The sequence below is a fragment of the Rubrivivax sp. A210 genome (assembly GCF_904426505.1).
Classification (GTDB): Bacteria; Pseudomonadota; Gammaproteobacteria; order Burkholderiales; family Burkholderiaceae_C; genus Rubrivivax.
This window is the reverse complement of the sequence record NZ_CAJGBN010000045.1, coordinates 111,313-165,828: the sequence shown is the minus strand read 5'-3', so window position 1 is coordinate 165,828 and position 54,516 is coordinate 111,313. Positions and strand designations below refer to the sequence as shown.

The 54,516-nt window shown below is 69.9% G+C and carries 54 protein-coding genes, 1 tRNA gene and 1 riboswitch (2 of these 56 cut by a window edge); of the genes, 23 read left to right on the top strand and 32 right to left on the bottom strand.

All coding sequences use genetic code 11. From position 1 onward, the window contains the following. The 6 genes in view from JMV16_RS18980 to JMV16_RS18955 are tightly spaced (at most 28 nt apart) and all read right to left on the bottom strand, a layout consistent with a single transcriptional unit that may run on beyond the window. Nucleotides 1-1,119, bottom strand: partial view of a class I SAM-dependent rRNA methyltransferase gene (locus JMV16_RS18980; protein ID WP_201495860.1) — the 5' portion only. Its footprint begins 75 nt before the window's first position; only the first 1,119 of its 1,194 coding nucleotides appear in the window; it begins with the start codon at nt 1,117-1,119; the stop codon falls past the left edge of the window. Between the two features lie 28 nt (nt 1,120-1,147). Beyond that, on the bottom strand, nt 1,148-2,071 hold the full coding sequence (locus JMV16_RS18975) for a tyrosine recombinase XerC (RefSeq protein ID WP_201495859.1): 924 nt from the start codon (nt 2,069-2,071) through the stop codon (nt 1,148-1,150). 4 nt (nt 2,072-2,075) lie between these two features. Next, on the bottom strand, nt 2,076-2,771 hold the full coding sequence (locus JMV16_RS18970; protein WP_201495858.1) for a DUF484 family protein: 696 nt from the start codon (nt 2,769-2,771) through the stop codon (nt 2,076-2,078). Then, nucleotides 2,768-3,631: a diaminopimelate epimerase gene (dapF, locus tag JMV16_RS18965; RefSeq protein ID WP_201495857.1), complete on the bottom strand. Its 864-nt coding sequence runs from the start codon at nt 3,629-3,631 to the stop codon at nt 2,768-2,770. The genes JMV16_RS18970 and dapF overlap by 4 nt, the downstream gene beginning before the upstream one ends. 11 nt (nt 3,632-3,642) lie before the next feature. Then, nucleotides 3,643-4,527, bottom strand: coding sequence for a lipid A biosynthesis acyltransferase (locus JMV16_RS18960; protein WP_201495856.1), 885 nt, complete (start codon nt 4,525-4,527; stop codon nt 3,643-3,645). Continuing rightward, nucleotides 4,524-5,396: a lysophospholipid acyltransferase family protein gene (locus JMV16_RS18955; RefSeq protein WP_201495855.1), complete on the bottom strand. Its 873-nt coding sequence runs from the start codon at nt 5,394-5,396 to the stop codon at nt 4,524-4,526. The genes JMV16_RS18960 and JMV16_RS18955 overlap by 4 nt, the downstream gene beginning before the upstream one ends. 207 nt (nt 5,397-5,603) lie before the next feature. On the opposite strand from JMV16_RS18955, the gene metK reads away from it, so the two are divergent. Continuing rightward, nucleotides 5,604-6,785 carry a methionine adenosyltransferase gene (gene metK, locus JMV16_RS18950; RefSeq protein WP_201495854.1) on the top strand — a complete coding sequence of 394 codons (1,182 nt, stop codon included), beginning with the start codon at nt 5,604-5,606 and terminating at the stop codon, nt 6,783-6,785. A 216-nt stretch (nt 6,786-7,001) separates the two neighbouring features. Here the strand turns inward: metK and JMV16_RS18945 are convergent, their stop codons facing one another. Next, complete coding sequence (locus JMV16_RS18945) at nt 7,002-7,178, bottom strand: hypothetical protein (protein WP_201495853.1); 177 nt, start codon at nt 7,176-7,178, stop codon at nt 7,002-7,004. Between the two features lie 233 nt (nt 7,179-7,411). Between JMV16_RS18945 and JMV16_RS18940 the strand changes: the two genes are divergently transcribed. The 3 genes from JMV16_RS18940 to JMV16_RS18930 all read left to right on the top strand — a co-directional run bounded on the left by JMV16_RS18940 (nt 7,412) and on the right by JMV16_RS18930 (nt 11,266). Continuing rightward, complete coding sequence (locus JMV16_RS18940) at nt 7,412-7,888, top strand: four-helix bundle copper-binding protein (protein WP_201495852.1); 477 nt, start codon at nt 7,412-7,414, stop codon at nt 7,886-7,888. A 405-nt stretch (nt 7,889-8,293) separates the two neighbouring features. Next, nucleotides 8,294-10,081, top strand: coding sequence for a S8 family peptidase (locus JMV16_RS18935; RefSeq protein WP_201495851.1), 1,788 nt, complete (start codon nt 8,294-8,296; stop codon nt 10,079-10,081). A gap of 96 nt (nt 10,082-10,177) precedes the next feature. Continuing rightward, on the top strand, nt 10,178-11,266 hold the full coding sequence (locus tag JMV16_RS18930) for a DNA glycosylase AlkZ-like family protein (RefSeq protein WP_201495850.1): 1,089 nt from the start codon (nt 10,178-10,180) through the stop codon (nt 11,264-11,266). Nucleotides 11,267-11,283: 17 nt separating this feature from the next. Here the strand turns inward: JMV16_RS18930 and JMV16_RS18925 are convergent, their stop codons facing one another. Next, the gene (locus JMV16_RS18925; protein ID WP_201495849.1) at nt 11,284-12,090 is read right to left on the bottom strand and encodes an HAD-IIB family hydrolase; all 807 of its coding nucleotides are present in this window, start codon (nt 12,088-12,090) and stop codon (nt 11,284-11,286) included. Nucleotides 12,091-12,202: 112 nt separating this feature from the next. Then, a riboswitch (S-adenosyl-L-homocysteine riboswitch) is annotated at nt 12,203-12,277 on the top strand. A gap of 77 nt (nt 12,278-12,354) precedes the next feature. On the opposite strand from JMV16_RS18925, the gene ahcY reads away from it, so the two are divergent. From ahcY to JMV16_RS18900, 5 genes are all read left to right on the top strand, one after another. Further along, nucleotides 12,355-13,788, top strand: a complete 1,434-nt coding sequence (ahcY, locus tag JMV16_RS18920) for an adenosylhomocysteinase (RefSeq protein ID WP_201495848.1) — start codon at nt 12,355-12,357, stop codon at nt 13,786-13,788. Between the two features lie 90 nt (nt 13,789-13,878). Then, entirely contained in the window at nt 13,879-14,178 is a 300-nt protein-coding gene (locus JMV16_RS18915) for a FitA-like ribbon-helix-helix domain-containing protein (RefSeq protein ID WP_201495847.1), read from the top strand. Next, a complete protein-coding gene (locus JMV16_RS18910; RefSeq protein ID WP_201495846.1) occupies nt 14,178-14,630 on the top strand; it encodes a type II toxin-antitoxin system VapC family toxin in 453 nt (150 codons plus the stop codon). Before JMV16_RS18915 ends, JMV16_RS18910 begins: the two co-directional genes overlap by 1 nt. A gap of 78 nt (nt 14,631-14,708) precedes the next feature. Next, a complete protein-coding gene (metF, locus tag JMV16_RS18905) occupies nt 14,709-15,542 on the top strand; it encodes a methylenetetrahydrofolate reductase [NAD(P)H] (protein ID WP_201495845.1) in 834 nt (277 codons plus the stop codon). A 133-nt stretch (nt 15,543-15,675) separates the two neighbouring features. Continuing rightward, nucleotides 15,676-16,275, top strand: a complete 600-nt coding sequence (locus JMV16_RS18900) for an OmpW/AlkL family protein (RefSeq protein WP_201495844.1) — start codon at nt 15,676-15,678, stop codon at nt 16,273-16,275. A 43-nt stretch (nt 16,276-16,318) separates the two neighbouring features. On the opposite strand, the gene JMV16_RS18895 is transcribed toward JMV16_RS18900, so the two are convergent. Then, a complete protein-coding gene (locus JMV16_RS18895; RefSeq protein ID WP_236580611.1) occupies nt 16,319-16,912 on the bottom strand; it encodes a 5-formyltetrahydrofolate cyclo-ligase in 594 nt (197 codons plus the stop codon). A gap of 41 nt (nt 16,913-16,953) precedes the next feature. Here JMV16_RS18895 and JMV16_RS18890 point away from each other — a divergent pair, with 41 nt between their 5' ends. Further along, the gene (locus JMV16_RS18890; RefSeq protein WP_201495843.1) at nt 16,954-17,373 is read left to right on the top strand and encodes a TfoX/Sxy family protein; all 420 of its coding nucleotides are present in this window, start codon (nt 16,954-16,956) and stop codon (nt 17,371-17,373) included. Here JMV16_RS18890 and JMV16_RS18885 read toward each other — a convergent pair. Next, a complete protein-coding gene (locus tag JMV16_RS18885; RefSeq protein WP_201495842.1) occupies nt 17,291-17,665 on the bottom strand; it encodes a DUF2917 domain-containing protein in 375 nt (124 codons plus the stop codon). The two genes, JMV16_RS18890 and JMV16_RS18885, sit on opposite strands and share 83 nt — an antisense overlap. Before the next feature lie 95 nt (nt 17,666-17,760). Between JMV16_RS18885 and JMV16_RS18880 the strand changes: the two genes are divergently transcribed. From JMV16_RS18880 to JMV16_RS18860, 5 genes are all read left to right on the top strand, one after another. After that, the gene (locus JMV16_RS18880; RefSeq protein WP_201495841.1) at nt 17,761-18,756 is read left to right on the top strand and encodes a LysR substrate-binding domain-containing protein; all 996 of its coding nucleotides are present in this window, start codon (nt 17,761-17,763) and stop codon (nt 18,754-18,756) included. After that, a complete protein-coding gene (locus JMV16_RS18875; RefSeq protein ID WP_201495840.1) occupies nt 18,753-20,777 on the top strand; it encodes a lytic transglycosylase domain-containing protein in 2,025 nt (674 codons plus the stop codon). Before JMV16_RS18880 ends, JMV16_RS18875 begins: the two co-directional genes overlap by 4 nt. 8 nt (nt 20,778-20,785) lie before the next feature. Beyond that, nucleotides 20,786-21,742, top strand: a complete 957-nt coding sequence (locus JMV16_RS18870; protein ID WP_201495839.1) for a complex I NDUFA9 subunit family protein — start codon at nt 20,786-20,788, stop codon at nt 21,740-21,742. A gap of 102 nt (nt 21,743-21,844) precedes the next feature. Further along, on the top strand, nt 21,845-22,525 hold the full coding sequence (locus JMV16_RS18865; RefSeq protein ID WP_201495838.1) for a glutathione S-transferase family protein: 681 nt from the start codon (nt 21,845-21,847) through the stop codon (nt 22,523-22,525). After that, complete coding sequence (locus JMV16_RS18860) at nt 22,522-23,763, top strand: multifunctional CCA addition/repair protein (RefSeq protein WP_201495837.1); 1,242 nt, start codon at nt 22,522-22,524, stop codon at nt 23,761-23,763. Before JMV16_RS18865 ends, JMV16_RS18860 begins: the two co-directional genes overlap by 4 nt. 55 nt (nt 23,764-23,818) lie before the next feature. Here the strand turns inward: JMV16_RS18860 and JMV16_RS18855 are convergent, their stop codons facing one another. The 3 genes from JMV16_RS18855 to JMV16_RS18845 form a co-directional block, all read right to left on the bottom strand. After that, nucleotides 23,819-24,970 carry a rhodanese-like domain-containing protein gene (locus tag JMV16_RS18855; RefSeq protein WP_201495836.1) on the bottom strand — a complete coding sequence of 384 codons (1,152 nt, stop codon included), beginning with the start codon at nt 24,968-24,970 and terminating at the stop codon, nt 23,819-23,821. Between the two features lie 66 nt (nt 24,971-25,036). Further along, nucleotides 25,037-25,228: a DUF2905 domain-containing protein gene (locus tag JMV16_RS18850; protein WP_201495835.1), complete on the bottom strand. Its 192-nt coding sequence runs from the start codon at nt 25,226-25,228 to the stop codon at nt 25,037-25,039. 24 nt (nt 25,229-25,252) lie between these two features. Beyond that, entirely contained in the window at nt 25,253-26,359 is a 1,107-nt protein-coding gene (locus JMV16_RS18845) for a class I SAM-dependent methyltransferase (protein WP_201495834.1), read from the bottom strand. A gap of 33 nt (nt 26,360-26,392) precedes the next feature. On the opposite strand from JMV16_RS18845, the gene JMV16_RS18840 reads away from it, so the two are divergent. From JMV16_RS18840 to JMV16_RS18830, 3 genes are read left to right on the top strand one after another with little or no spacing between them, the layout of a single operon-like run. Further along, nucleotides 26,393-27,184, top strand: coding sequence for an SDR family oxidoreductase (locus tag JMV16_RS18840; RefSeq protein WP_201495833.1), 792 nt, complete (start codon nt 26,393-26,395; stop codon nt 27,182-27,184). Further along, nucleotides 27,181-28,110 carry a tRNA 2-thiocytidine(32) synthetase TtcA gene (ttcA, locus tag JMV16_RS18835; protein WP_201495832.1) on the top strand — a complete coding sequence of 310 codons (930 nt, stop codon included), beginning with the start codon at nt 27,181-27,183 and terminating at the stop codon, nt 28,108-28,110. The genes JMV16_RS18840 and ttcA overlap by 4 nt, the downstream gene beginning before the upstream one ends. Nucleotides 28,111-28,114: 4 nt before the next feature. Further along, a complete protein-coding gene (locus JMV16_RS18830) occupies nt 28,115-28,714 on the top strand; it encodes a DUF4136 domain-containing protein (RefSeq protein WP_236580610.1) in 600 nt (199 codons plus the stop codon). A 30-nt stretch (nt 28,715-28,744) separates the two neighbouring features. Here the strand turns inward: JMV16_RS18830 and JMV16_RS18825 are convergent, their stop codons facing one another. Further along, nucleotides 28,745-29,659: a DUF6279 family lipoprotein gene (locus JMV16_RS18825; protein ID WP_236580609.1), complete on the bottom strand. Its 915-nt coding sequence runs from the start codon at nt 29,657-29,659 to the stop codon at nt 28,745-28,747. Between the two features lie 13 nt (nt 29,660-29,672). On the opposite strand from JMV16_RS18825, the gene glmU reads away from it, so the two are divergent. After that, nucleotides 29,673-31,046, top strand: coding sequence for a bifunctional UDP-N-acetylglucosamine diphosphorylase/glucosamine-1-phosphate N-acetyltransferase GlmU (gene glmU, locus JMV16_RS18820; protein WP_201495830.1), 1,374 nt, complete (start codon nt 29,673-29,675; stop codon nt 31,044-31,046). A gap of 16 nt (nt 31,047-31,062) precedes the next feature. Here glmU and JMV16_RS18815 read toward each other — a convergent pair whose 3' ends face one another. The 3 genes from JMV16_RS18815 to tsaB are packed head-to-tail and all read right to left on the bottom strand — an operon-like array spanning nt 31,063 to nt 33,159. Beyond that, nucleotides 31,063-31,896: a uracil-DNA glycosylase family protein gene (locus tag JMV16_RS18815; RefSeq protein WP_201495829.1), complete on the bottom strand. Its 834-nt coding sequence runs from the start codon at nt 31,894-31,896 to the stop codon at nt 31,063-31,065. Then, nucleotides 31,886-32,350 (bottom strand): ribosomal protein S18-alanine N-acetyltransferase, encoded by a 465-nt coding sequence (gene rimI / locus JMV16_RS18810; protein WP_201495828.1) that lies wholly within the window; start codon nt 32,348-32,350, stop codon nt 31,886-31,888. The genes JMV16_RS18815 and rimI overlap by 11 nt, the downstream gene beginning before the upstream one ends. Before the next feature lie 56 nt (nt 32,351-32,406). Continuing rightward, nucleotides 32,407-33,159, bottom strand: coding sequence for a tRNA (adenosine(37)-N6)-threonylcarbamoyltransferase complex dimerization subunit type 1 TsaB (tsaB, locus tag JMV16_RS18805; RefSeq protein WP_236580608.1), 753 nt, complete (start codon nt 33,157-33,159; stop codon nt 32,407-32,409). 32 nt (nt 33,160-33,191) lie between these two features. Between tsaB and dacB the strand changes: the two genes are divergently transcribed. Beyond that, nucleotides 33,192-34,688 (top strand): D-alanyl-D-alanine carboxypeptidase/D-alanyl-D-alanine-endopeptidase, encoded by a 1,497-nt coding sequence (dacB, locus tag JMV16_RS18800; protein ID WP_236580607.1) that lies wholly within the window; start codon nt 33,192-33,194, stop codon nt 34,686-34,688. Between the two features lie 205 nt (nt 34,689-34,893). Here the strand turns inward: dacB and JMV16_RS18795 are convergent, their stop codons facing one another. The 13 genes from JMV16_RS18795 to JMV16_RS18735 all read right to left on the bottom strand — a co-directional run bounded on the left by JMV16_RS18795 (nt 34,894) and on the right by JMV16_RS18735 (nt 50,333). After that, nucleotides 34,894-35,859 (bottom strand): SGNH/GDSL hydrolase family protein, encoded by a 966-nt coding sequence (locus JMV16_RS18795; RefSeq protein WP_201495827.1) that lies wholly within the window; start codon nt 35,857-35,859, stop codon nt 34,894-34,896. A gap of 51 nt (nt 35,860-35,910) precedes the next feature. Further along, entirely contained in the window at nt 35,911-36,900 is a 990-nt protein-coding gene (locus tag JMV16_RS18790) for an L-threonylcarbamoyladenylate synthase (protein WP_201495826.1), read from the bottom strand. Nucleotides 36,901-36,904: 4 nt separating this feature from the next. Further along, on the bottom strand, nt 36,905-38,107 hold the full coding sequence (locus JMV16_RS18785; protein ID WP_411565049.1) for a 5-(carboxyamino)imidazole ribonucleotide synthase: 1,203 nt from the start codon (nt 38,105-38,107) through the stop codon (nt 36,905-36,907). After that, nucleotides 38,104-38,604, bottom strand: coding sequence for a 5-(carboxyamino)imidazole ribonucleotide mutase (gene purE / locus JMV16_RS18780; protein WP_201495825.1), 501 nt, complete (start codon nt 38,602-38,604; stop codon nt 38,104-38,106). The genes JMV16_RS18785 and purE overlap by 4 nt, the downstream gene beginning before the upstream one ends. Before the next feature lie 40 nt (nt 38,605-38,644). Then, nucleotides 38,645-39,910 carry a hypothetical protein gene (locus JMV16_RS18775; RefSeq protein ID WP_201495824.1) on the bottom strand — a complete coding sequence of 422 codons (1,266 nt, stop codon included), beginning with the start codon at nt 39,908-39,910 and terminating at the stop codon, nt 38,645-38,647. After that, nucleotides 39,880-40,308: a hypothetical protein gene (locus JMV16_RS18770; protein WP_201495823.1), complete on the bottom strand. Its 429-nt coding sequence runs from the start codon at nt 40,306-40,308 to the stop codon at nt 39,880-39,882. Before JMV16_RS18770 ends, JMV16_RS18775 begins: the two co-directional genes overlap by 31 nt. Nucleotides 40,309-40,556: 248 nt before the next feature. Continuing rightward, entirely contained in the window at nt 40,557-41,735 is a 1,179-nt protein-coding gene (locus tag JMV16_RS18765) for a ribonucleotide-diphosphate reductase subunit beta (protein ID WP_201495822.1), read from the bottom strand. A 238-nt stretch (nt 41,736-41,973) separates the two neighbouring features. Continuing rightward, nucleotides 41,974-44,838: a ribonucleoside-diphosphate reductase subunit alpha gene (locus tag JMV16_RS18760; RefSeq protein WP_201495821.1), complete on the bottom strand. Its 2,865-nt coding sequence runs from the start codon at nt 44,836-44,838 to the stop codon at nt 41,974-41,976. Between the two features lie 477 nt (nt 44,839-45,315). Further along, on the bottom strand, nt 45,316-45,903 hold the full coding sequence (gene ampD, locus JMV16_RS18755; RefSeq protein WP_201495820.1) for a 1,6-anhydro-N-acetylmuramyl-L-alanine amidase AmpD: 588 nt from the start codon (nt 45,901-45,903) through the stop codon (nt 45,316-45,318). 10 nt (nt 45,904-45,913) lie between these two features. Next, entirely contained in the window at nt 45,914-47,368 is a 1,455-nt protein-coding gene (locus tag JMV16_RS18750) for a sigma-54-dependent transcriptional regulator (RefSeq protein ID WP_236580606.1), read from the bottom strand. Between the two features lie 5 nt (nt 47,369-47,373). Further along, nucleotides 47,374-49,263 (bottom strand): sensor histidine kinase, encoded by a 1,890-nt coding sequence (locus tag JMV16_RS18745; protein ID WP_201495819.1) that lies wholly within the window; start codon nt 49,261-49,263, stop codon nt 47,374-47,376. 12 nt (nt 49,264-49,275) lie between these two features. Further along, entirely contained in the window at nt 49,276-49,509 is a 234-nt protein-coding gene (locus JMV16_RS18740; RefSeq protein ID WP_201495818.1) for a PP0621 family protein, read from the bottom strand. Then, complete coding sequence (locus tag JMV16_RS18735) at nt 49,506-50,333, bottom strand: inner membrane protein YpjD (RefSeq protein ID WP_201495817.1); 828 nt, start codon at nt 50,331-50,333, stop codon at nt 49,506-49,508. Before JMV16_RS18735 ends, JMV16_RS18740 begins: the two co-directional genes overlap by 4 nt. A gap of 48 nt (nt 50,334-50,381) precedes the next feature. Here JMV16_RS18735 and ffh point away from each other — a divergent pair, with 48 nt between their 5' ends. Beyond that, entirely contained in the window at nt 50,382-51,755 is a 1,374-nt protein-coding gene (gene ffh, locus JMV16_RS18730; RefSeq protein ID WP_201495816.1) for a signal recognition particle protein, read from the top strand. Between the two features lie 110 nt (nt 51,756-51,865). Continuing rightward, complete coding sequence (locus JMV16_RS18725; protein ID WP_201495815.1) at nt 51,866-52,576, top strand: DUF2726 domain-containing protein; 711 nt, start codon at nt 51,866-51,868, stop codon at nt 52,574-52,576. 33 nt (nt 52,577-52,609) lie between these two features. Here JMV16_RS18725 and ftsY read toward each other — a convergent pair whose 3' ends face one another. Continuing rightward, nucleotides 52,610-53,686: a signal recognition particle-docking protein FtsY gene (gene ftsY / locus JMV16_RS18720; protein ID WP_201495814.1), complete on the bottom strand. Its 1,077-nt coding sequence runs from the start codon at nt 53,684-53,686 to the stop codon at nt 52,610-52,612. A 62-nt stretch (nt 53,687-53,748) separates the two neighbouring features. Between ftsY and JMV16_RS18715 the strand changes: the two genes are divergently transcribed. Further along, nucleotides 53,749-53,825 (top strand) — tRNA-Met (locus tag JMV16_RS18715). A 95-nt stretch (nt 53,826-53,920) separates the two neighbouring features. On the opposite strand, the gene JMV16_RS18710 is transcribed toward JMV16_RS18715, so the two are convergent. After that, nucleotides 53,921-54,516 carry the final stretch of a methyl-accepting chemotaxis protein gene (locus tag JMV16_RS18710; RefSeq protein WP_201495813.1) on the bottom strand. 970 nt of this gene lie beyond the right edge of the window, so 596 of the gene's 1,566 nt are visible here — the last part of the coding sequence; its start codon lies beyond the right edge, outside the window; its stop codon occupies nt 53,921-53,923.

The following is a 54,516-nucleotide window of genomic DNA, read 5'->3' as shown; positions in this document are numbered from 1 at the left end:
ACCTTCGAGGCGCTGCAGGATGGCGCCATCGACGCCGGCATCATGGGCCGCACCGGCGACGATCTTGTGGAACAGCTCGGCCCCAATGCCGCCGCTGCAGCTGAAGGTGAGCAGCAGGCCGCCGGGCTGCAGCAGCTTGAGCGCGAGCCGGTTGATGTCCTTGTAGGCGCGGCTGGCGCGCTCGGCATGGGCCGCGGTGGGCGCGAACTTGGGCGGGTCGAGCACGATGGCGTCGAAGACGCGGCCCTCCTTGAGGCTGTCGCGCAGGTACTGGTTGACGTCGCCGTCCACGCCCTCGCCGCGCGCCGCGTCGAAACCGTTGAGCGCCAGATGCTCGCGCACGCGCGCAATGGCCGGCGCCGACGAGTCGACGCTCACCACCTGCTCGGCCCCGCCTGAGAGCGCCGCCACCGTGAAGCCGCCGGTGTAGCAATAGCAGTTGAGCACGCGCTTCAAGCCGAACTGGCGCACCCAGCGCGCGAAGGCGGCGCGGTTGTCGCGCTGGTCGAGGTAGAAGCCGGTCTTGTGGCCGCTGGCCACGTCCAGTGTCAGGCGCCAGTCGTGCTCGGAAATCGTGCACTCGGTTTCGCCCCCATCGCCCACGGGCTGGCGCAGCCAGCCGGTCTGCGGCGTGAGGCCTTCGAGCCCGCGCACGCCGGAATCTGAGCGCTCATAAAGCCGCTGCAGGCCCGTGGCGGCGAGCAGTGCGTCGGCGATCACTCCCTTCCAGCGCTCGGTGCCGGCACAGAGGAATTGCGCGCTCAGCAAATCGCCATAGCGGTCGACGATCAGGCCCGGCAGGCCGTCGGCCTCGCCATGCACCAGGCGCACGCCGCTGCTCGCGATGGGCAGGCGGGCGCGCAGTGCCACGGCGCGTGCAATGCGACGGGCGAAGAAGTCGGCGTCGATGCGCTCGCCCTCGTCGAAGCTCCAGGCGCGCACGCGGATCATCGAGCTCGGGCTGTAGGCGCCCCAGGCGAGAAAGCGGCCCTCGGCGGACTCGATGCGCACCGTCTCGCCGGCATCGGCCTTGCCGCGCGCCACGCTGCCCTGAAAGACCCAGGGATGGCGGCGCAGCAGCGAGCGCTCTTTTCCCTCGTGCAGACGGATGGATTTCATGCGCCGATTGTCTCAGCGCACCGCCGCTTCACTTGCGGCGGGCGCGCGGGTGGGCCGCGTCGTAGACCTTGGCCAGGTGCTGGTGGTCGAGCTTGGTATAGACCTGGGTCGTGGCGATGCTGGCGTGGCCCAGCAGCTCCTGCACTGCGCGCAGGTCGCCACTGCTTTGCAGCAGGTGACTGGCATAGCTGTGGCGCAGCATGTGGGGGTGTACACGCGTGGGCAGGCCGGCCTGGCGGGCCTGTTCGCGCAGGCGGTTGCGCAGCTGGTTGGTACACAGCCGCGTGCCGCGGCGGCTGACGAAGAGCGCGGCCTCCTCCAGGTGCGCCAGCGTGGGCCGCAGCGCCAGCCATTCGCGCAGCGCATTGATCGCCGCGCCGCCCATCGGCAGGCTTCGCCACTTGCCGCCCTTGCCCAGTACCTGGGCGCTGGCATCGTCGAGATCGACCCAGCCGCGCGCCTGCGTGCCGGCCTGCACGTCCAGCCCGGTCAGCTCGGCCACGCGCAGGCCGCAGCCGTAGAGCAGTTCGGTGATGGCACGGTCGCGCGCCATCAATGCGGCATCGCCGGGCACGCCCTCGTGCTCGGCCAGCGCCACGGCGTGCTCGACCGAGAGCGCCTTGGGCAGCGGCTTGGCCGCCTTGGGCGGGCGCAGGCCGTCCACCGGGTTGGCTTCCACCAGGCCCTGTCGCCCCCACCAGCGGTAGAGCCCGCGCCAGGCCGCCAGCGCGATGGCGATGCTGCGCGGCGCCAGACCCCGGCCGCGCAATTGCGCCACCCAGCCGCGCAGGTGGTGGGGGCGTGCCGTGCGCAGTTCGACGCCGGCAGCCAGCGCCGCGGCCTCCAAGCCGGCCAGCGCCTCGGTGTAGAGGGTGAGCGTGCGGGCCGCCAGCCGGCGCTCGACGCGCAGGTGGTCGAGAAAGGCCTGGACCTCCGCGCCCGGCGCGGCCATGGCGTCAGGCCGGCGTGCGCAACCGCGACAGTGCGGCGCCGGCGATCTCGCCCACGCGCTGCAGGAAGTCAGTGCCCATGTCGGCGGCATAGCGCGTCGGGTCGGGCGAGCCCAGCACCAACAGGCCGAAGCTGGTGTCGCCGTGGCGCAGCGGAATCATCGCCAGCGACATCACGGCCGACGGTTCGGCGAACCAGCGCGCCGCCTCGAAGCCGGCGTTGACGCCGCAATAGGGCACGGTCAGGCTGGCGGTGAAGCTCTGCACATCGCTGCTGGCCGGCTGCGCCCAGGGCTCGGCAGCCAGGGCCTCGCCCAGGCCCCACAGGCGGATGGCGGCCTGGGGAATCATGAACTCGTGCTGCAGCGACTCGACCAGCCGCGCCGGCAGCTCGCGCGCATCGGCGGTGAGCAGGACGCTGCGCGTGCAGCGGTGCAGGCGGTCGGCGATGGCCAGGTTCTCCTGGCCGTGGCGGATCATCTCGACGATGCGCATCTCCAGGCCCTTGATGCGCTCGCGCAGCATTTCCATCTGCCGCTCCTGCAGTGAGACGGCGCGCTGGCCGTGCGGGCTGGTCAGGTGGACGCTGGCCAGCAGGTCGGCATGGCGCTCGAAGAAGCCGGGCGTGTTGGCCAGGTAGTTGGCGATGTCGGCCTCGGTGATGCCATGGACGCCGGTTGACGGCCCAGTGGGGTTGCTCACAGTTCGATCTCTCCTTCAAAGACGGTTTGCGCCGGGCCGGTCATCAGCACGCTGGCCTCAAGGGCAGGCCATTCGATGAGCAGATCGCCGCCGCGCGCATGCAGCTCGACACGCCGGTCGAGCCAGCCCAGGCGGATGCCAGCCACCACGGCGGCGCAGGCGCCGGTGCCGCAGGCCAGGGTCTCGCCGGCATCGCGCTCGTGTACGCGCAGCCGCACCTCGCCGCGCGACAGCACCTGCAGAAAGCCGACGTTGACGTGACGGGCAAAGCGCGCGTGGGTCTCGATGCGCGGCCCCAGGTCGGCCACGGCCGCAGCGTCGACATCGGCCACGCGCAGCACCGCATGCGGGTTGCCCATAGACAGCACGGCCAGTTCGACGCCATCCACCCCTTCCAGAGGCCACAGCTCGAAGCCGCTGATTTCGTCGGGCAGGCGCCGCGGCGCCAGGCCGCTGGCGTCGAAGGGGATGCGGTCATGGTCGAAGACCGGGCGGTTCATGTCCACGGTGACGCGGCCGTCGGGTTGGAGCTGCAACTCGAGCAGGTTGTTGACGGTTTCGACGCGCACCCGCGTCTTGTCGGTGAGGCCGTGCTCATGCACGTAGCGCACGAAGCAGCGCGCGCCATTGCCGCAGTGCTCGACCTCGTCGCCGCTGGCACCGTTGAAGATGCGGTAGCGGAAATCGACGCCGGGCGTGGTGCTGCGTTCGACCGCCAGGATCTGGTCGGCGCCGACGCCGAAGCGGCGGTCGCCCAGGCGCTGCAGTTGCGCCGGCGTCAGCGCCAGGGGCGTGCGCGTGCCGTCGAGCACGACGAAGTCGTTGCCCGCGCCCTGCATCTTGGTGAACCGTAGCCGCATGGGCGCGATTGTCACGCGTAGAACGGAGGCTCGCCCGGCGGCCTCGTCTTGAAGCGCTTGTGTACCCACAGGTACTGTGCCGGCAGCGCGCGGATCTGCTGCTCGATCCAGGCGTTCATGCGCGCCGCGTCGGCCTCGGCGTCGTCGCTGGGCCAATCGCTCCAGGGTTCGAGGAACCGCACGCGCCAGCCCTGGCCGCCGGGCAGGATCTCGGCCACCACCGGCTGCACCACCATGGCCAGGCTGCGCGCCAGCCGCGAGGGCGCCAGCAGCGTGGCCGCCGGGTGGCCGAAGAAGGGCACGAAGGCGGCGTCACGCAGGCCGAAGTCCATGTCCGACGGGTTGAAGAAGGCGCTGCCCCGCTTGATGGCGCGCACCATGGGCAGGGCGCTTTGCTGGCGCGTGAACATGTCGGCCAGGCCGAAGCGGCCTCGCCCGCGCAGCAGCGCGGCGTCGAGCACGCCATTGCTCTGCGCGGTGTAGACATTGCAGACGCGCCGTGTCTGGAAGAGCTGGGTCGCCGCACCGGCCACGTCGACGGCCAGGAAGTGCGGCACCAGCCACATCACCGGGCGCTCGCTGCGTTCGGCCAGGTGGACGTCGCCCTCGACCCTGATCAGCCGCTCGAGCCGCGCCCGGCTTGCATACCAGAGCAGGCCACGCTCAAGCAGGCTGCGCGCCAGCCACTGGAAATGCTCGCGCACCAGCGCCTGCTGGGCCGCCGCCGACAGCTCGGGCAGGCAGAGCGCGACATTGCGCAGCGCCACGCGCCGCCTGCCGTGGGCCAGCGCGTGCATCAGCCGGCCCAGCGCCCGCCCCAGCGCCGCCTGCAGGCCCAGCGGCAGCAGGTGGAGCAGCCAGACCAGCGCCAGCAGCAGGCGCGCCGCGATGTTCATGCGGAATCGACCTGGCGCGGCGACTTGTAGCGGTGGTAGCCCCACAGATACTGGGTCGGGCTGCGGGCGATCACCGCCTCCATCGAGCGGTTGATGGCGGTGGCCGCGGCGCGCGTCCATTCGTCCTCGTCCAGGCCCTCGCGCGCCGGCAACGGCTGCGCCAAGGGCGCCAGCTCGATGCGGTAGCCGGCGCCGCGCGGCAGGCGCACGGCCCAGATCAGGCACACCGAAGCGCCGGTCTGCAGCACCAGGCGCGCCGCCAGCGTCATGGTGTAGGCCGGCTTGCCGAAGAAGGGCGCCCACACGCCCATGCCGTGGGGCGGCACCTGGTCGGGCAGCAGGCCCACGGTCTCGCCGCGCTTGAGAGCCCGCAGCATCAGCCTCACCCCGGCCAGGTTGGCCGGCACCGGCACCATCGCGTCGCGGGCGCGGGCGGTTTCCTCCAGCTCGCGCAGCCAGGCCTGGCGCGCCGGGCGGTACAGCACGGTCATGGGCTTGATGGCACCGAAGCGCTCGGCATAGCCCTGGCCGGCGACCTCGAAACAGCCCAGGTGCGGCGTCAGCAGCACCAGGCCGCGGCCCTGTGCCAGCAGTTCCTCCACCAGCTCGGCGCCCTGCCACTGCACCGGATCGGCAATGGGCTGGCTGCGCGGGCGCAGCCACAGGCGCGGCAGCTCCATGTAGAGCCGTCCGGCCTCGGCCACGCTGGCGCGAAGGTCGGCCTCGCTCACGCCAGCCAGGGCCGCGTTGTCGCGCAGGCGATGGCGGTAGCCGGCCGACAACAGATAGGCCGTCCAGCCCAGCGCCCCGCCCAGCGCGTGCAAAAAGCGCAGAGATCGTCGCGACAGCCAGAGCAGGACCGGATTCATGCTTCGTATAATCCCTGAGTCGCCGAGTTAAAGGACAACTTGCGGGGCGATGGGTGGATGCCAAGGATAACGAGGCCCACCGGGTGATCCGCCAGAGCCGTTGTGTTCAGGCCGCACTCAACAAATCCGCTAAAGCGTTCGCCGCGGCTCCAGAGCATCTGACCAGCGACGACGCGAAGTCAGCAATTGCAATCCAAAGGAGCCTCCGTGGCGAACGACTTCCTCTTCACCTCCGAATCCGTGTCTGAAGGCCATCCCGACAAGGTGGCCGACCAAATCTCCGACGCCATCCTCGACGCAATCTTCAAGGAAGATCCGCGCAGCCGCGTCGCCGCCGAGACCCTGTGCAACACCGGCCTAGTGGTGCTGGCGGGCGAGATCACCACCAACGCCCACGTCGACTACATCCAGGTCGCCCGCGACACCATCAAGCGCATCGGCTACGACAACACCGAGTACGGCATCGACTACAAGGGCTGCGCGGTGATGGTCTGCTACGACAAGCAGAGCAACGACATCGCCCAGGGCGTGGACCACGCCAGCGACGACCACCTCAACACTGGCGCCGGCGACCAGGGCCTGATGTTCGGCTACGCCTGCGACGAGACGCCCGAGCTGATGCCGGCGCCCATCTACTACGCCCACCGCCTGGTGGAGCGCCAGGCCCAGTTGCGCAAGGACGGCCGCCTGCCCTTCCTGCGCCCCGACGCCAAGAGCCAGGTGACGATGCGCTATGTGGACGGCAAGCCGCACAGCATCGACACCGTGGTGCTGAGCAGCCAGCACGCGCCCGAGTACAGCCTGGGCCACAAGATGACCGACGCCTTCTACGAGGCGGTGCGCGAGGAAATCATCAAGCCGGTGCTGCCCAAGGAATTCCTGACGGCCGACACCAAGTACCTGATCAACCCGACCGGCCGCTTCGTCGTCGGCGGCCCCCAGGGCGACTGCGGCCTCACCGGCCGCAAGATCATCGTCGACACCTATGGCGGCGCCTGCCCGCATGGCGGCGGCGCCTTCAGCGGCAAGGACCCGTCCAAGGTCGACCGCTCGGCCGCCTACGCGGCCCGCTACGTGGCCAAGAACGTGGTCGCCGCCGGCCTGGCCAAGCAGTGCCAGGTGCAGGTGGCCTACGCCATCGGCGTGGCCCGGCCCATGAACATCACGGTCTACACCGAAGGCACGGGCAAGCTCAGCGACGAGCGCCTCTCGGCCATCGTGGCCCAGGTCTTCGACCTGCGCCCCAAGGGCATCATCCAGATGCTGGACCTGCTGCGCCCCATCTACGAGAAGACCGCCGCCTACGGCCACTTCGGGCGTGAAGAGCCGGAATTCAGCTGGGAAAGAACCGACAAGGTCGACGCGCTCCGCGCGGCCGCGGGGCTGTAACCCCCCGGGCGAAGCGAACTTGTCGGTTCTGGGGCAAAGCTCATATCGCGCAGCGATGTGAGCGTAGACCAACGTACCGACAAGGTCGACGCGCCGAAGGCAGCCGCCGGTCTGTTAAGCCAGCGTCCGCGTCGGGCGGACACTTGTCGAGCGGGCGCCAACGGGCGCCCGTTGTCGTTCTCAGGCCGCCGGCACACGTCTCATCGCGCGCCGCCGTCAGTTCCAGTTCCACCGCGGCCAGCCGCGCAGATGCGGTCGCAGCACAGCATGGACATTGCCGGCAATGGTGACTTGTGCCTCGGTGGCACCGGTCATTGCAAGCACTTCGCACCGCACGAACTCATGCATCACGGTCTGCGCAGCGACCCAGGCCAGGCACTCGTCGGCATTCATGGGCCACTCAATGGCGGCATGTCCCTAGGCGGGCCTCCGGCTTCTGTCTCGGGCGCAGTCCTGGGCGCGGCCGCCCCCGCGCGGGGGCGGCCGCGCCGGTGCGCGCCTTGAGCGGGATCAAGGCCAACCCGGCAAGTCCTGGCCACCGCAGCGGCGGCGCCCGCGACAATAATTGCCGGCGCCAGCCCAGGCTTGGGCCACGCCCACCCTGCCCTCATCCAAGGAGTACCGAGATGCAACGCCGTCACCTCGTCCAGGCCGCCGCCGCACTGGCCGCCGCCACCGCCACTGCCGCCAGCGCCCAGGTCAAGCCCAAGGCCGAGGCCAAGCCGGCCCAGGGCATGGGCGAGCACGCCCACCACGGTGCCCACCACGGCAGCGGCAAGCACGCCGCGCTCATGCGCTCGGCCTCGCACTGCCTGATGACCGGCGAGGTCTGCCTGCAGCACTGCCTGGTGCTGCTGGGCGAGGGCGACAAGAGCATGGCCGCCTGCGCGAAGTCGGTCAACGAACTGATCGCGATCTGCACCGCGCTGCGCTCGCTGGCAGCGCAAGAGTCCCCGCTGCTGCCGCGCATGGCCAAGCTGGCGATGGATTCCTGTCTCGCCTGCGAGAAGGAATGCCGCAAGCAGGACAAGCACAAGGAATGCGTGGACTGCGGCGATGCCTGCAAGGAATGCGCCGACGAGTGCCGCAAGATCGCGGCCTGATCTTCCTCCCCCTCGGCGTCGGAGGTCGACGAATCAGGCCGGGGCACCGGCGCGCCCGTTCAGGCCATGGGCCGGGGCGCAGGGAGGCCACTTGCGGATGAAGTCCTGCGCCTGCCAGGAAGGCGGTGGATTGGGTTGGCGCAATTGAACACGCGGGGCTAGCGGCTGAGCTAGACCGCGCGGAGCCGCGAGAGACCGCCTGGATACGTTCCCCCCTAGGGTGGAAGCCCTCGGTTGTGCAACTCGCCGCGGGCCGTCAAGATCAGCCCGCGTCGGCGACTCCGCACACCCGCGGCGTCAGCCTTCGAGCAGGCCGGGGATGACGGAACGAACTCTGCACCCACCGGCCCACATCATTCCACCAGGGGTTTGGAGATTTCGATGTTGCACGCTACTTCGCGAGTCATGCGGCTCGCTTCCATCGCTGCGGCCATTGCCGCCTTCGGTCTGCCGGCGGCTGCGCTGGCCGGCAGTTCCGGCCCTTCCGGTGCCGGCTTCGGCCAGGCCGGGGCGCGCGCCCAGAGTGACCGGCTGATCATCAAGTACCGCGATGGCACCACGGCACAGGCGCGCGCCGACCTGCAGACCATGTCCGACGCGCACGCCCAGGTCAACCGCGCCGGGTTCCAGATGAACCCGCTGCGACGCGACGCCCGCGGCGCCCATGTGATGAAGCTCGACCGCCGCGTCGACGAGGCCCAGCTCGCCCTGCTGGCACGCCAGATCGCCGCCCACCCCGATGTGGAGTACGCCGAGCCCGACCGGCTGATGCAGATCCAGCTGACCCCGAATGACCCGAGCTACCTCGCCCAGTGGCACTACTACGAGGCCGTCGGCGGCCTCAACGCCCCCACCGCCTGGGACGCCAGTACCGGCACCGGCGTCGTGGTGGCGGTGCTCGACACCGGCTACCGCCCCCACGTCGACCTCGCCGCCAACATCGTGGCCGGCATGGACATGATCATCGACACGGCGGTCAGCAACGATGGCAACGGCCGCGACACCAGCGCGCTCGATCCGGGCGACTGGACGGTGGCTGGCGAATGTGGCGCCGGCAGCGGCGCCAGCAGCAGCAGCTGGCACGGCACCCATGTGGCCGGCACCATCGCGGCCGTCACCAACAACGCCGCCGGCGTGGCCGGCGTGGCCTTTGGAGCCAAGGTGCAGCCGGTGCGCGTGCTCGGCAAGTGCGGCGGCTACACCAGCGACATCGCCGACGGCATCATCTGGGCCTCGGGCGGCACCGTGGCCGGCCTGGCCGCCAACGCCACGCCGGCGCGCGTGATCAGCCTGTCGCTGGGCGGCGGCGGCGCCTGCGACGTCACCACCCAGAACGCCATCAACAGCGCGCGCAGCCGCGGCACCGTGGTGGTGGTGGCGGCGGGCAACAGCAATGCCAACGCAGCCAACTTCTCGCCGGCCAGCTGCGCTGGCGTGGTTACCGTGGCGGCCACCTCGCGCACCGGCGGCAGGGCCAGCTATTCCAACTTCGGCGCCCTCGTCGACGTCGCCGCCCCCGGCGGCCAGATGACGGTGGCCGGCGACCCCAACGGCATCCTCTCGACGCTCAACAGCGGCACCACGGTGCCGGGCGCCGACACCTACGCCTACTACCAGGGCACGTCGATGGCGACGCCGCACGTCTCGGCGGTGGCGGCGCTGATGCTGGCGGCCAACCCGGCGCTCACGCCCGACCAGGTGGAGAGTCTGCTCAAGAGCACGGCGCGGCCCTTCCCCGCCACCTGCTCGCAGTGCGGCACCGGCATCGTGAACGCCGCCGCCGCGGTGGCCGCGGCCACCGGCAACCCGCCGCCCCCGCCGCCGCCGCCCCCGCCCACCACGACGGTGGCCGAGGTCGAGCCCAACAACTCGCGCAGCGCGGCGCAGCTGATCACGCCCAACCCGGCCACCGTCAACGGCCGCATCGCGTCCACCTCGGACAACGACTACTACCGCGTGAGCCTGGGCGCCGGCAAGACGCTGGCGGCGGCGCTGACGCCGCCGGCCACGGCCGACTACGACCTCTACGTCTACAACGCCAACGGCACCCAGATCGCCAGCAGCACCCTGGGCACGGGCGCGGTGGACAGCGCCTCGGTGCGCAACAGCGGCACCACCGCGGCCACGGTCTATGTGCGCGTGCGCTACTTCTCCGGCGGCGCCGGCAACTACCAGCTGCGCCTGTCGCAGTAAGCCCACCAGCCCTGCGCTGAACGGTCAGGCGCCGCCGGGGTGATGAGCCCCGGCGGCGTCTTTTCTTGGCTTGCCCGCATGGCGTCCAATCGCTGCATGAAGCCGATCACCCTCGCCGACCTGCGCCGCCACGCGCTCGCGCGCAGCCTCTTCACCCCGACCACGCTGCCGCGCGCCATCGCCCGCCTGGGCTTTGTGCAGGCCGACCCCCTGCGCGCCCCGGCTCGCGCCCAGGATCTGACGTTGCGCCATCGCGTGGCCGAGTACCGCGCTGGCGACCTGGAGCGCCGCTATGCACGGCTGGGCATCGAGGAAGACTTCTTCGTCAACTACGGCTTCCTGCCGCGAGCCACCCACGCACTGATGCACCCGCGCTCGCCGCGCACCGTGTGGCCGGCGGCGCGCTGGCAGCAGGCGCAGGCGGTGCTCGAATTCGTGCGCGAGCACGGCGTGGTGCATCCGCGCGAGGTCGACGCCGCCTTCCAGCACGGCCACACACGCAACTGGTTTGGTGGCCGCAGCAAGGCCAGCACCGAGTTGCTGGACGGCATGCACTACCGCGGCCTGTTGCGCATCGCGCGGCGCGAGGGCGGCGTGCGCCTGTACGCGGCGCGCGATGCCCAGGAGGCCGCCGAAGACCCGGCCGCCGCGCTGGACGCGCTGCTCGAAGTGGCGGTGCGCAAGTACGCGCCGCTGCCCGAGCGCAGTCTGTCGGAGCTGGCCTCGTACCTGAGGCGCGGCGCCCCGCAGTGGGAGGCCGGCCGCCGCGCGGCGCTGGCGCGCGCCAAGGCGTGCCTGCCCTCGGCGCGCGTGGACGGCATCACCTGGTACTGGCCCGAGGGCGAGAACCCGGTCAGTCGCCGCCACGCGGTGGCCGAGCGCGTGCGCCTGCTCGCGCCCTTCGACCCCGTGGTCTGGGACCGCCGCCGCTTCGAGGCATTCTGGGGCTGGGCCTACCGCTTCGAGGCCTACACGCCGGCGGCCAAGCGCCTGCGCGGCCACTACGCGTTGCCGCTCCTGTGGCACGAGCAGGTGATCGGTTGGGCCAACCTGGCCTGGCGCGATGGCGCCCTGAGCGCCGACCTGGGCTATGTCGCCGGCAAGCCGCCGCGCGGCAGCGCCTTCAAGGCGGCACTGGACGAAGAGTTGGCGCTGCTGACGGCCTTTCTGCAGCCGCGCGAGTGAGGGTGGAGTGAGGGCGGTCAGGCGCGCGCCACCAGCAGCGCCCGCGCCATTTCGGCAAAGCCGGCGCCGCGCTCGCCCTCGGTGATCCAGGCCGGCCACACCGTCAGTTCGGCGGCAAAGCGGCGCAGGTTGGCCACGCCCACGGCGAGCGGAAAGCGCTCGAACAGGGGCTGGTCGTTGGTCGAGTCACCGACATAGGCCCAGCGCGCAATTTCCGGCTCGAGCGCGCGGCCGAACAGCCGCTGCGTCATCCAGGCAGCCGCACTCCACTTGCTGTGGCTGCCGAACCAGCCGTTGATGTGGATGGAGCTGACGGTGGCGTTCATGCCCGCAGCCTGCATCAACGCCAACGCCTGCGCCACGGCCGGTGCCGGCAGCTGCGTGAACTCGCTGTGATCGATGGCGATGTCGGTGACGCGGCCGGCGCTGTCGCGCGCCAGCGTGGCACCGGGCACTTCGCGCAGCACGCGCGCCCCCACCTCGCGCAGGCGCAGCGCATTGGCGGAGCGCGTGGCCTCGTCCTGGGCGTATTCGACGAGCACGCTGCGGCCGTCGCGGATCAACGCCACGGCGCCGTTCTCGGCCACGATGGCGCGCACCGGCCAGTCGCGCGCAAAGGGCTCGCTCCAGCCCAGCGGCCTGCCGGTGATGGCCAGCACCGGCAGGCCGGCGGCGGCCAGCTCATGCAAGGCCTGCAGCGCCGCCGGCTCGATGGCGCCGTCGCGCGTGAGCGTGTCGTCGATGTCGGTCATCACGCCGATGACAGCGGCGCGCGCCGCGGCCGGCAGTTCGGCCAGCGGGCGCGGTCGGGTGGGATCAGCCATGGCCGAGGATATCGCCGCGACGCCCGGGCCTGCCCAGGAGTTCACGCCCGGCGTCGCCGCCTGAAGCCCGGCCACCCCCGCGTTCGCGGGGCCCAAGGCTAGAATGCGGGTTCGCCCCGAGGAGCGTTGCAACCTTCGTCCAGAAGGCCAGGCTCGGGGTTCTACATTGCAACCGCGCTCACCTGCACGACGAGTCTCGTGGGTGAGCTTCCATCATCCCCACCCTCGTCGGCCGCAGGTTCCTCAACCGCTTGGAGCCCGACGATGAACGCTGTTCTCAAACCCCTGCACGACGCCCCCCATGTGGTGGCCGACCTGGCGCTGGCCGACTGGGGCCGCAAGGAAATCAAGATCGCCGAGACCGAGATGCCCGGCCTGATGGCGATCCGCGAGGAATTCGCCGCCAGCCAGCCGCTGAAGGGCGCGCGCATCACCGGCAGCCTACACATGACGATCCAGACCGCCGTGCTGGTGGAGACGCTGCAGGCCCTGGGCGCCCAGGTGCGCTGGGCCTCGTGCAACATCTTCAGCACGCAGGACCACGCCGCCGCCGCGCTGGCCGTGAAGGGCACGCCGGTCTTCGCCTACAAGGGCGAGACGCTGGCCGACTACTGGGACTACACCCACCGCATCTTCGAATTCGGCGCCAAGGGCACGGCCGGCGAAGGCCCGAACATGATCCTCGACGATGGCGGCGACGCCACGCTGCTGATGCACCTGGGCCAGCGCGCCGAGAAGGATTTGTCGGTGCTGGCCAACCCGGGCAGCGAAGAAGAGGTGCTGCTCTTCGCCGCCATCAAGGCCAAGCTCGCGGTGGACGGCAGCTGGTACACGCGCAAGAGCGCGCAGATCATGGGCGTCACCGAAGAGACCACCACCGGCGTCCATCGCCTCAAGGAGATGTCGGCCAAGGGCACGCTGCTGTTCCGCGCCATCAACGTCAATGACAGCGTCACGAAGAGCAAGTTCGACAACCTCTACGGCTGCCGCGAAAGCCTGGTTGACGCCATCAAGCGCGCCACCGACGTGATGGTGGCCGGCAAGGTGGCCCTGGTGGCCGGCTATGGCGACGTGGGCAAGGGCAGCGCCCAGGCCCTGCGCGCGCTCTCGGCCCAGGTGTGGGTGACCGAGATCGACCCCATCAACGCGCTGCAGGCGGCGATGGAAGGCTACAAGGTCGTGACGATGGAGTACGCCGCCGACAAGGCCGACATCTTCGTCTCGGCCACCGGCAACACCAGCGTCATCACGCGCGAGCACATGGCGGCCATGAAGGACCAGGCCATCGTCTGCAACATCGGCCACTTCGACAACGAGATCGACGTTGCCGCGCTGGCAGACTGCACCTGGGAAGAGATCAAGCCCCAGGTCGACCATGTGATCTTCCCCGACGGCAAGCGCATCATCCTGCTCGCCAAGGGCCGCCTGGTGAACCTGGGCTGCGGCACCGGCCACCCGAGCTTCGTGATGAGCTCGAGCTTCGCCAACCAGACCATCGCCCAGATCGAGCTGTACACGCGCAGCGAGCACTACACGGTGGGCCAGGTCTATGTGCTGCCCAAGCACCTGGACGAGAAGGTGGCCCGCCTCCACCTGAAGAAGGTTGGCGCCGTGCTGTCGGAGCTGACCGACAAGCAGGCCGCCTACATCGGCGTGTCCAAGCAGGGACCTTACAAGCCCGACAGCTACCGGTACTGAAGCCAGCGCATGCGGCCGGACAGCCTGCGCAGGTTGATCCGGCCGCACTTCAGCTCCAGAATGGAGCCAGGGTTCCATTCTGGAGGCGATATGGCTGTCAATCTGTCGATCAAGGACGTGCCCGACGAACTGGCCGACAAGCTGCGCCAGCGCGCGGCCCGCAATCACCGCTCGCTGCAGGGCGAATTGATGGCCATCGTCGAGCAGGCGACCTTGGGGCAACCCGAAGCCGCGCCCGCTGCCGCAGCGGGGCGCAGCTGGACGCAGGGCTGGAAGACCATCGAACAGTTGATGGCCGAACGCGAGGCCGCGGGCTGGCAGCCCGATCCCTCCCTGGCGCGTGCGCCCCTGGGCGTCGACATCATCCGCGCCGACCGCGACTCACGGTGATGCACGCAAAGGATGCCGCACAGCGGATGCTGTACCTGGCTGAACCGGCCCCCGCCTGGACTGAACGCCCGCCCGTGGTGGTGGACTGCAGCGTTCTCAGTGCCGTGCTATGGGCTGAGCCCGCTGCGGCGCAGGCGCGGGCGCAACTGCAGGACCGCAGCCTTCACGCCCCGGGCCTGCTGCGCTACGAACTGGCCAATGTGGCCCGCAACAAGGTGCGATCCGGCGTACCGGCCGCAGTTGCGCGGGCCGCGCTGGAAGCGTTTGCCGAGCAGAAGCTGGTGTTGCACGACATCGATCCGGCGCGGCTGTTCGACGTCGCGCAACGCCTGTCTTTGTCGGCCTATGACGCAGCCTACCTGTGTCTGGCGGCCGAGTTGCGCGCACCGCTGCTGACCTTCGACCAGCGTCTGGCCGACGCCGCCCGGCGCCATCTCGCTGCCCCGGATTGAGCCGCCTCCCCCGGTCACACCCTCCGCCCATTGCCCCCTGAACCCCTTGCCGGCCGCGTCCGCGACGGCCATGACGCCATGAACACCTTTCCCATCAGCTTCGAGTTCTTCCCCCCCAACACCCCTGTCGGTGCCGACAAGCTCAAGGCCGTCGTGCAAGAGCTGGCCGCGGTGAAGCCCGAGTTCTTCAGCGTCACCTACGGCGCCGGTGGCTCCACGCGCGACAAGACCCTGGCCACCGTGCGGGACATCGCCGCGCAAGGCTTTGATGCCGCACCCCATCTGTCCTGCGTGGGCAGCACCGAGGACGGTATCGCCGAGATCCTGGACACCTACCGCGCCCAGGGCATACGCCGCCTGGTGGCGCTGCGTGGCGACCTGCCCAGCGGCACCGCCACCGCGGGCGAGTTCCGCTATGCCGCCGACCTCATCGCCTACATCCGCCGCAGCCAGGGCAGCGACTGGCACATCGAGGTCGCCGCCTACCCCGAATACCACCCCCAGCAGCGCTATGCGCGGCGCGATCTCGAGCACTTCGCAGCCAAGGTCAAGGCCGGCGCCGATTCGGCCATCACGCAGTTCTTCTTCAACCCCGACGCCTACTTCCACTTCGTCGACGAGGTGCGCGCACTCGGCGTCACGGTGCCCATCGTGCCGGGCATCATGCCCATCCACAACTACGCCAAGATCGCCACTTTCGCCGCCCGCGACGGCATCGAGATCCCGCGCTGGGTGGCGCTCAAGATGGAGGGCTACCTGGACGACGCGGCCTCGGTGCGAGCCTTCGGCATCGAGGTGGTGGCGCGGCTGTGCGAGCGCCTTCGCGCCGGCGGCGCACCCGGCATCCACTTCTACACCCTCAACCAGAGCGCGCTTTCGCTCGAGGTCTGCCGCCGCCTCGGCCTGGCCTGATGCACGCCGGCAACAGCCGCAAGCGCCGGTGTTGCGCCGCATCAAACATTAAGAGGGTTAACCCCTAAAGGCAAATGATCGGCGTTCAATCGTTCGTGGCAACCAAGCCTCAACGATTGATACGGAGATCTTCATGAAGCATGTTTTCGGACTTGTCGCGCTCGCCCTGGCCGCTGTGGCCCCGGCGGCCTACAGCCAGGCAGCGGGTGACATCGTGGCCCGCGTGCGCGCGATCAACCTCGATCCGGCCGACAAGGACACGATTGCCATCACCGACGTCACCGTCAACAGCAAGGTGATCCCCGAAGTCGACTTCACCTACTACTTCAGCCCCAACCTGGCCGCCGAGCTGGTGCTGACGATTCCGCAGAAGCACGACGTTCGGTCCACCGCCCATGGCGGCAAGATCGGCACCCTCAAGCACCTGCCGCCGACGCTGTCGGCGCAGTACCACTTCGCGAAGATGGGCGCCTTCAAGCCCTATCTCGGCGCCGGCCTCAACTTCACCTTCTTCTCCGACGTCGACCTGCCCGCGGGCTTCACCATCGACAAGAGCAGCGTGGGCCTGGCGCTGGGCGCCGGCTTCGACGTCGCCCTGGGCGGCGCCTGGTCGCTGAACGTCGACATCAAGAAGGTCCAGATCCGCACCGACCTGATGCTCAACGGCACGAGCCTGGGCACCATCAAGGTCGACCCGATCCTCTTCGGCGTCGGCGTCGGCTACAAGTTCTGACGCTGCAGGCCCGCCGCGAGCGGGTCAAAACGGCCCGGCCCCGTCAGGGCTGGGCCTGCCAGACCAGGCCCTCGTCGCTGAGCATGGCGTCCAGCGGCACGTCGTGCGGCTCGGGCGCCAGCCAGGGCACGAAGCCGTTGGCATAGGCCAGGCCCACCGTGTAGGGCCGCGGCTGCAGCGAGGCCAGCGTGCGGTCATAGAAGCCGCCGCCATAGCCCAGGCGCAGGCCGCCCGGGCCGTAGCCGACGCAGGGCACCAGCAGCAGCGTCGGCTCGAAGGACGGCGTGTCCTTGGGCTTGGGGATGCCGTAGGCATCTTCTTCCATCTCGCAGCCCGGAAACCACATCTGGAAGCTCAGGCGCTTGGTGATCTTGTCCATCACCGGCAGGCCTATGCAGCGCTCTTCATCGGCCTCGGCCCAGCGGTAGAGCGCCGGCAGCGCATCGAACTCGCCCTTGATCGGCCAGTAGGCCCCCACCGCGGACTCGCTGCGGCCCACCAGGAAGACGCGCAGCACCTCCTGCAGGTGCATGGCGCGCTGGTGGCGGTCGATCAGCGTCTGGCGCTCGGCCTGCAACTGGCGGCGCAGCGTCTTCTTGTCGCGCGAAGGTTCAAAGGACGGCATCTGGTACGACATGGCCGGGGGCGCTTTCACGGCGAAAGCGCTATTGTCGCGCCATGGCCGCACCGCAATTTCTCAGCCACTGCCAGGAACTGCTGGCGCCCCTGGGTGCGGTGCGCAGCCGCCGCATGTTCGGCGGCTGGGGCCTCTACGTCGACGAGATCTTCCTCGCGCTGATCATCGAAGAACGCCTCTACCTCAAGACCGACGGCAGCACGCGGGCGCGCTTCGAGGCCGCCGGTTGCACGCCCTTCGTCTACCACCAGACCCAGGGCAAGGCAGTGACGGTGAGCTACTACACCGCGCCCGACGAGGCCCTGGACGCGCCGGCACTGATGGAACCCTGGGCGCGACTGGCGCTGCAGGCGGCGCTCGCCCACCGCGCCACCGGCGTCAAGCGCAGACCGAAGCCGCCTGCGGCCGCGGCAGCAAAGCGCCCAGCCAGGCGCCCACCCGGACGAAAAGGCCCGGCCTGACCGGCCGGGGCGGCTGCGGCGGCGCCTCCAGCACGCTCAGCCGCGCCTGCGGCCAGGCCTCGGCCACCCAGTGGCTGCCGGCTTCCAGCGCCAGGCCCTGGCCCGCCTCGAGCCAGAAGTCCTCGGCCGGCGCACTGCCCCGGCCGCGCGTCAGCCAGACCCGGCCCTCGTGGACCCACAGGCCGCGCGGCTGCGCCGCGGCGGCCAGCGTGAGCGCCTGTGCCGGGCCCAGCGTCCATCCGAAGGGGGCGCCGTTTTGATGCACTTCGATCATGGATGAGGAGTGGCTCATGGGGCCTCCGAAAACGATGGGTACGGGAAGAATGATCGGGGGCGAAGGCCACATCGTCCAATCAGTTCCGCGGCCTGGATTGATAATCGCTCGTTATGAATACGCCACGCCACCGCCCGCTCGCCGTGGGCTCGCTGCGGGCCTTCGAGGCGGTGGCGCGGCGCACCAGCTTCAGCGCCGCGGCGGCCGAGCTTCACCTTTCCCAGCCCGCCATCAGCCGCCAGATCCGTGGCCTGGAAGACGAGATCGGCCTCGCGCTCTTCCTGCGTGGCACCCGCCATGTCGAGCTCACCGCCGCCGGCGGCCAGCTGCTGCGCAGCGTGGCGCCGCTGCTGGGCCAGCTCGACACCACCGTGCGCCAGTTGCGCAGCAGCCAGCGCCGCCAGCCGGTGGGGGTGAGCACCTTTGCCTCCTTTGCCTCGATGTGGCTGCTGCCGCGCCTGCCGGCCTTCCAGGCCGAGCACCCGCAGCTGGACATCCGCATCTCGGCCGACGACGCCTTCGCGGCCTTCGACGAGCCCGACATCGACCTTGCGCTGCGGCATTGCCACCCCGACGACGCGCCGGCCGGCGCCGTGCGGCTTTTCGGCGAGGTGCTGACGCCGGTGGCCAGCCCGGCGCTGCTGCAGCGCCTGCCGCTGCACGGCGCCACCGACCTCGCCCGCCACACCCTGCTGGAGGAGGACGACCACAAGCCCAGCGCCGAATTCGTGAGCTGGCACTACTGGCTGCGCCGCCATGCACCGGCCGGGCTGGAGCCGCGCAGCTGGATCAGCCTGAACTTCACCTACCAGCGCATTCAGGCGGCCATTGCGGGCCAGGGCGTGGCGCTGGCCCGCCTGGCGCTGACGCGCGACGCGCTGGAACGCGGCGAACTGGTCGAGCCCTTCGGCGCCGCCGGCCGCCTGAGCTCGCCCTTTGCCTACTGGCTGGTGCGCTGGCCGGTGCGTCAGGGGCGCCCTGCACTCGCGGCCTTCGAGGCCTGGCTGCTGGAGCAGGCGGCAGCCACGCGCGACGCACTGCACGCCGCCCCCGGCGGCGAGGCCACGGCCCCGGCACAAAACTCCTCAACTGATAAATTCAGCCCATGAGAACGGTGACCGGAATCCTCTGCCTGTCGCTGGCAATGGCCCTGGCGGCGCCGCAGGCCGCGCGTGCCGACGCGGGCGACGACACGGTGCTGCAGGCGCGCGATGCGCTGCGCAAGAAAGACCGCGCCCAGCTTGCCGGCGCGCGCCAGGCCCTGCTGGGCGCCGGCCACCCGCTCGCGCCCTGGGCCGACTACTGGGAGTTGCTCAACCGCCTCGACACGGCCCAGCAGGCCGAGTTCGAGGCCTTCGCGGCGCGCTGGCCAGGCAGCTATGTCGAGGACAGGCTGCGCAACGACTGGCTGCTGGAACTGGGCCGCCGCCGCGACTGGCCCCATCTGCTGGCCGAATACCCGCGTTTTCGCATGAACGACGACCGCGAGGTCGTCTGCTACGTCCTGCTCGCCCAGCACCTGGCGGGCCAGGACGTGGGCGCGGCGGCGCGCAAGGCCTGGCACACCCAGCGCGATCCGGACGAGGGTTGCACCACGATGGCGGCCACGCTGTTCGCGGCCGGCGCGCTGGTCGCCGACGATGCCTGGCAGAAGGCCCGCCTCTCGCTGGAAGCCGCCAGGCCGCGCGCCCTGCGCGCCGCCACCGCGCTGATCGGCCCCGGCACTGAAAAGGCCGCGGCCGACCTCTACGACAACCCGGCCCGCTTTCTCGCCAGGCGGCCGGGCTCGGCCGCGGCGGCTGGGCAGGAGCTGGAACTGCTGGCGCTGATGCGCCTGGCCGCGGTGGACGCCGAACAGGCGGCCACCCAGCTTGATGGCGGCTGGGCCCAGCGCTTGCGGCCGGCGCTGGCGGCCAGCGCCTGGGCCCACACGGCCAAGCAGGCAGCCATCAAGCAGCTGCCCCAGGCCGCCGGCTGGGGGCGCCGCGCCTGGCAGGCCTGGGAAGCCTCGGCAGGTGGCGCCGCCGCCACACCGCCGCCCTGGAGTGACGATCTGCTGGCCTGGCAGGTGCGCGCCGCGTTGCGCCAGCCAGCCGCCGAGCGCCAACGCTGGCAGCTGGTACACCGCGCCGTCGAAGCCATGAGCGCGGCCGAGCAGCGCGACCCGGCCTGGGTCTACTGGCGCGCACGCGCCCACCTGGCGCTGGCCCGGCCCGGCGCCGAGGGCGAGGCCGACCGCGCCACGGCGCGCGCCGCGCTCGAGTCCCTGGCCGACAGCCACGGCTACTACCCGCGCCTGGCGGCCGAGGAACTGGGCCAGCGCGTGGCATCGGCGCCGCCACCGCCACCGCCCAGCGCCGAAGAGCGCGAGCTGGCGCGCGGCCACGCCGGCCTGCAGCGCGCGCTCAGGCTCATCGACATCGGCCTGCGCAGCGAGGGCGTGCGCGAGTGGAACTACTCGCTGCGCGGCCTGGGTGACCGCGAACTGCTGGCCGCCGCGCAATGGGCCTGCCAGCGCGAGGTCTGGGATCGCTGCATCCACGCCAGCGAGCGCGCACGCGGCGAGATCGACGCGGCGCTGCGCTACCCCCTGCCCTGGCGCGAACAGGTCGCCGCCGCCGCCGGCACCGCCGGGCTGGACCCAGCCGTCGTCTACGGCCTCATTCGCCAGGAATCGCGCTTCATCGCCGACGCGCGCTCCAGCGTCGGCGCCAGCGGCCTGATGCAGCTGATGCCGGCCACGGCCAAGTGGACGGCGCGCAAGATCGGCGTCGACTACCGCCCCGGGCAGATCGCCGACCGCGACATCAACCTGCAGCTCGGCAGCGCCTACCTGCGGCGCGTGCTCGACAGCTTCGACGGCTCTTTGCCCATGGCCGCGGCGGCCTACAACGCCGGCCCCGGCCGCGTGCGGCGCTGGCGCGAAGGCGGTGCGGTCGAGGCCGCGGCCTGGGTCGAGAACATCCCCTTCAACGAGACGCGCGACTACGTCAAGAAGGTGCTGGCCAATGCCGCCGAGTACGCCGCACGCCTGGGCAGCAAGCCCGCGCCCACGCTCAAGTCCTGGCTGGGCACCACCATAGGCCCGCGCAACGCAGCCGCGCCCGCGCCCGACGCCGACCTCCCCTGAAGGGCCCCATGTTCCAACGCATCCTCGTCCTTGGCGGCACCGGCTTCGTCGGCCGCGCCGTCTGCAACCGCCTGGTCGAACGCGGCCAGGGCAATGGCCGCATCCTGGTGCCCACGCGCCGCCTCGCCCACGGCCAGCGCCTGCAGTCGCTGCCCACGGTGGAGCTGATGGCGCTCAACGTACACGACGACGCCGCGCTGGCGCGTGCGGTGGCAGGCGCCGATGCGGTGGTCAACCTGGTCGCCATCCTGCACGGCAGCGCGGCCGATTTCCAGCATGTCCACGTCGCGCTGCCGCAGCGCCTGGCGCGGGCCTGCCAAGCCCAGGGCGTGCGGCGGGTGGTGCATGTCAGCGCGCTGGGCGTGGGCGCTGGCGCACCTTCCAACTACCTGCGCAGCAAGGCCGCCGGCGAGGCCGCGCTCGTCACCGCCGGGCTGGATCTCACCATCCTGCGGCCTTCAGTCATCTTCGGGGCCGAAGACCGCTTCCTCAACCTCTTTGCCGACCTGCAGGCGCTGGCGCCGCTGCTGCCGCTGGCCGGCCGCGGCACGCGCTTCCAGCCGGTGTGGGTGGAAGACGTGGCCACGGCCATCGTGCGCTGCCTGGACCGCGACGACACCGTCGGCAAAACCTATGAATGCGCCGGCCCCGAGGTCTGCACGCTGGCCGAACTGGTGCGCCTGGCGGGCCTGTGGTCGGGCCACGAACGGCCTCAGCTCACGCTGCCGATGTGGGCCGGGCGGCTGCAGGCCGGGCTGATGGAGATGCTGCCCGGCACGCCGCCGATGTCGCGCGACAACCTCGATTCGATGCAGGTGCCCAATGTCGCCAGCGGCCAGTTGCCGGGGCTGGAGGCGCTGGGCATCACGGCCGCGGCGCTGGACGCGGTGGCGCCGGCTTATCTGGGTGGCGTCTCGGGGCTGGCGCGGCTGGACCGCTGGCGCCGTTGCGCCGGACGCGACTGAGCGGCGCGGCGGTATTCCGCCCCGCCATGAGCTTGATCAGATGTTCGCAGTGCCGCCACCGGCTGGCGCCCGTAGCATCAAGACCTGAGTTGTGAGGACGCTGTGATGCAACTGGTGATAGGCAACAAGAACTACTCGTCGTGGTCGATGCGGCCCTGGGTGCTGATGAAGCAGCTGGGCCTGCCCTTCGAGGAACACAAGCTGCGCCTGGAGCTGACGCCGCACTCGGCCTTCAAGCGCGAGCTGGCGCATTTCACGCCCGCCGGCCGCGTGCCGGTGCTGCTGGACGACGACTTCGCCGTCTGGGACACACTGGCCATCATCGAGTACCTGCACGACAAATTTCCTGGCCGCGGCATCTGGCCCGAGGACATGCGCCTGCGCGCCCGCGCCCGCAGCCTGGCCGCCGAGATGCATGCCGGCTTCAACGCGCTGCGCAATCACTGCCCGATGAACATCGAGGCGGCGCTGCCCGACATCGGCAAGAAGATCTGGGCCGAGCAGCAGGGCGTGCGCGACGACGTGACGCGCATCGAGCTGGCCTGGGTCGAGGCGCTCAAGGAAAGCCGCGGCCCCTTCCTCTTCGGCGAGTTCTGCGCCGCCGATGCGATGTATGCCCCGGTGTGCATGAGGCTGCGCACCTATGCGCTGCCGATGACGCACTCGGTCTACGACTACATCGCCCGCGTCGCCACCGCGCCCGGCGTCAAGGCCTGGGTGGCCGATGCGCTGGAAGAGGGTGACTTCATCGCCGAGGACGAACCCTACCGCAAGCACCGATGACAGCAGGCCCGCGCCGCTACATCGTCGGTGGCGCGGTGCGCGACGCGCTGCTGGGCCTGCCGGCGGCCGACCGTGACTGGGTCGTCGTCGGCGCCACGCCCGAGGATCTGATCGCCCAGGGCCTGCGCCCGGTGGGCAAGGATTTCCCGGTCTTCATCGACCCCGCCACGGGCGAGGAAGTGGCGCTGGCGCGCACCGAGCGCAAGACCGCGCCCGGCTACCACGGCTTCAGCTTTCACGCCGCGCCCGAGGTGACGCTGGAGCAGGACCTGGCCCGGCGCGACCTCACCATCAACGCCATCGCCCAGGCCGAGGACGGCACGCTGGTCGACCCCTACGGCGGCCGGCGCGACCTTGGGGCGCGCGTGCTGCGCCATGTGTCCGAGGCCTTCGTCGAAGACCCGGTGCGCCTGCTGCGCCTGGCGCGGCTGGCGGCGCGCTTCTTCGACTTCACGGTCGCGCCCGAAACCATGGCCCTGCTGCGCCGCATGGTGGCCGATGGCGAGGTCGACGCCCTCGTGCCCGAGCGCGTGTGGCAGGAGTTGTCACGCGGGTTGATGGCGGCGCGGCCCGGCCGCATGTTCGAGCTGCTGCGCGAATGCGGCGCGCTGGCGCGGCTGCTGCCCGAGGTCGACCGCCTCTGGGGCGTGCCCCAGCCCCCCGAGCATCACCCGGAGATCGACACCGGCGCCCACCTGATGCTGGTGCTGGACGGCTGCGCGCGCCTGCAGGCGCCGCTCGCGGCGCGCTGGGCCTGCCTGGTACACGATCTCGGCAAGGGCACGACCCCGGCCGATCAATGGCCACGCCACCTGGGCCACGAGCAGCGCAGCGCCAAACTGGCGCGCAGCCTGGCCGAACGCCTGCGCGTGCCCACCGACTGCCGCGAACTGGCCGAAGTGGTGGCGCGCGAGCATGGCAACGTACACGCCAGCGGCAGCCTGGGCGCACCAGCGCTGCTGCGCCTGCTGGAACGCTGCGACGCCTGGCGCCGGCCGCAGCGCTTTGCCGAGATGTTGCTGGCCTGCGAATGCGATGCCCGCGGTCGCGCCGGACTGCAAGACCGGCCCTACCCCCAGCGCGAGCGCCTGGCCGAGGCGCTGCGCCTGACGCAGGCGGCCGATGTGGCCGGGGCGGCGCAGGCGGCGCTGGCGCGTGGCGAGGAAGGCCCGGCCATCGGGCGGGCGGTAAACGCGGCGCGGGTCGAGGCCTTGAAGAACCTGGACTCCGGCCGCTGAGTCACGGGGTCGTTGCGGACCCGAATCCGGGCCTGGCCTCGTTCGCCAGGCGGCTTCAGTCGGCCAGCGCCACGCGCGTCGTCGTTGCGGCCGCCCAGGCCGGCATGCCGCCGCGGAACCAGTACACCTTGGAGAAGCCGGCGGCCAGGGCGGCCCGGCTGGCCTTGTAGCTCTTCCAGCACTCGGCGCCATTGCAATGGAAGATCGTCGGCAGCTTCTTGTCGAGCGCGGCCAGGCCGGCAAAGTCGTCCAGCTTGGGGTCGTAGGCCACGTCCTTCAGGCTCTTCTCGTGGTAGGGCACATGGCGCGCGCCATTGATGCGTGACTGCTTGAATTCCTTCTCGGTGCGCGTGTCGACCAGCACCGCGCCCTGCGCCAGCAGGCGCTGCACCTCCGCCACGTCGACCACGGTGGCGCCGGGCAGGCTGACCGGCGTGAAGGTGCCGAGCTCGGCGACGCGCCGGTAGGCCGAGGCGTCGCTGCGCTGCGCCACCGGCTTCATGCCGATCGACGACGCCGAACTGCCGAACCACTTGGCCACGCGTGCGCGCAACTCGGCCGACAAGTCCTTCTTGACGGCCACCGAGAGGCCGCCTGGCACCGCGCCGGAAACGGCCAGTTGCTTGGCCACGCCGGGGTTGCCCTTGGACCAGGCCTCCCACTCGCTGCGGCGGATGACGGTGGCCTCGGCCAGATTGAGGCTCAGCGCCGTGAGCCCGGCCTGCGGATAACGCGCGTACTGCACATGGCCCAGATCCTTGAAGGACAGGCCGTTGGCGGTGAGCATGCCGCGCGCCAGGTAGGTGTAGATCGAGTCCTGCTGCGGCAGGTAGATGCGGCCCTGGCGCATCGCTTCCGCCGAGGCCAGGCTGGCGCGGCCGACCAGCACGTACTGCTCGTCGGGGTCGGTATTGCCCACCAGCTCATAGCCGTGGGCCAGCGCCGAGGCCACCACCTGGGGCGGTGCGATGAAGAGGTCGTAGTCCTTGCTGCGCGTCGCGCGCATGGCGTCGGTGAGGTTGTCGGAGGCCGCGGCCGTGACCTCCTGTCCCAGCGCCTTGGCCAGGCCGGCTTCGAGGCCGGTGCGCGAGACCATCAGGCCATCCTTGCGCTCGGTGGGTTCGAACACCATCAGCGCCGAGAACTGGGCGCTGACCGGGCCCGCAAGTGCCGCGGCGAGCAGGGCGGTGACAAGGTGCTTGTTCATAGGGCGCCGAGAGTAGCCCTACAGAGTGACATCTTCCTTAACAGATACCAAGAATGTTGACCATCCTCAAATCAGGTAACCAACGGCCATCATCAACACGGACAGCACGACCGAGCTGGCCAGCGGCACATACCAGTCGCGCCCGCGCAGGCGAAAACTGAAATCACCCGGCAGCCGGCCGAGGCCGATCTTGCGCAACCAGCCCTGCAGGCCGTTGAAGAGCAGGCAGGCGAGCAGGAAGACAAGCAGCCAGCGCATCGTGTTCGCAGCTCAGTGGCGGGGCTAGAGCCGGTGCGAGCGGTCGCCCGCGCTGAAGCCCAGGGCATCGAGGCTCACGCCACGCGCAAGACCGATCACCTTGAACAGCTCGCCCATCTCGTGCTCGGCGATGAGCTTTTGCGCCGCCGCCAGCGTGCGCGGGTCGGCGCCGCGCAGCAGCTCGAGCAGGCCGCAGTTCATCAGGAAGCGCGCCTGCGAGGTGTAGCCCAGCACTTCGGCGCCGGCGTCCTGGGCCGCCAGCGCGATGCCGGTGAAGTCGACGTGGGTGCTGATGTCCTTCTCGCCCAGGTCGGCCAGCGGGTCGTCATCGCCGAACTCGGCGCGGTGGGCGCGGTGACAGATCAGCGTGCCGCCGGTGCGCTGCGGGTGGTAGTACTCGGCCTCGGGGAAGCCATAGTCGATGAAGAAGGCCGCGCCGCGCCGCAGCCGCTCGACCAGGGTGCGGATGAAGGCCTGGGCCTGGGGGTGGATCTCGACCGTGGTGCCGGGCACGAAGGGCGCATCACAGGGCGGGCGCAAGGCGGTGGCGCGGTCGGCCCAACGCAGCGCATCGCTGTCCAGTTCCACGCCGCGCTCGAACCAGGCACTGCCGTCCCAGTGCAGCAGCTGCACCGGCATCGCGTCCAGCACCTCGTTGCCCACCACCACGGCGTGGAGGTCGTCGGGCAGCGCGTCGAGCCAGCGCACCCGATCTCCAAAAGCCGCAAGCCGCTCGGCCTGGCGCTCGCGCAGCGTGCCCGAGAGGTCGACGATGGAATAGCGCCGCACGCGACCGCCCAGGGCCTGCAGCAGCTGCAAGGCCAGCGCGCCCGAGCCGGCACCGAACTCGATGATCTCGTCGGCCTCAGCGGCATCCAGCGCCTGCAGGATCTGGCGCGCCAGCGCCTGGCCGAACAGCGGCGAGAGCTCGGGGGCGGTGATGAAATCACTGCCCGACGAAGGCAGGGCGCCGAATTGGCGGCTGCCGCGGGCGTAATAGCCCAGGCCCGGCTCGTAGAGCGCCATCGCCATCACGCGGTCGAAGGGCAGCCAGCCGCCGGCCCGGCCTATGGCCGTGGCAACGCGCTCATGCAGGCGCGCCGATAAACTCACGGCCCCGTCGGATGACATCCGGCGCATTGTAGGAAGCGCAGCCGCCGCGCCATGGAAACCCGTCCCGTCGCTCTCGTCACCGGCGCCGCACGCCGCATTGGCCGCGCCATCGCGCTCGAACTCGCCGCCCATGGCTGGGCCGTGGCGGTACACGCGCGCCACGCGGTCGAAGAAGGCGCCGAAACGGTGGCGCTGATCGAAGCCGCCGGCGGCCGCGCCCTGGCCTTTGCCGCCGAACTCGCCGACGAGGCGCAGTGCGAGGCCCTGGTGCCCGCGGTGCTGGCCGCCTTCGGCCGCGTCGACGCGGTGGTCAACAACGCCTCGGTCTTCGAGTACGACGATGTCTTCAGCTTCGGCCACGCGGCGATGGAGGCTGCCTGGCGCATCAACACCGCGCCGGCCATCATCCTGGCCCGCGGGCTGCATGCCGCGGTCGGTGCGGGGTCGGGGCGAGGCGTGGTGGTCAACCTGCTCGACCAGAAGCTGGCCCACCCCCACCCCGACCACCTGAGCTACACGCTGAGCAAGGTGGCACTGCAGGGGGCCACCACCATGCTGGCCCAGGCGCTGGCGCCGCGGCTGCGCGTCTGCGCCGTGGCACCGGGCGTGACGCTGAATTCCGGCAACATGACGGATGCCGAATTCGCTGCCGCCCACCGCATGACGCCGCTGCAGCGCAGCTCCAGCGTCGAAGACGTGGCGCGCGCCGTGTGCTTCCTCGTCGAAGCCTCCGCCATCACCGGCGTCACGCTGATGGTGGACGGCGGCCAGCACCTGCTGGCGCAGGCACGCGACGTGATGTTCCTGGCCCGCGAACCGCAGCATCCGGAGAAATCGCCATGAACGCTCCGGCAGACGGCCAGGCGGTGAGAAAGAACGCCTTCGAGGCCAACAAGCTGTCCAAGCGCCTGCACCGCCAGGTCGGCCAGGCCATAGCCGACTTCAACATGATCGAAGCCGGCGACAAGGTCATGGTCTGCCTCTCGGGCGGCAAGGACAGCCACGGCCTGCTCGACATCCTGCTCGGCCTGCGCCAGCGTTCGCCCGTGCCCTTCGACCTCGTCGCCGTCAACCTCGACCAGAAGCAGCCCGGCTTTCCGGCCCAGGTGCTGCCCGACTACCTGGCCGGCCTCGGCATCCCCTTCCACATCGAGGCGCAGGACACCTACTCGGTGGTCAAGAAGCTGGTGCCCGAGGGCCGCACCATGTGCAGCCTGTGCTCGCGCCTGCGCCGCGGCATCCTCTACCGCGTGGCCGGCGAACTGGGCGCCACCAAGATCGCGCTCGGCCACCACCGCGACGACATGGTGGTGACGCTGCTGATGAACATGTTCTTCGGCAGCCGCATCAAGGGCATGCCGCCCAAGCTGGTCAGCGACGACGGCCGCCACGTCGTGATCCGCCCGCTGGCCTATGTCGACGAGACCGACCTCGAGCGCTGGGCCCGGCACCGCCAGTTCCCCATCATTCCCTGCACGCTGTGCGGCAGCCAGGACCACCTGCAGCGCGTGCAGGTCAAGAAGATGATCCGCGACTGGGAGCGCGACTACCCCGGGCGCATCGCCAACATGCTCACCGCCATGGGCAACATCACGCCCTCGCACATGATGGACAGGAACCTCTACCCGTTCACGTCGATCAAAGCCACCGGCGCGCCCGTGCCCGGAGGCGACATCGCCTTCGACGACGAGCCCTGTGCCACGCCCGCATCGGTGGTGCGGCTGCACGCCTCGCTGCCCGGTACTGCCGATGACGATGCGGAGGACTGAACCCATGAAGCCCACCCTCGCGCTGCTGCTGCTTGCCTGCAGCCTGTTGCTGGGTGGCTGTGCCGCACTGCGCAGCGTGGCCACCGATGTCAGCACTTACGGCGAATGGCCGGCCGAGCGCAAGCCGGGCAGCTACGCCTTCGAACGCCTGCCGTCGCAGCAGGCGCGTGCCGTCGAGGCCGAGGCGCTGGAAGCCGCGGCCCGCACCGCGCTCGAGAAGGCGGGCTTTGCCGCCGCCGCGCCCGGCTCCGAGCCCGAGGTGTTGGTGCAGCTCGGCGCGCGCAGCGGCCGCGCCATGCTGGCGCCCTGGGGCGATGCGCTGTGGTGGCGCGGCAGCTTCGGTTTTCACCGCTACGGCCCCTGGATGGGCCCGCGCTGGGGCATGGGCCTGCAGTACGACGCGCTGCGCTACGAGCGCGAGGTGGCGCTGCTGATCCGCGACCGCGCCAGCGGCAAGCCGCTGTTCGAGGCCCACGTCAGCCACGAGGGCACTTCGACCCAGATCGCCAACGAGACGCTGGCGGCGATGTTCGAGGCCGCGCTGATGGACTTTCCGCACACCGGCGTCAATCCGCGCCGCGTCGTCGTCGAGCGTCCCGAATAGGCGTCGGGCTGCGACGCTGCCACAGCCAGGCTAGTTGCCGTTGTTCGGCACGTCCTGCCGCTGCCGCGAGGCATCGCCCGGCGCCGGTCCGGCGGCCAGTGCGCGCAAATCGTCTTCCCAGCCCTGCAGCGCCTCGCGCGCATGCTGGCGCTGCGCCGGCGAGATGGCGTTGTGCAACTGGGCCGCGAAGGCGCAGTTGAAGTCCACCAGGCGCTGGCGGTAGGCGCGGTAGTCGAGATCGGGCGACTGCTCGGCGCGCTGCATCAGCATGCGCAGCGCGGCGATGCGCTGGTCGCGGTCGGCACGCTCGGCCGCCAGGCGGCGCAGCGTCTGCACCGTCTCGCGCTGCATGCGCTGACGCTCGGCCAGCCAGCGCTCGGGGTCGAAAGGCGAGGCCGCCACCGAGGCCGCGATGAGCTTGCGCTGGGCCTCGTCGACGCTGCCGTAGAGCCGCTCCATCCAAGCCACCGTGCGCTTGACCGAGGCGCGCCGGCGTGCCGCCGTGCTGTCCTGCAGGTAGTCGTCGCGCATCTCGGCAATCACCTTGGCATAGCGCTTCTCGATGGCGCGGAACTGCGGCTCGCGCAGGCCAGGCAAGAGATCGGCCCCGTCCTGCAGCGCGCGCTCCAGCGCCGGGTCCAGCGCCTCGCGCAGGCGTTCGTTCCAGCGGCAGGCCAGGGCCGGCGTGAGGGGCTCGGCCACCTGGGCGCGCGCCGCCGCCAGTTGATCGGCATAGGGCAGGAGCTGGGTCGCGCGGTGCCATTCGAACCAGCGCTCGATGGCGGCGCGCGCCACCGGCGCCTGCTCGGGCGCGAAGTCGACATAGCCGTCCAGCCACCACCAGCCGAGCTGGGGGCCGTTGTTGTAGCTCAGGCGAATCGCATTGCAGCCGCTGAGAAGGCACAGCAGGGCCGGCAGCAGGCAGCCGATAATCCGCCTTTTCACCCAGAACATCCGCATGGCACTCAATGTCGTGATCATGGCCGCCGGCAAGGGCACCCGCATGAAGTCGGCCCTGCCCAAGGTGCTGCACCGCCTGGCCGGCACCAGCCTATTGCAGCATGTTCTGAATGCCGCCGCTGCGCTGGGGGGCGGGCGCACGGTGGTCATCACCGGCCATGGCGCCGAACAAGTCGAGGCCGCAGCCGCCGCCAGCGGCGCCGCCTTCGTGCGCCAGATGCCGCAGCTGGGCACCGGCCACGCGGTGCAGCAGGCGGTACCGGCGCTCGACGATCGCCACGCCATCACGCTCATCCTCAACGGCGACGTGCCGCTGATCCGCGCCGAGACCGCCGCCGCCCTGGTGCAGGCCTGCGGCGGCAGCCAGCTGGCGCTGCTCACCATCGAACTGGCCGACGCCACCGGCTATGGCCGCATCGTGCGCGAAGGCCCCTCCGTGCGCGCCATCGTCGAGCACAAGGACGCCACGCCGGCCCAGCGCGAGATCCGCGAGGTCTACACCGGCATCATGGCCGCGCCCACCGCCTGGCTGAAGCGCCGCGTGATGACGCTGAGCAACGCCAACGTGCAGCAGGAGTACTACCTCACCGACCTGGTGGCGCTGGCCGTGGCCGACGGCCTCACCGTGGTGGCCGCCGCCGCCGCCAGCGACACCGAGGTGCTGGGCGTCAACAGCCCGCTGCAGCTGGCCGACCTCGAGCGCCGCTACCAGCGCGCCGAGGCAGAGCGCCTGATGGAAGCCGGCGTGCGTCTGGCCGACCCGGCGCGCTTCGATGTGCGAGGCCGGCTGGACTGCGGCAGCGATGTCGAGATCGACATCAACTGCGTCTTCGAGGGCGAGGTGCGTCTCGACGACGGCGCGCGCATCGGCGCGAACTGCATCATCCGCGACGCCCGCATCGGCGCCGGCGCGGTGATCCATCCCTTCACCCACATCGAGGGCGCCCAGGTCGGTGCCGGCGCCCTCATCGGACCCTTTGCGCGCCTGCGGCCGGGGGCCGAACTGGGCAGCGATGTCCACATCGGAAATTTCGTCGAGGTCAAGAATTCCACCATGGCCCGCGGCGCCAAGGCCAACCATCTGGCCTATCTGGGCGACGCCACGGTGGGCGAGCGCGTCAACTACGGCGCCGGCAGCATCACGGCCAACTACGACGGCGCCAACAAGCACCGCACGGTGATCGGCAACGACGTCCACATCGGCAGCAACAGCGTGCTGCGCGCCCCGGTGACCATAGGCGCCGGCGCCACCATAGGTGCCGGCTCGGTGATCGGCAAGGACGCGCCGGCCGGCGAGCTGACGGTGGCGCGAGCGCGCCAGGTCACCATTCCGGGCTGGCACCGGCCGCAGAAGGTGTCGAAGAAGGTCTGAGCGCGGCTGGTTGGCGCTAGCTGCACTCGCGCACCACGCCGGCGGCCAGGCAGAGGTCGTCCCAGGCCTTGGCCTTGTCGGCCAGCGTGCGCAGCAGATAGGCCGGGTGGTAGGTCACCACCAGAGGCACGCCGTGGTAGCGGTGCACCTGGCCGCGCAGACGGCCGATGGGGGCGTCGCTGCGCAGCAGGGCCTGCACCGCAAAGCGGCCCATGGCCAGGATCAGGCGCGGGCGCACCAGCTCGATCTGGCGCAGCAGGAAGGGCTCACACTGCGCCAATTCGTCGGGCGCCGGGTTGCGGTTGCGTGGCGGGCGGCACTTCAGCGTGTTGGCGATGTAGACACGCTCGGCCGGCGGCCCGTCGTCGGCGCGCGTGAGCTGCAGCGCGGCCAGCATGCGGTCGAGCAGCAGGCCTGACGGGCCGACAAAGGGCTCGCCCTGGCGGTCTTCCTGCTCGCCGGGGGCCTCGCCCACCACCATCCAGTGCGCCTGCGGATGGCCGGTACCGAACACGGTCTGGCTGCGGCTTTCGCACAGGCCGCAGGCGCGGCAGGCGGCGACGGCCTCGCGCAACTGCGGCCAGTCCAGGCCGGCGACATCGGCGCGCAGGGCCGCCGTGCGGACGGGCGCAGGTGCGGCGGCCGGTGTGCTTGCGGGTGCGCCCGAGGGTGTTCTTGCCGTGGTGGCCGCGGGCTGGCGGATGGGCGGCGGTGGCTCGACGACGCGCGGCGGCGGCGCGGCAGCGGCAGCCTCGGGCAGCGGCAGCGGGTCAGCGTCCGGCGTCACCAAAGGCGCCCACACGCGCAGCCCCATAGCGCGCAGCATGGCGCGCTGGCGCTCAGTCTGCATCGCCGGCCCCTTGCGCCGCGCCCGGCGCGCGGTTCAGCGCCATGCGCATCACCACCGCGTCCTCGCGGCCACCCACGGCGGGGTAGTAGCTGCGCCGCAGGCCGATCTCGGCCATGCCGCAATCTCGGTAGAGGGCGCGGGCGCGATGGTTGCCGGCGCGCACCTCCAGCCACAGCGTCTCCAGCGCCAGGTGGCGGCCGTGGGCCTGCACCGCGGCCAGCAGCAGCCGGCCCAGGCCACGCCGCTGCAGCCGAGGCGCGACCGTGATGTTGAGCAGGTGCAGTTCCTCGACGCCGACCATGGCGACGAAATAGCCCACCAGTTCGCCGTCGACCACAAGCACCTCGGCCAGGTAGCCAGCGGCAATCGAATCGATGAAATTGCCGTGGGTCCAGGGGTGGCTGTAGGCGGTCTTCTCGATGGCCAGCACCTCGGCCACATCGGCAGTGCTCATGGCGCGGCGCCGCGCTGGCGCGGGCCAGGCGGGTGCGTCGGGCCGCCAGAGCGCGTTCACGCGCCTGCCGCCCCCGCCGCAACACGCGCCGCCTCGCGCTCGCGCGTGGTCAGCGCCACGCGGTCACGCAGGTACAGCGGCAACGCCGCCGCGGCGTCGACGCCCTCGCCCGCCTGCGCCGCGCGTACCGCCAGGCGCAACAGCGCGCCGGCGCGGTCGTCTTCCTGCTCGAACCTCTGGCCGCAAGCGGGCACGGCCAACCGCTTGCCGAAGGCGGCCAGGGCCGAGCCGGCCAGCACGTCGACGCTGCTGCCCGCCCAGGCCTCGGCCAGCGCCGCCAGCGACAACAGGGCCGGCTCCTGCATCACCTGCCAGACGCCGCCCTGCCAGCGGTAGCGGCCGGCATAGACCTCGTCCATGCGCGCGTCCATCGCCACCGCGACCTCGCCGCTGGCCAGGCCGGCCTGGACACGCGCGTCCTCGGCAACGATGAGCAGGCTGTCCAGCGGCAGCAACGGCAGGGCCAGGCCCAGCCCCAGGCCCTGGGCCACCGCGCAGGAGGTACGCAGCCCGGTGAAGGCACCGGGGCCGCGGCCGAAGGCGATGGCGTCGAGGTCGGCCATGGCCAGGCCCGCCTCGGCCAGCAGGCCCTGCACCTGGGGCAGCAGGGCCGCCGAGGCCAACGCACCGCCCCCGGTGAGGCGACTGTGCTCGCCCGCGGGCGTGTGCAAGCCCAGCGCCAGCTTCTCGGTCGAGGTGTCGAAGGCCAGGATGTGCAAGGGCTGCCGCGGCGCGGTCGGTGGCGTCATGGATTCAGTTTAGCCGTGCGATCATCGCCGCCATGCGCATGGCGTGTGCAACCCGGACCGGAAGCCGCCCGGGCCCGTGGGCGGGCGGGCGAGCGCGCTGCGCCGCCGCGCTGATCAGCCTGGCCGCGCTGGCCCCGGCGGCCCGTGCCGCAACCAGCCTGCCGCCTCAGGTGCTGGCGGCCCTGCAGCAGGCCGGCGTGCCGGCCGAGGCGATGTCGGTGGCCGTGGTCGACACCACCCATGGCCGCCCGCTCCTGGCCTGGCAGGAACGGCGGCCCCTCAACCCGGCCTCGCTGACCAAGCTCCTCACCACCTATGCCGCGCTCGACCGCCTGGGCCCGGCCTGGACCTGGGCCACGCCGGTGTGGCTGGCCGGACCGCTGAAGGACGGCGTGCTCGAGGGCTCGCTCTTTATCAAGGGCAGCGGCGACCCGCGCCTGGTGCTCGAGCGCCTGTGGCTGATGCTCCGCCGCGTGCAGCAACTGGGCGTGCGCGAGATCCGCGGCGACATCGTGCTCGACGGCAGCGCCTTCGCCCTGCCCGAGGCGGCGCCGGGCGATTTCGACGGCGAACCGCTGCGGCCCTACAACGTTCGCCCGGCGGCGCTGCTGTTCAACTTCCGCTCGGTGCTCTACGGCTTCGTGCCCGATGCCGCGGCCGGCGTGGCGCGGGTGGCGGCCGAGCCGGCGCTGGACGGCACCCAGGTAAACGCCAGCGTGCCACTGACCGCCGGCCCTTGCGACGACTGGCGCGCCGCGCTCAAGGCCAGCTTCGAGCCCGGCCGCACGCGATTTGCCGGCAGCTACCCGGCCAGTTGCGGCGAACAGACCTGGGCCGTGGCCGATCCGCAGCCGGCCAGCTACGACGCGCGCCTGATGGCGACGCTGTGGCGCGGCCTGGGCGGCGTGCTGCATGGCGTGGTGCGCGAAGGGCCGTCGCCCGCCGACGCCAGGCCCAGCTTCGAGCTGCGCTCGCCGCCGCTGGCCGAGATCGTGCGCGACATCAACAAGCAGAGCAACAACCTGATGGCGCAGCAGCTCTTCCTGACCCTGGCGCGCGAGGCCGCACCCAATGAGGCGGCCACGCCCGACGCAGCACGCGCGCTCTTGACGCGCTGGCTGGCTCAGCGCACGGGCGGCTTCGGCGGTGGCGTCAGTGGCCAAGGCGACGATCTCGTCATCGACAACGGCTCGGGCCTGTCGCGCAACACCCGCATCAGCGCCCAGCGCCTGGCCCGGTTGCTGCTGCAGGCCTGGGACAGCCCGGTGATGAGCGAGCTGATGTCGTCGCTGCCGATCTCGGGCCTGGACGGCACGCTGCGCCGCTCACGAGCGGCGCCGGGCCGCGCCCATCTGAAGACCGGCAGCCTGCGCGACGTGGCGGGCGTGGCCGGCTATGTGCTGACGCCCAATGGGCGCCGGCTTGTCGTGGTGGCCGTCGTCAACCACGCCCAGGCCAACGCCGCGCGCCCGGCCCTTGATGCCCTGGTGCAATGGACCCTGCGCGAAACGCCCGAATTCACGCGCTGATCACCGGGACCGACCTGTTAGGACGATGACGACATCGGAAAGGCCGTCAACGCCCGGATCGAATGGGGTCTCGGAATCCCCGCGCGGGTCTCGGTCGGATGCGAACGACGGCGCAAAAAGCTCGGTCATTCGACATTGAACAAAACCACGGCAGCAAGCCGGCTGGCGCCGGGCCCGGCGTGGGAAATCCGGGGCTGTACGAAGCCTAGAAGGGATTGCGCCGTGCGCGGTCCAACGCCAGCGTCCGCAGCAGGCCCTGGCCACCAGGCGCCAGGCGCGTGCCGTCGGCCCAGAGGTATAGCGATGGCGTCGCCCCGCTCACCACGGTGGCCGTGGTGCAGGCCGGCGGGGCCACGGTGCAGACGGCTTCGCTGACATTGGTCAGGGTGAAGCTGGCCGGCGAGCGGTTGGCGCCCTGGAAGCTCAGGTCGGCCTGCATCAGCCCGACGAAGCGGCCGTCGAGCAGCACGGTGACGCCCAGCTGCTCATTGAAGGCGGCGCTCATCTCCGACATCAAGGCGGCGCGGCCGGCGTTGTCGAAATTGCCGGCCTCCTCGGCACGGGCAAAAGGCGTCTGGCCGACATCGGGAATGGTGGACACGATGACCCGCGCGCCCAGCGAGACCATGCGGTTCACTGCGCGCGCCAGCGTCCGGCCGCGCCCACCGGCCTCGGCCACCAGTTCGGCCCGCGGCCGGCCGGGAAACTGCCGGTAGAGCTCGACGATGTCGTTGATGCCCACCATCACGAGGGCGAGGTCGTTGTCGCGGAAGCCGCCGGTGGCGACCTGCTGCTCGATCTGCGCCGTGAGGTCGACAGCCCGCGTGCCGGCGGCGGCAAACATCAGCGCACGCGGCACGGCGCCGCCGGGATTGCATTCGGCAAAGTTGAAGCCGTAGCTGCTGGCCACCTCCTGCACCCACAGGGGCTCGAGGCTGCAGTCGAAATTGCCGCTGGTGTCGAGCCCGTTGACACCGTAGCGGTGGCCGTCGCTGGTAAGGGCGCTGGTCTCGTCGCCGTAGGCCAGCACGCGGCCGGGAACAAAGGTCTCGAACTGCGAGGTGCCGCCGCCACACGATGCCAATAAGGTCAGAACCGCCAGCGCTGCTGCGCCGGCCAGCCCGGCCAGGGCGCGCTGCTCATGCCGGGCGGCCTTGCTGCTGAAGATCATCTGTGCTCCGAAAGGGGGGGTTGCCGGGCGGCCGGCGCGGCCACGCGAACGTCAGGCGGCGGCGCGCTGGAGCCGGTCTCGCACGCCGTCCCAGGCGGCGCCCGCCGGCGGCTGCTCGACCCAGATCGCCGCCACGCCGGCGCCATCGAACTCTCGCAGCACCGCGAACAACTCGTGGGCCGCCGCCGCGGCGTCGGCCGGCATGGGCCTGTGCATCCAGGACTTTGAAGCCGCCGGAACGAGGCGGGAATATACCGCGACGGCCCCGGCCAGCCCGCCAGTTCCCGGAGCAGCGGCGTCCAGGGCCAGGCGCAACTCGGCCGTATCGAACAGCCGCAACGGCGCCTGCGGTGCGTAGTGCGATTCCAGCGTGCCTGGGGCGCGGGGCGAGGCGGCGTCGGGGGCGGCCAGCGACTGGCCAAGCAGTCGTTCGAGTTGCAGCCTGTCCAGCTGGCCCGGCCTCAAGAGCGCCGGCCGCGGACGCGTGCAATCGACGATGGCCGATTCGATGCCCACCGGGCAGGCACCGCCGTCGAGCACCAGCAGCGCCTCGCCGAACTCCGCCGCCACATGCGCCGCCGTGGTGGGGCTGATGCGGCCGAAGCGGTTGGCGCTGGGTGCGGCAACGCCGGCCACACCGCGCCGCGCCGCCGCCTGCAACAGCGCCTGCGCCACCGGGTGGGCTGGCATGCGCAAGCCGATGCTGTCCTGGCCCGCGGCCGCGGCCTCACCATGTCCTGGTCGGCGCGGCAGGATCAGCGTCAGCGGGCCGGGCCAGCAGGCGTCCATCAGGCGCCGCGCGCCATCGTCCACCGACGCGGCGAACAAATCCACGGCGTCGCGGCTGGCCACATGAACGATCAACGGGTGGTCGGCCGGCCGGCCCTTGGCCGCATAGATGCCGGCCACCGCACCATCGTCATCGGCGCGCGCACCCAGGCCGTAGACCGTCTCGGTGGGGAAGCCGACCAGGCCACCCCGAGCCAGGACGTCGGCTGCGGCCCGCAGCGCGGCCGCATCGGTGCCGGCGAAGATGGTCATGGTGCTAGAAGGCCGGCAGGCCCAGGCGTGCAGCGGCCTGCAAGGCCACGGCGCGCGCCGACGCGGCATCGGCCGCCGTCACCGTGAGATGCCCCATCTTGCGCCCACGCCGCGGTTCGGCCTTGCCATACAGGTGCAGGCGCGCGCCCGCCAGCGCCAGCACCGCGGCCCAATCTGGCGTGCGCGGCGTGTGGCTCTCGCCATCGAACCAGAGGTCGCCAAGCAAGTTGAGCATCACCGCCGCAGAATGCTGGCGCGGCGCCACCAGCGGCAGGCCGGCGAGCGTGCGCACCTGCAGGTCGAACTGCGAGACGTCGCAGGCATCGATGCTGTAGTGGCCCGAGTTGTGCGGGCGCGGCGCCATCTCGTTGGCCACCAGCGAGCCGTCCTGCAGCAGGAAGAACTCGACGCAGAGCACGCCGACATAGGACAACGTGGCGGCCAGGCCCTCGGCCCATGCAACGGCGCGCGCCGCGGTGGCGGCGGCGATGTCGGGCGCCGGCACCTGGGTCACGGCGAGGATGCCGTCGCGGTGGAGGTTCTGCTGCGGCGGCAGGTGTACCGTCTGGCCATCGCGCCCGCGCGCCACGATGACGCTCAGCTCGCGCGCCAGCGGCAGGCGGCGTTCGAGCACACAGGGCACGCCGCCCAGCGCCGCCCAGGCCGCAGGCAGATCCTGCAGCGTGGCAACGCCAAGCTGGCCCTTGCCGTCGTAGCCCAGGCTGGCGGTCTTGAGGATGCCGGGCAGCAATGGCGCCAGTGCGGCCGATGCGGCCTCGGCGGCGCTGGCGATCAGGGCATGAGGTGCGCAGGGCACGCCGGCGGCGGCGAAACACTGCTTCTCGAGCGCGCGGTGCTGGCAGACCTCGACCGCAGCGGCCGGCGGCGCCACCGGGCAGTCGGCCGCCAGGCGGCGCAGTGCGGCGGCCGGGACGTTCTCGAACTCGGTGGTCACCGCCAGGCAATGCCGCGCCAGTTCGGCCAGGGCTGCCTCGTCGCCATAGGCCGCGCGCAGGTGGCGCTCGGCAGCACCGCCGGCCGGGCTGGCGGCATCGGGTTCGAGCACGCTGACGCGAAAGCCATGCACCTGGGCCGCGTGTACGAACATGCGGCCAAGCTGGCCGCCACCCAGCACGCCGAGCGTGGGCGCGCCGACGGCGGCCATGTGATCGGCGGCAGGCCGATTCGAATTCGGGGCGGCACTCATTTCAGATCCTGGGTCATGGCCCGTGCAACGGCTGTCTGGCGGGTGCGGAAGTCCAGCAGCTTCTGACGCAATGCCTCGTCACCGCTGGCCAGCATCGCCACCGCGAACAGCGCCGCATTGGCCGCCCCCGCGGCGCCGATGGCGAAAGTGGCCACCGGCACACCCTTGGGCATTTGCACGATGGAATAGAGCGAATCGACCCCACTGAGATGCTTGCTGGCCACCGGCACGCCCAGCACCGGCACCGCGGTCTTGGCAGCGAGCATGCCCGGCAAATGCGCCGCACCACCGGCCCCGGCAATGATGGCCCGCAAGCCCCGCGCCTGCGCCTGTTCGGCAAATGCAAACATCTCGTCGGGCATGCGATGGGCCGAAACGACGAGCTTCTCGAATGGCACGCCGAACTCAGCCAGGATCGCCGCCGCATGGCTCATGGTGTCCCAGTCGCTGGATGAGCCCATTAGGAGGGCAATTTTAGGGGAGACGCCTTTTTGCATTTGTATTCAAGTACTCATTAGAAAAAGCTCGACGCCTTGGTCAGCAAATTGACTTCCCAAGCCCACTGCAGACGGCAATCATCGAACCTATTTGTGTCGCGAGGCATGCATGCTCAAGCAGTGAGTCGCGGGCTTTAGTGCGAAAATCAGCCGCCTCATTGCACATTCCAATTTCTTCAGCGGCGCGCGAAAGTGACTCATATATTAGCGCTCGATCATCCGCCCCGAGAGCATCAACTCCAGGCAGGTCCATCTCAATCAACTTAGATTTGGCCTCTTCATTGCGCCCCACGAGCGCCAGGCACATCGCAAGATCGGCGCGATGGAGCGCAATTTCTATCGCTCCAGCAGGCACCTCACGCTCCAGGAAGTGTGCATCCAACATTGCGAGCGCGTCACCGATCCTAGACTCCAAAATTGCCACACCAATTGCTGCCGATGTCAACAAATGAGCAAGCGACTTAAGCTCAGCAGCAAATTGATAACCAGTCGCCGTTTGAAGCTCACGGCGAGCCAAGGCGACTTCATCCAATTTCACCGCGTCAGTTATTGCGGACAATCGAAGATTTGCTACATGGAGCGCAGCTTTATTGTAGGTCAATGCTCCAATAGTTGCGCGATCCCCCAATACAACTGCAATCTGTCGGGCCCGCTCGTACCACCACTTTGATTCTTCAGGTATTCGACAAAATGCGAATGCATCTCCGAGAACCACCGCAACTCGACACATAGCTGACCCGTCGTCCGCACTCGCACCCTCAAATGCTGAATTCATGGCGGACACCATTGAATCATATCTACCCTGATTGAAATCAATATGAGAAAGCCATGCGGACGACAAAGACGCCAAGCGCTGCTCCTCAAATGCTCTACTAAGCAGGTTTGCCCTAAGCATGCGATCTCTCGCGCCAGGATTCAGCTCTTTGAAATAGAGTAACAGCGCTTCAGCGATCATTATCATGATCGAAACTGGAGCAGACCGGGCGTCTGCGTACGCCAAACGCAGTTCGCCACGAATGCGCTCGGCTTCCTCGAATTCACCTGTTCGAGCAAAATAGCAGGCGAGTTCAGCCAGCAGCAGCGCTCGGGCATCGGGCGATAGGGCGCCCCGAAGTTTCGCCTGAATCTTCGAAACAAGCAGAGAGGTCATAAAGCGCTCCCCATTCTTCGCAATGCAACTACGAATTGGGATACAGCCAAACAAAAAAGAGCCCAGCATTTGCCGGGCTTGATACTTCGACTTGGCGAAGGACTTGCACCCTTCGCCAACTCTCACTACGGCTTGTTGCCCGTCGGAAACGGCCATGCCGCAGCCGGGTTCAACGTGGTCTTCGCGGGGGCGGAAGCAGGGGCCGCAGGTGCCGCAGGGGCGGTGGGTGCGGCAGGCTTCTTGGCCGCCTTCTTGGCCGCCGGCTTTTTCGCGGTAGGCTTCTTCGTCGTTGCCGCCTTCTTGGCCGGAGCGGCCTTCTTCGCGGGAGCAGCCTTCTTCGCAGCGGCCTTCTTGGCCGGAGCGGCCTTCTTCGCGGCAGCCTTCTTGGCCGGGGCGGCCTTCTTTGCCGGAGCCGCCTTCTTCGCCGGGGCCGCCTTCTTCGCAGCAGCCTTCTTGGCAGGGGCAGCCTTCTTGGCCGGAGCGGCCTTCTTCGCGGCGGCCTTCTTGGCCGGAGCGGCCTTCTTTGCAGTTGCCATAACGATCTCCTTGATCAAGTTGCAAAAGACTCCGCGCCGCCTGCGGCAGCCCGGAGATTCATCGCCCGGTGGTCTGCTGCCGGGCCCTTGCCCGGCAACCGTTGCCCCAGTGCGGTGAACGGGGTTGCGAGCGCCCAGCCGGTCTGCTGCCTGCCTTGGCTCGCCATTCTTGATCTCTCAATACCGCGCAATGCACCACGACCCCGCAAGGGGCCTGGGTGCATGGCAGTGCCGCGGTGTGTGGGCCATGTGGGACTGTTGCTTCATCAGTCCCAGGCCAACGCGCCGCCGGTCTGGTAGTCGATGACGCGGGTCTCGAAGAAGTTGCGCTCCTTCTTGAGGTCGATCATCTCGCTCATCCAGGGAAACGGGTTCTCCTCGTTGGGGTAGAGGGCGGTAAGGCCGATCTGCGTCGCGCGCCGATTGGCGATGTAGCGCAGATAGCCCTTGAACATGGAGGCATTGAGGCCCAGCACGCCGCGCGGCATGGTGTCCTCGGCATAGCGGTACTCGAGCGCCACGGCCTTCTCGAACAGCGCCACGATCTCGGCCTTGAAGGCCGGCGTCCACAGTTGCGGGTTCTCGAGCTTGATCTGGTTGATGAGGTCGATGCCGAAGTTGCAGTGCATGGACTCGTCGCGCAGGATGTACTGGTACTGCTCGGCGGCACCGGTCATCTTGTTCTGGCGGCCCATCGAGAGGATTTGCGTGAAGCCGACGTAGAAGAACAGGCCTTCCATCAGGCAGGCGAAGACGATCAGGCTCTTGAGCAGGGTCTGGTCGGCCTCGGGTGTGCCGGTCCTGAAGGCCGGGTCCATGATGGCGTCGATGAACGGAATCAGGAACTCGTCCTTCTCGCGGATCGAATCGATCTCGTGATAAGCGTTGAAGATCTCGCTCTCGTCCAGGCCCAGGCTCTCGACGATGTACTGGTACGCGTGGGTGTGGATGGCCTCTTCGAAGGCCTGGCGCAGCAGGAACTGGCGGCACTCGGGCGCTGTGATGTGGCGATAAGTTCCGAGCACGATGTTGTTGGCGGCCAGCGAATCGGCAGTGACGAAGAAGCCGAGGTTGCGCTTGATGATGCGGCGCTCGTCTTCGGTCAGGCCGTTCGGGTCTTTCCAGGTCGCGATGTCGCGCGACATGTTGACCTCGTTGGGCATCCAGTGGTTGGCGCAGCTGGAGAGGTACTTCTCCCAGGCCCACTTGTACTTGAACGGCACCAGCTGATTGACATCGGTCTGGCCGTTGATGATGCGCTTGTCGGCCGCGTTGACGCGGCGGGTGGAGGGCAGCACGGCAGGTGTTGCCGGCTGGTGCCGCGGGGCCTCTTCGAGCATGGGCTCAAAGGCCTTGGCCTGCGGCAGCGGCGGCAGATTCACCGGCATCGCTGAACGCGGCGCTTGATTCGAGGGGCTCTTGACTTCGTCTTCCCAGACCAGCATGTGTGTATGTCCTGTGGGCCCGAATTATCGGAGTGTTGCGCGCGAACACCAAGCACTGGTTGACATGGTGTCGGACTCGTTGTTGCAGCAGCGCATCGACAAGGCACCGAAGCCTGCGCCTCGGGGCCTTGCGATGCTCATTGGCAGGCTTCGCAATCGGGGTTGTGGCTACGGCCGCTTCGCTTCACGTCGCTGCGCGACATGAGCCTTCGCCGCAGCCCCTTGCCCTCAGGCCTACTCATTGACATGCCTCGCAATCGGGGTTGTCGATGGAACAGAACTTCACATCCGACCCCGGCTCATTGGATGCCGAAGCACCCGATGCCGACTGCGTGTTCGACACCGCATTGAGCGCGCCCGGGGCCACCGTCGACTTCTCGGAATAGGTGGCGCTGGTGGTGCGCAGGTAGTAGGTGGTCTTGAGGCCGCGCAGCCAGGCCAGCTTGTAGGTCTCGTCGAGCTTGCGGCCCGAAGCACCGGCCATGTAGATGTTGAGCGACTGCGCCTGGTCGATCCACTTCTGGCGCCGCGAGCCGGCCTCGACGAGCCAAGTCGCATCGACCTCGAAAGCGGTGCCGTAGAGGCGCTTCAGTTCCTCGGGCACGCGGTCGATGGCGCGCAGCGAGCCATCGAAGTGCTTGAGGTCCATCACCATCACGTCGTCCCACAGGCCGAGCTTCTTGAGGTCGCGCACCAGGTACTCGTTGACCACGGTGAACTCGCCCGAGAGATTGCTCTTGACCGAGAGGTTGGCAAAGCTCGGCTCGATGGAGGCATCGACGCCGATGATGTTGCTGATGGTGGCGGTGGGCGCAATGGCCACGCAATTGCTGTTGCGCATGCCGTGCAGGGCAATGCGCTGGCGCAGGGCATCCCAGTCCATGCTGCTGCTGGTGTCGACCTCGAGATGGCCGCCGCGCTGCTCGCGCAGCAGTTCCAGCGAATCCTGCGGCAGGATGCCGCGATCCCACAGGCTGCCACGGTAGCTGCTGTAGCGGCCACGCTCAGCCGCCAGTTCAGTGCTGGCCCAGTAGGCGTGATAGCAGACAGCCTCCATGCTGCGGTCAGCGAACGCCACCGCTTCGTCGCTGGCATAGGGCAGGCGCAACTGGTACAGGCAATCCTGGAAGCCCATGATGCCCAGGCCCACGGGCCGGTGGCGCAGGTTGCTGTCGCGCGCCTTGCGCACGGCGTAGTAATTGATGTCGATGACGTTGTCGAGCATGCGCATGGCCGTGGCCACGGTCTGCTTGAGCTTGGCCTGGTCGATCTCGCCGTTCAGCAGATGCTGGGCCAGGTTGACGCTGCCCAGGTTGCAGACCGCGATCTCGCCGTCACTGGTGTTGAGCGTGATCTCGGTACACAGGTTGGACGAGTGAACGACGCCCACATGCTGCTGCGGGCTGCGCACATTGCAGGCGTCCTTGAAGGTGAACCAGGGATGGCCGGTCTCGAACAGCATCGAGAGCATCTTGCGCCACAGGTCCACCGCGCGCATGCGCTTGAAAAGCTTGATCTCGCCACGGTCGACCTGGGCCTCGTAGGCGGTGTAGGCGGCCTCGAAGTCGCGGCCGAACTTGTCGTGCAGGTCGGGGCAGGTGCTGGGGCTGAACAGCGTCCACTCGCCGCCCTCGACAACGCGCCGCATGAAGAGATCGGGGATCCAGTTGGCGGTGTTCATGTCGTGCGTGCGCCGGCGGTCGTCGCCGGTGTTCTTGCGCAGCTCGAGGAACTCCTCCAGGTCGAGGTGCCAGGTCTCCAGGTAGGCGCAGACGGCACCCTTGCGCTTGCCGCCCTGGTTGACCGCCACCGCGGTGTCGTTGACCACCTTCAGGAACGGCACCACGCCCTGGCTCTTGCCGTTCGTGCCCTTGATGTAGCTGCCCAGCGCCCGCACGCGCGTCCAGTCGTTGCCCAGGCCGCCGGCAAACTTGCTCAGCAGCGCGTTCTCCTTCAGCGCTTCATAGATGCCGTCGAGATCATCGGCCACCGTCGTGAGGTAGCAGCTGCTGAGCTGCGAGCGCCGCGTGCCGCTGTTGAAAAGCGTGGGCGTGCTGCTCATGAAGTCGAAGCGCGACAGCACGTCGTAGAACTCGATGGCGCGCGCCTCGCGGTCGACCTCGTTCAGCGCCAGGCCCATGGCCACGCGCATGAAGAAGGCCTGGGGCAGCTCGATGCGCACTTCATCGATGTGCAGGAAGTAGCGGTCGTACAGGGTTTGCAGGCCGAGGTAGTCGAACTGCAGGTCGCGGCTGGCGTCGAGCGCGGCGCCCAGGCGGGCCAGGTCGTACTGCTGCAGCCGCTCGTCCAGCAGTTCGGCCTGTACGCCCTTCTTGATGAACTGCGGGAAGTAGTCGGCATAGCGCGTGGCCATCGCGGCCTGGGTCGCGTTCTCACCCAATACCTCGCGGCGCACCGTGTGCAGCAGCAGGCGCGCGGTGGCGCGGGTGTAGGCCGGCTCCTTCTCGATCAGCGTGCGCGCGGCCATGATGGCGGCCTTGAAGACCTCGTCGAGCGGCACGCCGTCATAGAGGTTGCGGCGCGTCTCGGCCAGGATGGGCTCGGCCTTGACGTCGGCGCCCAGGCCGGCGCAGGCCGATTCGACCAGGTCGCGCAGCGCATCCATGTCCAGCGGCACGCGCTGGCCGCCTTCGAGCACATGCAGCTCGGGCGCACGGGGCCGCGCCTGTGCGCCCTGGCGCGCACGCTCCTGCGAACGGCGCTCGCGGTAGAGCACGTAGGCGCGCGCCACCTCGTGATGGCCGCCCCGCATGAGGCCGAGCTCGACGTGGTCTTGCACGTCCTCGATGTGGAAGGTGCCGCCGCCCGGGCGCGAGCGCAGCAGCGCGCGTACCACCGCCTCGGTCAGGCCCTCGACCGTCTCGCGCACACTGGCCGAGGCCGCGCCCTGGGTGCCATGCACCGCGAGGAAGGCCTTCATCAATGCCACGGCGATCTTGTTGGGCTCGAAGCCGACCACGGCGCCGTTGCGGCGAATGATGTGGTAGGCGGCATAGGCCGCGGCGGCCGCTGCGCTACCGGCTGGCGTGCTGGTGCGGGCCGAGGTGGCGCCGGGCGCCGCGGTGGTCTGGATTGCTTGCATGCTTTCCCCTGTCCTGGTGTGCTCGTTGGGTTCTTGGTGCGGCCGAAGCCGGGCGCCGTTGGCGCAATCTCGCGGGTCTCTCGGGTGCTTTGCCGGAGCCATCAAGCGGCAAGGAAGCCAAGCCGCCGAAAACCGCACCTCGCGGCGCGGCCCTTCGATCACAGGAAGTCCACAGGCGGCCCACAGGCGTTGCACAGAGATGCCAACTGCAGAGGGTGCCGGCGGCTTGCGCTGTCATCGCGCTGTCGCTCCCGCACACTATATCTGGGGTGCAGCACCCCATCAAGCCACTAGCGCTAGTGTGCCGTCGGGTTCTACCCGAATCGGGGGTCGGCCTTCATGCAGGCCTGGCGAGGAGCCCTGCGCGGGTTTGCGGGCAACCACTGTGCGCCATGCCGCGGCCGGCCAGCCATGCCCTGTCAGAAGCCTCAGAAGACGAGCGCAAACCGGCGATTCGGCCCGCAAGGCCGCGCCGATTCAGGCCTTGCGGTCTTCGATCACCGGCAGGCGCGGCCCGCCTTCGCGCAATGCGCGCTTCAGGCCCCGCCAGTCGAAGCCGGCGCCGGGATCGCCCTTGCGGCCGGGCGCGATGTGCTCGTGGCCAACGGCCTCGGCGATGGGATAGCGGCGCACCAGCGCGCGCAGCAGATGCGCAAGACTTTGTATCTGCGCCGGCTCGAAGGCGTCGCCTTCCAGGCCTTCGAGCTCGATGCCTATCGACCAATCGTTGCAGTTGTCGCGCCCCCGCCATTGCGAACGCCCGGCATGCCACGCGCGCTGCTCGCAGGAGACGAACTGCAGCACGCGGCCACTGCGCCGCACGAAGAAATGGGCCGAGACCTCGAGCCCGCGTAGGCCTTCGAAACAGGGATGGGCGCTGCAGTCCAGGCGGTTGGTGAACAGTCGCGCAACGGCGTCGCCCCGGTAGTGCCCCGGCGGCAGGCTGATGGAATGGATCACTGCCAGTGTGACGGCCGTCTGCGCCGGGCGCGGGCCGAAGTTCGGTGAAGCCAGCGCATGCGCCGGACGCCACCAACCGTTGTGCCAGACCTCGCGACGCGGCATCGCCCGGGCGCTAGCCGTTGTCGTCGGAGACCCCGACCCCCAGCCGCGCCATGCGGTAGCGCATCTGGCGCAGCGACAGGCCCAGGCTGGCACCGGCGGCGGTGCGGTTGTAGCGGTGGCGCTCGAGCGCGCGCTCGAGGATCTCGCGCTCGACGGCGTCGAGATAGGCAGCAAGATCGTCCGGCAACTCGACGTTCTCGAGGGCAGGCTCGGGGGCCGCCTGCAACGGCGCGAAATGGCTCTCAGGTCCGTGCTCGAGCATCGCCTCGTCGGGCAGGCCAAGGTCGTCGCGGCCTATGGTCGGGCCGCCCGACAGCGCCAGCGCGCGGTGCAGCAGGTTCTCGAGCTCGCGCACATTGCCCGGGAAGCTGTAGCGCAGCAGGTGTTGCAGCGCGTCGGGCGCCAGCGCCGGCACCGGCAGCACGCCGGCCTCACGCGCGATGCGCTCGATGATGTCGGCGCACAGCGCAGGCAGGTCGGCAATGCGCTCGCGCAGCGGCGGCACGGTGATGCGGATGACATTGAGGCGGTAGAAGAGATCCTGGCGGAAGCGCACCGCCTGCACCTCGGCGCCGAGGTCGCGGTGGGTGGCGCTGACGATGCGCACATTCACCGGCGCCTCGGTCACCGCGCCCACCGGGCGCACGGCGCGTTCCTGGATCACGCGCAGCAGCTTGCTCTGCATCGCCAGCGGCAGGTCGCCGATCTCGTCGAGGAAGAGCGTGCCGCCCTGGGCAGCCTGGAAGAAGCCTTCACGGTCTTCCTGCGCGCCGGTGAAGGCGCCTTTTCGGTAGCCGAAGAACTCGGCCTCGAGCAGGGCTTCGGGAATGGCGCCGCAGTTGACGGCGACGAAGGGCCCGGCCCCGCGCGGCGAGCAATCGTGGATGGCGCGCGCCACCAATTCCTTGCCCGTGCCCGACTCGCCGGCCACCAGCACCGGGGCCATGCTGCGTGCCACCTTCTCGACCAGGACGCGCACCTGCTGCATGGCGCCCGAATCGCCCACGATGCGATCCAGCGCCGAGCGCTGGGGCGCTGCCGCACGCGCCGACGGTTCGCGCGGCGGCGCCAGGGGCGCGGGCGCACGCCCCAGGGCCGAGGCCACGACGGCGCGAAACTGGCGCAGGTCGACTGGCTTGGTCAGGTAGTCGTAGGCGCCGGCCTTGAGCGCCTCAACCGCGTTCTCGGGCGAGCCATAGGCCGTGATGACCATGGTCTTCTCGCGCCGGCCGGCCTCGTCCATGCGCCGCAGCAGATCGAGGCCCGTGCCGTCGGGCAGGCGCATGTCGGTGATGACGAGTTGAAAGCCGGCGCTTCCGCGTTCCTGGAGCAAGGCCCAGGCCTCCTCGACCGAGCCGGCACTGGCCATGTCATAGCCCTCGCGCAGCAGGGTCAGCTCGTACAGGGTGCGCAGATCGGGCTCGTCGTCGACGACCAGCAGCCGAGGGGTGACAGCATTGCTCAAGGGGTTCAGCCCGGTTCGGTATCCAGCCTGGCGTCGGCCTGCGCGACGCGCCGCATGCTGACCACGAATTCATTGCGCAGCCTTTCGGCGGCCGGGCGCGGGCGGTATTCGATGCTCGCGCCGTGGCGTTCGCAAAGCTCGCGGCAAATATACAGGCCCAGCCCGGAGCCGCGGCTGCGGGTCGAGAAGAAGGGCTCGAAGAGATGGCGCTCGACATCGGGCGCGATGGGCGCGCCATCGCTCAGCACCGACAGCAGGGCCCAGCTTTCGTCGCGCACTGCCAGGCGCAGGAAGATGCTGCCGGGCGCACCGCTGGCGTGGCGCTGCGCGTTGTCGAGCAGGTTGACGAGCACGCGGCGCAGGTGGTCGGGATCGAAGACCACGGCCAGCGCGGCGGCCGGCAGCTCGGTGCGCAGGCGCGCCAGCGAACCATCGGCCAGCTGCACCGTGTGCGACCAGTCGCCAGCGGCCTTGCCGACCACGCTGGCGGCATCGATGGCGCGCGGCAGCGGCTCGGCGCCGGGCGCCACGTCCATCACGTCGTCGACCAGGCGCTTGAGGCGCTGCACATTGTCGGCCACCATCTGCGCCAGCTGGCGCTGCGGCGCATTCAGCTCGTCTTCGAGCAGCAGCGCATTGGCCTGGGCGATGGCGGCCAGCGGATTGCGAATCTCGTGCGCGATGCCGGCCGAGACGCGGCCCATCGCCGCCAGCTTCTCCTGCCGGATGCGCGCCTGCAGCGTGCGCAGGTCTTCCAGCAGCAGCACCGCGAAGGGCTCGCCCGCGGCACCGCCGGACGGCGCCGTGGGGCCGAAGGCGCGGCCGCGCATGAAGCGCACGCGCAGCCTCAGGGTGCGCGTATGGCCGTCGCCGAAGGCCAGCAGGATGTCGCGCCCGGCCTCGGGCCAGTCACCCTCGGCGAGCGCACGCTCGGCCGCCTGCTGCAGCGCCGCCCAGGCCGGCAGGCCCTGCAACGTGAACGGCGCCAAGGGCGCCAGCCCCTGCGCCACCAGCAGCGCACGCGCCGCCGGGTTGGCCGCGCGCACCTGCAGCCGGCCGTCGATGACCAGCACGCCGTCGGCCATTTCCTCGATCACCAGGCGGTTGAGCTGGGCCTGCTGGTGGGCCAGTTCGCGGCTGCCACGCGCGGCGCGCTCCTCACGCGCCAGGCGGCCGGCCAGTTCGCCGGCCAGCAGCGTGATGATGAAGAGGCCCAGGCCCGCCAGGCCCGATTGCAGCATCAGCGCCGGCGTGGCGCCGCCGAAAGTGGCGCGCAGTGCCGCCGCCAGCAGCATCAACGAGACCCCTGCCGCCGTGCCCAGGGCGAGCAGGCGCGAGGTCAGCACGCCGGCCATCAGCACCGGCAGCACCAGCAGCGCCGCGTAATTGAAGGTGGAACCCACCTCCAGCAGGTGCAGCAACATGAAGGCCGCCAGGTCGACGCCTATGGTCGCCAGCCAATGGCGGCGGCGGTAGGCGGTGCCCATCCAGGGCTGGCCCAGCGGCAGGAAGCGCGGCAGCAGCCACAGCGTGAAGGCCTGCACCGCATAGACCAGCGAGACCAGGGTCAGCCATTCCGAGCTGCGGGTACCGATGAGCGCCCCCACACCCTGCACGCCGACCAGGCCCACGCCGATGGCCGCGCGGGCCGTGGCATAGGTGCGGTAGACGCGAGCGAGGGCGCCGTCTGGATCCGGCGCTTCCATGCCCTCGCCCTCGCTGCGGCCGCGGCCTTCGTGAGGCCCGTCGCCGGCGGCCAGCCAACCCGGATCGAAGAAGGACTCGGCCACGGCCGGCAGCCCGCTGTCGGCATCTTCCGGGGCCACGTCGTCGCGGCGGCGGCCGCGGCGGCGGCGGCGATCACCCTGGCGGCGGTCGGCTTCGGTTGCGTCCACGGCGGCCGGCGCTCAGCGCGGGCCGGCAAGGCGGTGGGCCTCGCTGCAGAAGGCGCGGCCGGCGCTGTCGCACAACGCGTCGTCACGCGGCACATGCACGCCGCAGTGCGCGCAGGCCAGCATGGGCTGGGCCGCGGTCGGCTTGGCAGGCTTGGCCGCAGGCGGCTCGATGGGCTCGCGGCGGCGGCCGAACAACCACCACAGCGCCACGCCGACCAGGGCCAGCAGGATGAAAAGGCGGCTCATGCCGGCGTGCGCCCGAGCAGCACTTCGTACACGAAGCGCGAGCCGGCATAGGCCAGCAGCAGCAGCAACGCGCCGGCATAGAGCCCGCGCGTGGCGCGGCGGCCGCGCCAGCCGCGCAGGCGCCGCCCGAGCAGCAACGCAGCGAACACGCACCAGGCCAGAATGGAGAACACCGCCTTGTGGTTGCCCCAATGCCACTGCACCGTGTAGAGGATGCCCAGCACCAGGGTGGCGGTGAGGGCGACGAAGCCGACGCCGACGAAGCGAAACGTCAGCCGCTCCAACTGCAGCAGCGGCATGCCCAGTGTGCGCCCGGCCGTCGCCGCCCCTGCGCCGCGGCGCAGACGGCGCTCGGCAGCATCAAGCAGGGCCGCGTGCAGCACGGCGGCGCCGAAGAGGCCGTAGGAGCCGACGCCGAGCGCAAAGTGCAGCGGCGCCAGCGCCGAGCCCGGCTGGCGCAGTTCGCCCGGAAACAACGCCGCCATCAGCACCGCCAGCACACCGGCCGCGCCCAAGCCTTTGCGCACCGCGGGCAGCGGCACGAGCCGGCTCTCGACGGTGTAGACGGCAATCACCAGCCACAGCGTCATCGACAGCACGGGGCCGAAGCCCAGGCGCGCACCCGGCATCGGCTGGCCGAAGCCGCCGATATCGATGATGAGCAGAAGCCCATGCAGCACGAGGCCGCCCAGCAGGGCGGCGGCCGACATCTGCCTCAGCCAGGCGATGGGCAGCGCGGTGAGGATATAGAGGGCCGCGGCCACCGTCACCAGCAGCCAGGCGCCCCCCGGAACCAGGGTCGCGGACGCGGTCGATAGAATCATCACGACAGTGTAATGACCGCGGGCCCGCTCAACCCGGCCTGCCCCCCAATGGCCACGACCCTCACCGACCGCCTGTCCAGGATGGTCAAGACGATGCGCGGCCAGGCCCGCATCACCGAAAGCAATGTGCAGGACATGCTGCGCGAGGTGCGCATGGCCCTGCTCGAGGCCGACGTGGCCTTGCCCGTGGTGCGCGACTTCATCGCCCGCGTCAAGGAAAAGGCGCTCGGCCAGGAGGTGGCCGGCTCGCTCAATCCGGGCCAGGCCCTGGTGGGCGTGGTCCATAAGGAACTCGCCGCCACCATGGGCGAGGGCGTGGCCGACATCAACCTGGCCGCCCAGCCGCCGGCGGTGATCCTGATGGCTGGCCTGCAGGGCGCCGGCAAGACCACCACCACGGCCAAGCTGGCCAAGCACCTGATCACCAAGCGCAAGAAGAAGGTGCTCACGGTCTCGGCCGACGTCTACCGGCCGGCCGCCATCGAGCAGCTCAAGACGGTCACGGCCCAGGCCGGCGCCGAGTGGTTTGCCTCGGCGCCGGACCAGAAGCCGCGCGAGATCGCGCTCGCCGCGCTGGACTATGCCAAGCGCCACTACTTCGATGTGCTGCTGGTCGACACCGCGGGCCGCCTGGGCATCGACGAGGCGCTGATGGCCGAGATCCGCGAACTGCACGCGGTGCTCAACCCGGTGGAGACGCTGTTCGTCGTCGACGCCATGCAGGGCCAGGATGCGGTCAACACGGCCAAGGCCTTCAAGGACGCCCTGCCCCTGACCGGCGTCATCCTGACCAAGCTCGACGGCGATTCGCGCGGCGGCGCGGCGCTGTCGGTGCGGCAGATCACCGGCGCGCCCATCAAGTTCGCCGGCGTGTCCGAGAAGATCGACGGACTCGAGGTCTTCGACGCCGAGCGCCACGCCGGCCGCGTGCTGGGCATGGGCGACATCGTGGCCCTGGTCGAGTCGGTGCAGCAGGGCGTGGACCTGCAGGCAGCGCAGAAGCTGGCCGACAAGGTCAAGTCAGGCAGCGGCTTCGACCTCAACGACTTCCTCTCGCAGATCAGCCAGATGAAGAAGATGGGCGGGCTCTCGGGCCTGATGGACAAGCTGCCCAGCCAGCTCACCGCCAAGGCCGCCGGCGCCGACATGGACCGTGCCGAACGCGACGTGAAGCGCATGGAGGGCATCATTTGCTCGATGACGGCGCTCGAGCGGCGCAAGCCCGAACTCATCAAGGCCAGCCGCAAGCGTCGCATTGCCCTTGGAGCCGGCGTACACGTCCAGGAGGTCAACCGCCTGCTCAACCAGTTCGAGCAGATGCAGGGGATGATGAAGAAGATGAAGGGCGGCGGCCTCATGAAGATGATGAAGCGCATGGGCGGTGGCGGTATGGGGGGTGGCTTCCCCGGCATGCCGCGCTGATTTGTCGCAGCTGCCGATACGCCTGGATACGTGTCTTATGGGTTCAGCCGTTGTCCGGCCACCCGAAATCGCCGATCTTCCAGGCCTGAGCCCCGAGAGAACAAGCCGCCATGGAAGCCCTCACACCGATCGCCACGTTCGCCCTCCCGGCGACGGTGCTGCTGTTGCTGACCCTGCTGGGGATGCGCCTGCGCCAGCGCCAGCAAGTCCGCCGCGACAACGTCCGTGATGCCCTCGACACGGTGGCCGACTGGCCCCCCGAGGCGGTGCGTGCGCTCACCATCAGCGAGCGCCAGGGCTACGAGGTGCTGCGCCGCGCGATGCCGGGCTTCCTGGTGCTGTCGCAGGTGCCGCTGTCGCGCTTCATCCGCGTGCCTTCGCGCCACTCCCACATCGAATGGCTGCAGCGCGTGGGCTCGCTCAGCGCCGACCTGCTGCTGTGCGATTCGGGCTCGCGCGTGCTGGCTGTGTTCGACATCCGCTCGATGGACGAAACCCCGCGTGCGCGCCGCCGCCACGAGCGCATGGCCCGCGTGCTCAAGGCCGCCGGCATCCAGGTTCACGTCTGGCGCGAAGGCTACCTGCCCAGCGCCAGCGATCTGCGCCAGCACCTGGCCCACATCGTCGGCACGCCGGCTGTCGGCATCAAGCCGGCGAGCTCGGTCAACTCGCGCCCGATGCCGCTGATCCCGGTGCCCGACATCTCCGAAGTGCTGGCCGACGGCGACCGCGCCGCCTTCGAGGCCAATTTCGACGCCACGATGGAGCCCGTGCCTTCGGCCTTCTTCGAAGAGCTGGAATCGCCCGCTGGCGGCCACTGATGCCTGAGGCGCGCGCCGCGCCCCACCCGCCCATCACCCCAGCAGTGCCTGCGCGAACTCGCGCGCATCGAAGGTCTGCAGGTCTTCCAGCCGCTCGCCGATGCCGATGAAGTAGACCGGCACCGGACCGCCGGGCCGCTCGCTGCCCCAGCGCGCGATGGCGGCCAGCACGCCGCCCTTGGCCGTGCCGTCGAGCTTGGTCACGATGAGGCCGGTCAGGCCCAGCGCGGCATCGAAGGCCTTCACCTGGGCCAGGGCGTTCTGGCCCGTGTTGCCGTCCACCACCAGCAGCACCTCGTGGGGCGCGCCGGCCTGGGCCTTGGCGATGACGCGGCGGATCTTTTTCAGCTCATCCATCAGGTGGGCCTGGGTGGGCAGGCGGCCGGCAGTATCGGCGATCACCACATCGCAGCCGCGTGCGCGGCCGGCGGCGACGGCGTCGAAGGTCACTGCGGCCGGGTCGCCGCCCTCCTGGCTGACGATCTCTACGCGGTTGCGGTCGGCCCACACCGCCAGTTGCTCACGCGCGGCGGCGCGGAAGGTGTCGGCCGCCGCCAGCAGCACCTTGCAGTCCGACTCGGCAAGGTGCCGCGTGAGCTTGCCGATGCTGGTGGTCTTGCCTGCACCGTTGACGCCAGTGACCATCACCACCGTCGGCCCTGGCGGATCGATGGCGCCAATCTTCAGCGGCTGCTGCAAGGGCAGCAGCAGAGCGGCCAGGGCGTCGGCGAGCAGCGCCTTCACGGCTGCCGGCTCGGTGGCCTTGGACTCCTTGACGCGACGCTTGAGATCGTCGAGCAGAAACTGCGTCGCCGCGACCCCGGTGTCGGCCAGCAGCAGTGCCGATTCCAGTTCCTCGTAAAGCGCGTCGTCGATGCGCGTGCCGGTGAAGACCTGGGCGATGCCAGCGCCGGTCTTCTTCAGCCCCTGGGCCAGGCGCGACAGCCAGCCGCCCCGCCCCGCGGGTGCCTCGGGGCGCGCGGCGGGCACAGGCGCCGGTGCCGTGGCCTCATTCACTGCCGGCACCGCAGTTGCAACGGGCGCAGCGGGCAAGTCCGTGGCCGACACCGCAGCAGCAGCCGGTGCCTTTTTCTTGAAGAAGCTGAACATGAGAGGAGCTCGCCGGCCGGACCTTCACCCGCGCCTGCGGCGTGGCTATAATGTCGGGCTCAGGCGCTTTAGCTCAGTTGGTTAGAGCGACGGAATCATAATCCGCAGGTCCGGGGTTCAAATCCCTGAAGCGCCACCAAATCTGAAAAGGCCTGTCAGTCCCAAGACTGACAGGCCTTTTTTTACTTGCCCGAGTCGCCCGCCGGTGCGCCATCCGCCTCGCCCTAGGCCCCCCTAGGCCGCAGCCGACGAGCGGAAGATCTGGACGGCCCGCACCAGGGTGCCGGCACGCTGCTCCAGCGCCTGGCAGGCCGCGGCCGACTGCTCGGCCAACGCGGCGTTCTGCTGGGTCACGTCGTCGATGTGCTGCACGGCCTCGCTGACCTGCGCGATGCCATGCGACTGTTCGTCGGTGTTGCGGGTGACTTCCGCGAGTTGCTGGCTCACGTCCCTGACGGAACGCAGCACCTGGCCGATGGCGTCTTTGGCCAGATCGGTGCGACCGACACCTTGCTCCACCTCGCTGCGCGCAAGGCCTATCAATGAGCGGATGTCCTTGGCCGCCGCGCTGCTGCGTTGTGCCAGGTTGCGTACCTCGCTGGCCACCACGGCGAAGCCTCGACCCTGTTCGCCTGCGCGTGCGGCCTCGACCGCGGCATTGAGGGCCAGGATATTGGTCTGGAAAGCCACGCTTTCGATCAGGCTGATGATGTCGCCCATGCGCTGCGAGGAACTGGAGATGCGCTCCATCGTCGACAACAACTCCTCCACGGCGGCGCCGCCCTGCTCCGCCAGCGTGCTGGCTTGGGCACCCATCTTGGCCAGGCCGC

What these genes read in the sequence shown, in the direction of transcription:
- JMV16_RS18735 (WP_201495817.1), bottom strand. Translation starts at nt 50,333, where the DNA reads ATGATTCTATCGACCGCGTCCGCGACCCTGGTTCCGGGGGGCGCCTGG.
- JMV16_RS18875 (WP_201495840.1), top strand. Translation starts at nt 18,753, where the DNA reads ATGAGAACGGTGACCGGAATCCTCTGCCTGTCGCTGGCAATGGCCCTG.
- JMV16_RS18850 (WP_201495835.1), bottom strand. Translation starts at nt 25,228, where the DNA reads ATGCGCTGGCTGCTTGTCTTCCTGCTCGCCTGCCTGCTCTTCAACGGC.
- rimI (WP_201495828.1), bottom strand. Translation starts at nt 32,350, where the DNA reads ATGAGCACTGCCGATGTGGCCGAGGTGCTGGCCATCGAGAAGACCGCC.
- ampD (WP_201495820.1), bottom strand. Translation starts at nt 45,903, where the DNA reads ATGCCGCGTCGCGAGGTCTGGCACAACGGTTGGTGGCGTCCGGCGCAT.
- JMV16_RS18960 (WP_201495856.1), bottom strand. Translation starts at nt 4,527, where the DNA reads ATGAACATCGCGGCGCGCCTGCTGCTGGCGCTGGTCTGGCTGCTCCAC.
- JMV16_RS18895 (WP_236580611.1), bottom strand. Translation starts at nt 16,912, where the DNA reads ATGTCGTACCAGATGCCGTCCTTTGAACCTTCGCGCGACAAGAAGACG.
- JMV16_RS18790 (WP_201495826.1), bottom strand. Translation starts at nt 36,900, where the DNA reads ATGACCATCTTCGCCGGCACCGATGCGGCCGCGCTGCGGGCCGCAGCC.
- JMV16_RS18795 (WP_201495827.1), bottom strand. Translation starts at nt 35,859, where the DNA reads ATGATCTTCAGCAGCAAGGCCGCCCGGCATGAGCAGCGCGCCCTGGCC.
- JMV16_RS18860 (WP_201495837.1), top strand. Translation starts at nt 22,522, where the DNA reads ATGACAGCAGGCCCGCGCCGCTACATCGTCGGTGGCGCGGTGCGCGAC.
- JMV16_RS18945 (WP_201495853.1), bottom strand. Translation starts at nt 7,178, where the DNA reads ATGAATGCCGACGAGTGCCTGGCCTGGGTCGCTGCGCAGACCGTGATG.
- JMV16_RS18785 (WP_411565049.1), bottom strand. Translation starts at nt 38,107, where the DNA reads ATGAGTGCCGCCCCGAATTCGAATCGGCCTGCCGCCGATCACATGGCC.
- dacB (WP_236580607.1), top strand. Translation starts at nt 33,192, where the DNA reads ATGCGCATGGCGTGTGCAACCCGGACCGGAAGCCGCCCGGGCCCGTGG.
- ttcA (WP_201495832.1), top strand. Translation starts at nt 27,181, where the DNA reads ATGAACGCTCCGGCAGACGGCCAGGCGGTGAGAAAGAACGCCTTCGAG.
- JMV16_RS18815 (WP_201495829.1), bottom strand. Translation starts at nt 31,896, where the DNA reads ATGCAGACTGAGCGCCAGCGCGCCATGCTGCGCGCTATGGGGCTGCGC.
- JMV16_RS18845 (WP_201495834.1), bottom strand. Translation starts at nt 26,359, where the DNA reads ATGTCATCCGACGGGGCCGTGAGTTTATCGGCGCGCCTGCATGAGCGC.
- glmU (WP_201495830.1), top strand. Translation starts at nt 29,673, where the DNA reads ATGGCACTCAATGTCGTGATCATGGCCGCCGGCAAGGGCACCCGCATG.
- JMV16_RS18935 (WP_201495851.1), top strand. Translation starts at nt 8,294, where the DNA reads ATGCGGCTCGCTTCCATCGCTGCGGCCATTGCCGCCTTCGGTCTGCCG.
- JMV16_RS18955 (WP_201495855.1), bottom strand. Translation starts at nt 5,396, where the DNA reads ATGAATCCGGTCCTGCTCTGGCTGTCGCGACGATCTCTGCGCTTTTTG.
- JMV16_RS18915 (WP_201495847.1), top strand. Translation starts at nt 13,879, where the DNA reads ATGGCTGTCAATCTGTCGATCAAGGACGTGCCCGACGAACTGGCCGAC.
- JMV16_RS18855 (WP_201495836.1), bottom strand. Translation starts at nt 24,970, where the DNA reads ATGAACAAGCACCTTGTCACCGCCCTGCTCGCCGCGGCACTTGCGGGC.
- purE (WP_201495825.1), bottom strand. Translation starts at nt 38,604, where the DNA reads ATGCAAAAAGGCGTCTCCCCTAAAATTGCCCTCCTAATGGGCTCATCC.
- JMV16_RS18880 (WP_201495841.1), top strand. Translation starts at nt 17,761, where the DNA reads ATGAATACGCCACGCCACCGCCCGCTCGCCGTGGGCTCGCTGCGGGCC.
- ftsY (WP_201495814.1), bottom strand. Translation starts at nt 53,686, where the DNA reads ATGTTCAGCTTCTTCAAGAAAAAGGCACCGGCTGCTGCTGCGGTGTCG.
- JMV16_RS18765 (WP_201495822.1), bottom strand. Translation starts at nt 41,735, where the DNA reads ATGCTGGTCTGGGAAGACGAAGTCAAGAGCCCCTCGAATCAAGCGCCG.
- ffh (WP_201495816.1), top strand. Translation starts at nt 50,382, where the DNA reads ATGGCCACGACCCTCACCGACCGCCTGTCCAGGATGGTCAAGACGATG.
- JMV16_RS18840 (WP_201495833.1), top strand. Translation starts at nt 26,393, where the DNA reads ATGGAAACCCGTCCCGTCGCTCTCGTCACCGGCGCCGCACGCCGCATT.
- JMV16_RS18930 (WP_201495850.1), top strand. Translation starts at nt 10,178, where the DNA reads ATGAAGCCGATCACCCTCGCCGACCTGCGCCGCCACGCGCTCGCGCGC.
- JMV16_RS18890 (WP_201495843.1), top strand. Translation starts at nt 16,954, where the DNA reads ATGGCCGCACCGCAATTTCTCAGCCACTGCCAGGAACTGCTGGCGCCC.
- JMV16_RS18760 (WP_201495821.1), bottom strand. Translation starts at nt 44,838, where the DNA reads ATGCAAGCAATCCAGACCACCGCGGCGCCCGGCGCCACCTCGGCCCGC.
- JMV16_RS18725 (WP_201495815.1), top strand. Translation starts at nt 51,866, where the DNA reads ATGGAAGCCCTCACACCGATCGCCACGTTCGCCCTCCCGGCGACGGTG.
- JMV16_RS18740 (WP_201495818.1), bottom strand. Translation starts at nt 49,509, where the DNA reads ATGAGCCGCCTTTTCATCCTGCTGGCCCTGGTCGGCGTGGCGCTGTGG.
- JMV16_RS18870 (WP_201495839.1), top strand. Translation starts at nt 20,786, where the DNA reads ATGTTCCAACGCATCCTCGTCCTTGGCGGCACCGGCTTCGTCGGCCGC.
- JMV16_RS18900 (WP_201495844.1), top strand. Translation starts at nt 15,676, where the DNA reads ATGAAGCATGTTTTCGGACTTGTCGCGCTCGCCCTGGCCGCTGTGGCC.
- JMV16_RS18975 (WP_201495859.1), bottom strand. Translation starts at nt 2,071, where the DNA reads ATGGCCGCGCCGGGCGCGGAGGTCCAGGCCTTTCTCGACCACCTGCGC.
- JMV16_RS18830 (WP_236580610.1), top strand. Translation starts at nt 28,115, where the DNA reads ATGAAGCCCACCCTCGCGCTGCTGCTGCTTGCCTGCAGCCTGTTGCTG.
- ahcY (WP_201495848.1), top strand. Translation starts at nt 12,355, where the DNA reads ATGAACGCTGTTCTCAAACCCCTGCACGACGCCCCCCATGTGGTGGCC.
- JMV16_RS18925 (WP_201495849.1), bottom strand. Translation starts at nt 12,090, where the DNA reads ATGGCTGATCCCACCCGACCGCGCCCGCTGGCCGAACTGCCGGCCGCG.
- metF (WP_201495845.1), top strand. Translation starts at nt 14,709, where the DNA reads ATGAACACCTTTCCCATCAGCTTCGAGTTCTTCCCCCCCAACACCCCT.
- tsaB (WP_236580608.1), bottom strand. Translation starts at nt 33,159, where the DNA reads ATGACGCCACCGACCGCGCCGCGGCAGCCCTTGCACATCCTGGCCTTC.
- JMV16_RS18775 (WP_201495824.1), bottom strand. Translation starts at nt 39,910, where the DNA reads ATGGCCGTTTCCGACGGGCAACAAGCCGTAGTGAGAGTTGGCGAAGGG.
- JMV16_RS18940 (WP_201495852.1), top strand. Translation starts at nt 7,412, where the DNA reads ATGCAACGCCGTCACCTCGTCCAGGCCGCCGCCGCACTGGCCGCCGCC.
- dapF (WP_201495857.1), bottom strand. Translation starts at nt 3,631, where the DNA reads ATGCGGCTACGGTTCACCAAGATGCAGGGCGCGGGCAACGACTTCGTC.
- JMV16_RS18885 (WP_201495842.1), bottom strand. Translation starts at nt 17,665, where the DNA reads ATGAGCCACTCCTCATCCATGATCGAAGTGCATCAAAACGGCGCCCCC.
- JMV16_RS18910 (WP_201495846.1), top strand. Translation starts at nt 14,178, where the DNA reads ATGCACGCAAAGGATGCCGCACAGCGGATGCTGTACCTGGCTGAACCG.